This window comes from Streptomyces vulcanius (genome assembly GCF_042653945.1).
In the GTDB taxonomy this organism is placed as follows: domain Bacteria; phylum Actinomycetota; class Actinomycetes; order Streptomycetales; family Streptomycetaceae; genus Streptomyces; species Streptomyces mangrovi.
Genome location: NZ_JBHSFK010000001.1, coordinates 112,277 through 166,881, shown reverse-complemented (window position 1 = coordinate 166,881; position 54,605 = coordinate 112,277). Strand labels below are relative to the sequence as shown.

56 protein-coding genes and 3 pseudogenes (2 of these 59 running past the window's edge) are annotated in these 54,605 nt (G+C 71.5%); 32 read left to right on the top strand and 27 right to left on the bottom strand.

What is annotated here, in order from left to right:
- Positions 1 to 65, bottom strand: the 5' portion of a protein-coding gene (locus ACFPIH_RS00810; RefSeq protein WP_381166133.1) for a PaaX family transcriptional regulator. 745 nt of this gene lie to the left of the window's left edge; only the first 65 of its 810 coding nucleotides appear in the window; it begins with the start codon at positions 63 to 65; its stop codon lies off the left edge, out of view.
- A gap of 204 nt (positions 66 to 269) precedes the next feature.
- On the opposite strand from ACFPIH_RS00810, the gene ACFPIH_RS00805 reads away from it, so the two are divergent.
- The 5 genes from ACFPIH_RS00805 to ACFPIH_RS00785 are packed head-to-tail and all read left to right on the top strand — an operon-like array spanning position 270 to position 6,679.
- A complete protein-coding gene (locus tag ACFPIH_RS00805; protein WP_381166131.1) occupies positions 270 to 1,766 on the top strand; it encodes an FAD-dependent monooxygenase in 1,497 nt (498 codons plus the stop codon).
- Positions 1,763 to 3,805, top strand: coding sequence for an acetate--CoA ligase family protein (locus tag ACFPIH_RS00800; RefSeq protein WP_381166129.1), 2,043 nt, complete (start codon positions 1,763 to 1,765; stop codon positions 3,803 to 3,805). Before ACFPIH_RS00805 ends, ACFPIH_RS00800 begins: the two co-directional genes overlap by 4 nt.
- A gap of 11 nt (positions 3,806 to 3,816) precedes the next feature.
- A complete protein-coding gene (locus ACFPIH_RS00795) occupies positions 3,817 to 5,490 on the top strand; it encodes a (2,3-dihydroxybenzoyl)adenylate synthase (protein WP_381166127.1) in 1,674 nt (557 codons plus the stop codon).
- The gene (locus ACFPIH_RS00790) at positions 5,480 to 5,896 is read left to right on the top strand and encodes a DinB family protein (RefSeq protein WP_381166125.1); all 417 of its coding nucleotides are present in this window, start codon (positions 5,480 to 5,482) and stop codon (positions 5,894 to 5,896) included. Before ACFPIH_RS00795 ends, ACFPIH_RS00790 begins: the two co-directional genes overlap by 11 nt.
- Before the next feature lie 54 nt (positions 5,897 to 5,950).
- Positions 5,951 to 6,679, top strand: a complete 729-nt coding sequence (locus ACFPIH_RS00785) for an alpha/beta fold hydrolase (RefSeq protein WP_381166123.1) — start codon at positions 5,951 to 5,953, stop codon at positions 6,677 to 6,679.
- 65 nt (positions 6,680 to 6,744) lie between these two features.
- Here ACFPIH_RS00785 and ACFPIH_RS56485 read toward each other — a convergent pair.
- Positions 6,745 to 6,930, bottom strand: a pseudogene (locus tag ACFPIH_RS56485) (CorA family divalent cation transporter); the annotation flags it as partial.
- Positions 6,931 to 7,227: 297 nt separating this feature from the next.
- Here ACFPIH_RS56485 and ACFPIH_RS00775 point away from each other — a divergent pair.
- Both ACFPIH_RS00775 and ACFPIH_RS00770 read left to right on the top strand, forming a co-directional pair.
- Positions 7,228 to 7,680 carry a hypothetical protein gene (locus tag ACFPIH_RS00775; RefSeq protein WP_381166121.1) on the top strand — a complete coding sequence of 151 codons (453 nt, stop codon included), beginning with the start codon at positions 7,228 to 7,230 and terminating at the stop codon, positions 7,678 to 7,680.
- 146 nt (positions 7,681 to 7,826) lie between these two features.
- On the top strand, positions 7,827 to 8,396 hold the full coding sequence (locus ACFPIH_RS00770; RefSeq protein WP_381166119.1) for a hypothetical protein: 570 nt from the start codon (positions 7,827 to 7,829) through the stop codon (positions 8,394 to 8,396).
- Positions 8,397 to 9,093: 697 nt separating this feature from the next.
- On the opposite strand, the gene ACFPIH_RS00765 is transcribed toward ACFPIH_RS00770, so the two are convergent.
- On the bottom strand, positions 9,094 to 9,876 hold the full coding sequence (locus tag ACFPIH_RS00765) for a phosphotransferase (protein ID WP_381166117.1): 783 nt from the start codon (positions 9,874 to 9,876) through the stop codon (positions 9,094 to 9,096).
- A 282-nt stretch (positions 9,877 to 10,158) separates the two neighbouring features.
- On the opposite strand from ACFPIH_RS00765, the gene ACFPIH_RS00760 reads away from it, so the two are divergent.
- The 3 genes and pseudogenes from ACFPIH_RS00760 to ACFPIH_RS00755 form a co-directional block, all read left to right on the top strand.
- Positions 10,159 to 10,341: a DUF6959 family protein gene (locus ACFPIH_RS00760; RefSeq protein ID WP_381166665.1), complete on the top strand. Its 183-nt coding sequence runs from the start codon at positions 10,159 to 10,161 to the stop codon at positions 10,339 to 10,341.
- A gap of 178 nt (positions 10,342 to 10,519) precedes the next feature.
- Positions 10,520 to 10,690: pseudogene (locus ACFPIH_RS56450) on the top strand (transposase); the annotation flags it as partial.
- A 60-nt stretch (positions 10,691 to 10,750) separates the two neighbouring features.
- Positions 10,751 to 11,194 (top strand): annotated as a pseudogene (locus ACFPIH_RS00755) (transposase); the annotation flags it as partial.
- A 54-nt stretch (positions 11,195 to 11,248) separates the two neighbouring features.
- On the opposite strand, the gene ACFPIH_RS00750 reads toward ACFPIH_RS00755, so the two are convergent.
- Positions 11,249 to 12,391, bottom strand: a complete 1,143-nt coding sequence (locus ACFPIH_RS00750; protein ID WP_381166113.1) for a magnesium and cobalt transport protein CorA — start codon at positions 12,389 to 12,391, stop codon at positions 11,249 to 11,251.
- Positions 12,392 to 12,616: 225 nt separating this feature from the next.
- Here ACFPIH_RS00750 and ACFPIH_RS00745 point away from each other — a divergent pair, with 225 nt between their 5' ends.
- Positions 12,617 to 13,741 (top strand): winged helix DNA-binding domain-containing protein, encoded by a 1,125-nt coding sequence (locus tag ACFPIH_RS00745; RefSeq protein WP_381166111.1) that lies wholly within the window; start codon positions 12,617 to 12,619, stop codon positions 13,739 to 13,741.
- Positions 13,742 to 13,867: 126 nt separating this feature from the next.
- Here ACFPIH_RS00745 and ACFPIH_RS00740 read toward each other — a convergent pair whose 3' ends face one another.
- A complete protein-coding gene (locus ACFPIH_RS00740; RefSeq protein WP_381166109.1) occupies positions 13,868 to 14,659 on the bottom strand; it encodes a S1 family peptidase in 792 nt (263 codons plus the stop codon).
- Positions 14,660 to 14,918: 259 nt separating this feature from the next.
- Positions 14,919 to 17,756 (bottom strand): ATP-binding protein, encoded by a 2,838-nt coding sequence (locus ACFPIH_RS00735; protein WP_381166107.1) that lies wholly within the window; start codon positions 17,754 to 17,756, stop codon positions 14,919 to 14,921.
- Positions 17,757 to 18,172: 416 nt separating this feature from the next.
- Between ACFPIH_RS00735 and ACFPIH_RS00730 the strand changes: the two genes are divergently transcribed.
- Both ACFPIH_RS00730 and ACFPIH_RS00725 read left to right on the top strand, forming a co-directional pair.
- Positions 18,173 to 19,843 carry an AMP-binding protein gene (locus tag ACFPIH_RS00730; RefSeq protein ID WP_381166105.1) on the top strand — a complete coding sequence of 557 codons (1,671 nt, stop codon included), beginning with the start codon at positions 18,173 to 18,175 and terminating at the stop codon, positions 19,841 to 19,843.
- Entirely contained in the window at positions 19,840 to 21,423 is a 1,584-nt protein-coding gene (locus tag ACFPIH_RS00725; RefSeq protein WP_381166103.1) for an AMP-binding protein, read from the top strand. Before ACFPIH_RS00730 ends, ACFPIH_RS00725 begins: the two co-directional genes overlap by 4 nt.
- Before the next feature lie 10 nt (positions 21,424 to 21,433).
- Here ACFPIH_RS00725 and ACFPIH_RS00720 read toward each other — a convergent pair whose 3' ends face one another.
- Positions 21,434 to 22,135, bottom strand: a complete 702-nt coding sequence (locus ACFPIH_RS00720; RefSeq protein ID WP_381166102.1) for a hypothetical protein — start codon at positions 22,133 to 22,135, stop codon at positions 21,434 to 21,436.
- 252 nt (positions 22,136 to 22,387) lie between these two features.
- Here ACFPIH_RS00720 and ACFPIH_RS00715 point away from each other — a divergent pair, with 252 nt between their 5' ends.
- Positions 22,388 to 23,677, top strand: coding sequence for an RNA-guided endonuclease InsQ/TnpB family protein (locus ACFPIH_RS00715; protein ID WP_381166100.1), 1,290 nt, complete (start codon positions 22,388 to 22,390; stop codon positions 23,675 to 23,677).
- A gap of 26 nt (positions 23,678 to 23,703) precedes the next feature.
- On the opposite strand, the gene ACFPIH_RS00710 is transcribed toward ACFPIH_RS00715, so the two are convergent.
- A complete protein-coding gene (locus ACFPIH_RS00710; RefSeq protein ID WP_381166098.1) occupies positions 23,704 to 23,952 on the bottom strand; it encodes a hypothetical protein in 249 nt (82 codons plus the stop codon).
- Positions 23,953 to 24,123: 171 nt separating this feature from the next.
- On the opposite strand from ACFPIH_RS00710, the gene ACFPIH_RS00705 reads away from it, so the two are divergent.
- From ACFPIH_RS00705 to ACFPIH_RS00680, 6 genes are all read left to right on the top strand, one after another.
- A complete protein-coding gene (locus ACFPIH_RS00705; protein WP_381166096.1) occupies positions 24,124 to 24,372 on the top strand; it encodes a hypothetical protein in 249 nt (82 codons plus the stop codon).
- Positions 24,369 to 24,734 (top strand): helix-turn-helix domain-containing protein, encoded by a 366-nt coding sequence (locus ACFPIH_RS00700; RefSeq protein ID WP_381166094.1) that lies wholly within the window; start codon positions 24,369 to 24,371, stop codon positions 24,732 to 24,734. The genes ACFPIH_RS00705 and ACFPIH_RS00700 overlap by 4 nt, the downstream gene beginning before the upstream one ends.
- A gap of 76 nt (positions 24,735 to 24,810) precedes the next feature.
- Positions 24,811 to 25,347, top strand: a complete 537-nt coding sequence (gene uraD, locus ACFPIH_RS00695; RefSeq protein ID WP_381166092.1) for a 2-oxo-4-hydroxy-4-carboxy-5-ureidoimidazoline decarboxylase — start codon at positions 24,811 to 24,813, stop codon at positions 25,345 to 25,347.
- A gap of 7 nt (positions 25,348 to 25,354) precedes the next feature.
- Complete coding sequence (gene uraH / locus ACFPIH_RS00690) at positions 25,355 to 25,705, top strand: hydroxyisourate hydrolase (protein ID WP_381166090.1); 351 nt, start codon at positions 25,355 to 25,357, stop codon at positions 25,703 to 25,705.
- A gap of 5 nt (positions 25,706 to 25,710) precedes the next feature.
- Entirely contained in the window at positions 25,711 to 26,616 is a 906-nt protein-coding gene (gene pucL, locus ACFPIH_RS00685; RefSeq protein ID WP_381166088.1) for a factor-independent urate hydroxylase, read from the top strand.
- Between the two features lie 10 nt (positions 26,617 to 26,626).
- Complete coding sequence (locus ACFPIH_RS00680) at positions 26,627 to 28,006, top strand: 8-oxoguanine deaminase (RefSeq protein ID WP_381166086.1); 1,380 nt, start codon at positions 26,627 to 26,629, stop codon at positions 28,004 to 28,006.
- A 10-nt stretch (positions 28,007 to 28,016) separates the two neighbouring features.
- On the opposite strand, the gene ACFPIH_RS00675 is transcribed toward ACFPIH_RS00680, so the two are convergent.
- Positions 28,017 to 28,610, bottom strand: coding sequence for an exonuclease (locus tag ACFPIH_RS00675; protein ID WP_381166084.1), 594 nt, complete (start codon positions 28,608 to 28,610; stop codon positions 28,017 to 28,019).
- A 56-nt stretch (positions 28,611 to 28,666) separates the two neighbouring features.
- Positions 28,667 to 29,473 carry an AraC family transcriptional regulator gene (locus ACFPIH_RS00670; protein WP_381166082.1) on the bottom strand — a complete coding sequence of 269 codons (807 nt, stop codon included), beginning with the start codon at positions 29,471 to 29,473 and terminating at the stop codon, positions 28,667 to 28,669.
- 87 nt (positions 29,474 to 29,560) lie between these two features.
- Here ACFPIH_RS00670 and ACFPIH_RS00665 point away from each other — a divergent pair, with 87 nt between their 5' ends.
- Entirely contained in the window at positions 29,561 to 30,421 is an 861-nt protein-coding gene (locus tag ACFPIH_RS00665) for an NAD(P)H-binding protein (RefSeq protein ID WP_381166080.1), read from the top strand.
- A gap of 24 nt (positions 30,422 to 30,445) precedes the next feature.
- On the opposite strand, the gene ACFPIH_RS00660 is transcribed toward ACFPIH_RS00665, so the two are convergent.
- From ACFPIH_RS00660 to ACFPIH_RS00640, 5 genes are read right to left on the bottom strand one after another with little or no spacing between them, the layout of a single operon-like run.
- Positions 30,446 to 30,868 carry an acyl-CoA thioesterase gene (locus ACFPIH_RS00660; protein ID WP_381166079.1) on the bottom strand — a complete coding sequence of 141 codons (423 nt, stop codon included), beginning with the start codon at positions 30,866 to 30,868 and terminating at the stop codon, positions 30,446 to 30,448.
- Positions 30,869 to 30,909: 41 nt separating this feature from the next.
- Complete coding sequence (locus ACFPIH_RS00655; protein ID WP_381166077.1) at positions 30,910 to 31,539, bottom strand: hypothetical protein; 630 nt, start codon at positions 31,537 to 31,539, stop codon at positions 30,910 to 30,912.
- A 38-nt stretch (positions 31,540 to 31,577) separates the two neighbouring features.
- Positions 31,578 to 32,162, bottom strand: a complete 585-nt coding sequence (locus ACFPIH_RS00650) for a histidine phosphatase family protein (RefSeq protein ID WP_381166075.1) — start codon at positions 32,160 to 32,162, stop codon at positions 31,578 to 31,580.
- A gap of 15 nt (positions 32,163 to 32,177) precedes the next feature.
- The gene (locus ACFPIH_RS00645; RefSeq protein WP_381166073.1) at positions 32,178 to 32,348 is read right to left on the bottom strand and encodes a DUF397 domain-containing protein; all 171 of its coding nucleotides are present in this window, start codon (positions 32,346 to 32,348) and stop codon (positions 32,178 to 32,180) included.
- Positions 32,345 to 33,103, bottom strand: coding sequence for a helix-turn-helix domain-containing protein (locus ACFPIH_RS00640; RefSeq protein WP_465270361.1), 759 nt, complete (start codon positions 33,101 to 33,103; stop codon positions 32,345 to 32,347). The genes ACFPIH_RS00645 and ACFPIH_RS00640 overlap by 4 nt, the downstream gene beginning before the upstream one ends.
- 193 nt (positions 33,104 to 33,296) lie before the next feature.
- Between ACFPIH_RS00640 and ACFPIH_RS00635 the strand changes: the two genes are divergently transcribed.
- Positions 33,297 to 33,752, top strand: a complete 456-nt coding sequence (locus tag ACFPIH_RS00635) for an ATP-binding protein (protein WP_381166069.1) — start codon at positions 33,297 to 33,299, stop codon at positions 33,750 to 33,752.
- On the opposite strand, the gene ACFPIH_RS00630 is transcribed toward ACFPIH_RS00635, so the two are convergent.
- Positions 33,740 to 34,948, bottom strand: a complete 1,209-nt coding sequence (locus ACFPIH_RS00630; RefSeq protein ID WP_381166067.1) for a pyridoxal phosphate-dependent aminotransferase — start codon at positions 34,946 to 34,948, stop codon at positions 33,740 to 33,742. The two genes, ACFPIH_RS00635 and ACFPIH_RS00630, sit on opposite strands and share 13 nt — an antisense overlap.
- An 87-nt stretch (positions 34,949 to 35,035) precedes the next feature.
- On the opposite strand from ACFPIH_RS00630, the gene ACFPIH_RS00625 reads away from it, so the two are divergent.
- Positions 35,036 to 35,662 carry a winged helix-turn-helix transcriptional regulator gene (locus tag ACFPIH_RS00625; RefSeq protein WP_381166065.1) on the top strand — a complete coding sequence of 209 codons (627 nt, stop codon included), beginning with the start codon at positions 35,036 to 35,038 and terminating at the stop codon, positions 35,660 to 35,662.
- Positions 35,663 to 35,706: 44 nt separating this feature from the next.
- Here ACFPIH_RS00625 and ACFPIH_RS00620 read toward each other — a convergent pair whose 3' ends face one another.
- The 3 genes from ACFPIH_RS00620 to ACFPIH_RS00610 are packed head-to-tail and all read right to left on the bottom strand — an operon-like array spanning position 35,707 to position 39,345.
- Positions 35,707 to 36,519 (bottom strand): hypothetical protein, encoded by an 813-nt coding sequence (locus ACFPIH_RS00620; RefSeq protein ID WP_381166063.1) that lies wholly within the window; start codon positions 36,517 to 36,519, stop codon positions 35,707 to 35,709.
- Entirely contained in the window at positions 36,519 to 37,781 is a 1,263-nt protein-coding gene (locus tag ACFPIH_RS00615) for a VWA domain-containing protein (protein WP_381166061.1), read from the bottom strand. Before ACFPIH_RS00615 ends, ACFPIH_RS00620 begins: the two co-directional genes overlap by 1 nt.
- Before the next feature lie 58 nt (positions 37,782 to 37,839).
- The gene (locus tag ACFPIH_RS00610; protein ID WP_381166059.1) at positions 37,840 to 39,345 is read right to left on the bottom strand and encodes an IucA/IucC family protein; all 1,506 of its coding nucleotides are present in this window, start codon (positions 39,343 to 39,345) and stop codon (positions 37,840 to 37,842) included.
- A gap of 116 nt (positions 39,346 to 39,461) precedes the next feature.
- Here ACFPIH_RS00610 and ACFPIH_RS00605 point away from each other — a divergent pair, with 116 nt between their 5' ends.
- A complete protein-coding gene (locus ACFPIH_RS00605) occupies positions 39,462 to 41,009 on the top strand; it encodes an IucA/IucC family protein (RefSeq protein WP_381166057.1) in 1,548 nt (515 codons plus the stop codon).
- Between the two features lie 126 nt (positions 41,010 to 41,135).
- Here the strand turns inward: ACFPIH_RS00605 and ACFPIH_RS00600 are convergent, their stop codons facing one another.
- On the bottom strand, positions 41,136 to 41,462 hold the full coding sequence (locus ACFPIH_RS00600) for a helix-turn-helix transcriptional regulator (protein ID WP_381166055.1): 327 nt from the start codon (positions 41,460 to 41,462) through the stop codon (positions 41,136 to 41,138).
- On the opposite strand from ACFPIH_RS00600, the gene ACFPIH_RS00595 reads away from it, so the two are divergent.
- From ACFPIH_RS00595 to ACFPIH_RS00585, 3 genes are read left to right on the top strand one after another with little or no spacing between them, the layout of a single operon-like run.
- Positions 41,382 to 42,188, top strand: coding sequence for an ANTAR domain-containing protein (locus ACFPIH_RS00595; protein ID WP_381166053.1), 807 nt, complete (start codon positions 41,382 to 41,384; stop codon positions 42,186 to 42,188). The genes ACFPIH_RS00600 and ACFPIH_RS00595 overlap by 81 nt on opposite strands.
- Positions 42,189 to 42,225: 37 nt before the next feature.
- Positions 42,226 to 43,131: a HipA family kinase gene (locus ACFPIH_RS00590; RefSeq protein WP_381166051.1), complete on the top strand. Its 906-nt coding sequence runs from the start codon at positions 42,226 to 42,228 to the stop codon at positions 43,129 to 43,131.
- Positions 43,128 to 43,421 carry an Rdx family protein gene (locus ACFPIH_RS00585; RefSeq protein WP_381166049.1) on the top strand — a complete coding sequence of 98 codons (294 nt, stop codon included), beginning with the start codon at positions 43,128 to 43,130 and terminating at the stop codon, positions 43,419 to 43,421. Before ACFPIH_RS00590 ends, ACFPIH_RS00585 begins: the two co-directional genes overlap by 4 nt.
- Here the strand turns inward: ACFPIH_RS00585 and aceB are convergent.
- Together aceB and ACFPIH_RS00575 are read right to left on the bottom strand one after the other, a co-directional pair.
- Positions 43,411 to 45,033 (bottom strand): malate synthase A, encoded by a 1,623-nt coding sequence (aceB, locus tag ACFPIH_RS00580; protein ID WP_381166047.1) that lies wholly within the window; start codon positions 45,031 to 45,033, stop codon positions 43,411 to 43,413. The genes ACFPIH_RS00585 and aceB overlap by 11 nt on opposite strands.
- A 65-nt stretch (positions 45,034 to 45,098) precedes the next feature.
- A complete protein-coding gene (locus tag ACFPIH_RS00575; RefSeq protein WP_381166045.1) occupies positions 45,099 to 45,725 on the bottom strand; it encodes a nucleotidyltransferase family protein in 627 nt (208 codons plus the stop codon).
- 193 nt (positions 45,726 to 45,918) lie between these two features.
- Between ACFPIH_RS00575 and ACFPIH_RS00570 the strand changes: the two genes are divergently transcribed.
- On the top strand, positions 45,919 to 46,251 hold the full coding sequence (locus ACFPIH_RS00570; RefSeq protein ID WP_381166044.1) for a DUF5955 family protein: 333 nt from the start codon (positions 45,919 to 45,921) through the stop codon (positions 46,249 to 46,251).
- Here the strand turns inward: ACFPIH_RS00570 and ACFPIH_RS00565 are convergent.
- On the bottom strand, positions 46,248 to 47,039 hold the full coding sequence (locus ACFPIH_RS00565) for an IclR family transcriptional regulator (RefSeq protein WP_381166043.1): 792 nt from the start codon (positions 47,037 to 47,039) through the stop codon (positions 46,248 to 46,250). The two genes, ACFPIH_RS00570 and ACFPIH_RS00565, sit on opposite strands and share 4 nt — an antisense overlap.
- Before the next feature lie 183 nt (positions 47,040 to 47,222).
- On the opposite strand from ACFPIH_RS00565, the gene allB reads away from it, so the two are divergent.
- Both allB and alc read left to right on the top strand, forming a co-directional pair.
- A complete protein-coding gene (allB, locus tag ACFPIH_RS00560; protein WP_381166042.1) occupies positions 47,223 to 48,581 on the top strand; it encodes an allantoinase AllB in 1,359 nt (452 codons plus the stop codon).
- The gene (gene alc, locus ACFPIH_RS00555) at positions 48,578 to 49,720 is read left to right on the top strand and encodes an allantoicase (RefSeq protein WP_381166040.1); all 1,143 of its coding nucleotides are present in this window, start codon (positions 48,578 to 48,580) and stop codon (positions 49,718 to 49,720) included. The genes allB and alc overlap by 4 nt, the downstream gene beginning before the upstream one ends.
- 13 nt (positions 49,721 to 49,733) lie before the next feature.
- Here alc and ACFPIH_RS00550 read toward each other — a convergent pair whose 3' ends face one another.
- Positions 49,734 to 50,588 carry a hypothetical protein gene (locus ACFPIH_RS00550; protein ID WP_381166038.1) on the bottom strand — a complete coding sequence of 285 codons (855 nt, stop codon included), beginning with the start codon at positions 50,586 to 50,588 and terminating at the stop codon, positions 49,734 to 49,736.
- Between the two features lie 52 nt (positions 50,589 to 50,640).
- Complete coding sequence (locus ACFPIH_RS00545) at positions 50,641 to 51,408, bottom strand: SDR family oxidoreductase (protein ID WP_381166036.1); 768 nt, start codon at positions 51,406 to 51,408, stop codon at positions 50,641 to 50,643.
- 92 nt (positions 51,409 to 51,500) lie between these two features.
- Between ACFPIH_RS00545 and ACFPIH_RS00540 the strand changes: the two genes are divergently transcribed.
- Positions 51,501 to 52,325, top strand: a complete 825-nt coding sequence (locus ACFPIH_RS00540; RefSeq protein ID WP_381166034.1) for an AIM24 family protein — start codon at positions 51,501 to 51,503, stop codon at positions 52,323 to 52,325.
- A gap of 94 nt (positions 52,326 to 52,419) precedes the next feature.
- Positions 52,420 to 53,052, top strand: a complete 633-nt coding sequence (locus tag ACFPIH_RS00535; protein WP_381166032.1) for a dihydrofolate reductase family protein — start codon at positions 52,420 to 52,422, stop codon at positions 53,050 to 53,052.
- 191 nt (positions 53,053 to 53,243) lie between these two features.
- Here the strand turns inward: ACFPIH_RS00535 and ACFPIH_RS00530 are convergent, their stop codons facing one another.
- Positions 53,244 to 54,284, bottom strand: coding sequence for an ABC transporter permease (locus tag ACFPIH_RS00530; protein ID WP_381166030.1), 1,041 nt, complete (start codon positions 54,282 to 54,284; stop codon positions 53,244 to 53,246).
- Positions 54,285 to 54,286: 2 nt separating this feature from the next.
- Positions 54,287 to 54,605, bottom strand: the end of a protein-coding gene (locus tag ACFPIH_RS00525; RefSeq protein ID WP_381166028.1) for a sugar ABC transporter ATP-binding protein. Its footprint extends 1,229 nt past the window's final position; 319 of the gene's 1,548 nt are visible here — the last part of the coding sequence; its start codon lies beyond the right edge, outside the window — the gene reads right to left on this strand; its stop codon occupies positions 54,287 to 54,289.

Here is a 54,605-nt window from a genome sequence, read left to right as displayed (position 1 = left end):
GCGGCGCCGCCGCGGTAGCGGACGTAGTCGCCGAACAGGTCGAAGACGATCGATCGAGGCTTCACGGAACCGACTATGTCACACGGACGGCCGTCGTGATGATGAGTCATGAGGCCGATGGAACCCCTGTTTCCACCGGGCAATCCGCCTCGATGATGTGCGACAAATTATTGACGTCCGTCGATCTGTTGACACAGTATGCGTCCGGGCCTGAGTCTGGGCTTGTACTCGACGTGGAGGCAGGAGCCATGGTTACTCGGATCGCTTGCGTGGGGGGCGGCCCCGGCGGGCTGTTCTTCGCGGCGCTCATCAGGCAGGCCGATCCGTCGGTCGAGGTGACGGTCTTCGAGCGGAACCGCCCGGAGGACACCTTCGGCTTCGGCGTGGTGTTCTCGGACGCGACGCTGGCCGCCATCCACGCGGCTGATCCGGTGCTGCGCACCGCGCTCGCGGAGCACGGCCGGCACTGGGACGACATCGAGGTGCGGCTGAAGGGGCAGCGGATCCGGTGCGGCGGCAACGGCATGGCGGCCATCACCCGCAAGACCCTGCTCGAACTGCTGCACCGGCGGGCCGAGGAGGTCGGCGTCGAGCTCCGGTTCAGCCACGAGGTTCCCGCGGACCCCGCGCAACTGGCCGGCTACGACCTGATCGTGGCCGCCGACGGGGCGAACTCCCGGTTCCGTGACCGGTTCGCCGACGTGCTCGTGCCGACGGTGGAGGTCGCCACCGCCAAGTTCATCTGGTTCGGCACGGACTACCTCTTCGACGGTCTGACCTTCGTGCACGAGCACGGCCCGCACGGCACCTTCGCCGTGCACGGATATCCGATCAGCGACAGCGTCAGCACCTTCATCGTCGAGACCGACGAGGAGTCCTGGCGGCGGGCAGGGCTCGACGAGTTCGACACCGCGCAACCGCCAGGGTCGAGCGACGAGAAGACCAAGCGGTACCTGGAGAAGCTCTTCGCCGGGCAGATCGACGGGCACGAACTGCTGGTCAACAACTCCCGCTGGGGCAACTTCCGCACCCGGCGCACCCGGCGCTGGCACAGCGGCAACGTCGTCCTGCTCGGCGACGCCGCGCACACCGCGCACTTCTCCGTCGGCTCCGGCACCAAGATGGCCATGGAGGACGCCGTCTCCCTCGCCGACAGCCTCCTCGCCCACCGGGACGACCTCGCGAGCGCGCTGGAGGCGTACGAGGCGGCGCGGCAGCCCTCGGTGGCGAAGATCCAGGGCGCCGCCCGTCCGAGCCTGTCGTGGTGGGAGCACTTCGGGCGCTACCACGACGCGTTCGAACCGACGCGGTTCGCCTTCCACTTCATCTCCCGCAGCATCGGCAAGGAACGGATCGCGCGCCGCGACCCGGAGTTCGTCGAGCAGGTCGTACAGGACTGGCGGGCGGCGCACGAGGGGCTCGATCCCCTGGACACGCCGTTCAGGGAGTTCGGCGGACGGCGGCTGACCGCGGCCGACCTCACGGCGTTGCGCTCCGAGGGGTGCCGGTGGCTCACCGCACCAGGCAGCGAGACTCAACTACCCGAGATCTACAGCGAGTTGGCCGACGCCCTGAGCGGCGACACGCCCCCCGACCTGGTCGCCGTGCACGGCGGAACCCCGCTCACCCGGTCGCTGCTCGCCGAACAGGCCCGGCTGGAGCACGGCGTACCCGCACTGATCGTGGAGGACGCGATGGACGACGACCGCGCAGAAACGTTGCTGCTGTCCGGGCGTGCCGACCTGGTGGCGGGGGAGCCGGTATGAGCACGAACCTGACGCCGATGTTCGCGCCCCGGGGCGTGGTCGTGATCGGCGCCTCACGGCAGAGCGGCAAGCTGGGCGCCGCCATGGCCCGTTCGCTGGCCCTCTTCCCCGGCGCCCGAGCCCTGGTCAACGCGCGCCGCCCGGAACCCGACGAGGGTGTGTACGCCTCGGTCGCCGAAGCCGCCGCGCACACCGGCGGACGGCTCGACCTGGCCGTGCTCTGCGTACCCGCGGCCGGCTGCGCCCGGGCACTGGCCGAGGCGGCAGCCGCGGGCTGCCGTGCGGCGCTGGTCTGCGCCGGCGGTTTCGGCGAGGCGGGCCCGGAGGGCGAGCAGTACGCGGAGGCACTGCGCCGCGTTGCCCAGGAGACGGGGATCCGCCTGCTCGGCCCCAACACCTCCGGCTTCTTCGCCCCTCACCTGAGCCTGACGGCCAGCTTCGTGCCGGCGGCCGGGCAGCTGCCGGCCGGGGACATCGCGGTCGTCGCGGCCAGCGGAGGCGTCAACCACGCGCTCTCCTTCGATCTGGTCGCCGCCGGGAACGGGATCAGCCTCGGCGTCGGCATCGGGGCAGGCCTCGACGTCACCGCCGCGGACGTCCTGGAGCACCTCGTGGGGGACGGCCGTACGACAGCCGTCGCCCTGCACCTGGAGACGGTTCCTGACGGGCCGCGGCTGGTCGAGGCCGTACGCCGGGTCGCTGCCGTCAAGCCGGTCGTGGCACTGGTCGTCGGCCGCAGCGACGTCGGTGACTTCGCCCGGTCGCACACCGGCGCGCTCGCCACCTCCTGGCGTACGACGCGCGCCGCGCTGCGGCAGGCCGGGGCGGTGGTCGTCGACGACGAACGGGAGATGGTGGACGCGCTCACCGCTCTCTCCCGCATCCGGCTGCGCCCCGACCCCGACCCGGGGCTCGCCGTCGTGACCGCCCAGGCCGGACCGGGGCTGCTGCTCGCGGACCGGGCGGGCAGTGACGGGATCCGGATGCCGGAGCTGGCCGATGCCACTCGGCGCGCCTTGAGTGAGCTGCTTCCCCCGCTCACCTATCAGCGCAACCCGGTCGACACCGGTCGGCCCGCCGAGACCTTCGCCCGTGTCCTCGACGCCACGGCCGCGGATCCGGCGGTGGACCTGCTCGCCGTCTACGCCCTGACCGAGCCCGACAGCGTCGACCTCGCCTCGGCCGCGCAGGACGCCGGCCTCGGCGCCGGGTCCCCGGCCGTGGTCGTCGTCGGGGGCCTGCCCGAGGACGTCGCCGAGCAGCGGGCGAGGCTGCACAAGGCGGGGATTCCGGCGCTGACCGGACCGGCGTCGGCCGCCAACGCCGTACGGGCACTGGTGACGCATGCCCGGCAGCGGGCCAGGGGTGCCGACGCGCCTTCGCGGGAGACGACCGCATCCGTGCCGTCCGGTCCGGTGGACGAGGACGCCGCCAAGACGTTCCTCGCTTCCCTCGGGATCCGCACCCCCGACCGCGTCGCCTGCGACACCCGTGCCGACGCCCACGACGCGCTGCGCCTGCTGGGCGGGCCCGTCGCGGTCAAGGTGCTCGACGCCGCGATCCTCCACAAGACGGAGATCGGCGGAGTCCACCTGGGCGTGCGCACCCCCGGCGAACTCGACGCGGCGCTGGACGCCATCGGCCCCGACCGCCGCTACCTGGTCGAGGCGATGGCCCCGGCCGGCGTCGACCTCGTGCTCGGCGTACGGCGGGACCCCGTGTTCGGGCCGGTCGTCCTCGCCGGGCTGGGCGGCACGGCCGCCGAGGCCCTCGCGGACGTGGCGATCCGGCTCGCCCCGCTCTCCGCGGCCGAGGCCGCCGGGATGCCCGACGACCTGGCCGCGCGCGCCCTGCTCGACGGCTGGCGCGGCGGGCCGGTGCTCGACCGGTCCGAGTTCGGGCGGGTTGTCTCGGCGCTCGCCGCCGCCCTGGCCGCGAGTCCGCACACCGCCGAGATCGAGATCAATCCGCTGCGGCTCACCGCCGACGGGCTGATCGCCCTGGACGCCGTGATCGTGCGCACGGCCGACCGCACCTGAGGAGAACGATCATGCCAAGGCCGAGCAGCAACGGCGCTGTCCCCTGGCCCCCGGAGTACGCCGAGCGCTACACCGCGAAGGGGTACTGGGAAGGTCACGCCATCGGCGACCGGCTCCATGCCGTCGCCGACGCCACTCCCGACGCGGTCGCACTCGTCGACGGCGACCGACGGCTGACGTACCGTCAACTGGCTGAGCGGGCGGACGCCGTGGCCCTGCGCCTGGCCGCGCTCGGGCTCCGCCCGGACGACCGGCTCGTGGTGCAACTCCCCAACACCGCCGAGTTCGTGATCCTGACCTACGCCTGTCTGCGCCTCGGCGTCATCCCGGTGATGGCACTGCCCGGGCACCGCAGACACGAGATCGGCCACCTGGTCGAGCACAGTGAGGCCGTGGCCATCGCGGTGCCGGACTTCCTCAAGGACCACGACCACCAGGCGATGGCCTTCGCGGTCGCCGGTGACTCGCCAACCCTCCAGCACGTCCTCGTACTCGGGGACAAGGCCGGCGACGACGCCGCGGACCTGCGGGAGTTGTGCGCCGCGCCCGGCACTCCCGAGGACCGGGCCGCCGTGGACGCCTACCGGCCCGACAGCCGCTCGATCGCCGTCTTCCTGCTCTCCGGCGGCACCACCGGGCTGCCCAAGCTCATCACCCGCACGCACGACGACTACCTCTACAACGCCCGCCGCAGCGCCGAGGTCTGCGCGTTCGGCCCCGACACGGTCTACCTCGCCGCGCTGCCCCTCGGCCACAACTTCCCGCTCGCCTGCCCCGGCCTGCTGGGCGCGCTACTGGGCGGCGGCCGGGTGGTGCTGGGTTCTCCCAACCCGGAGAAGGCGTTCCCGATCGTCGAGCGAGAGGGTGTCACCGCTTCGGCCCTGGTCCCGGCCATCGCCCAGCGCTGGCTCGACCACCACCGCGAACACCCCGGAACCGACCTGAGCTCGCTGCGGGTCCTCCAGGTCGGCGGCTCCCGGCTCGCCGACCATGTCGCCCGCCGGGTGCGCCCCGAACTCGGCTGCACGCTCCAGCAGGTGTTCGGCATGGCCGAGGGCCTGCTCAACTACACGCGCCCGGACGACCCGGAAGACGTCATCTGTACGACGCAGGGGCGCCCCATGTGCGAGGACGACGAGCTCCTCGTCGTCGACGAACTGGGCGACCCGGTCCCCGACGGAGCCCCCGGCGTGCTGCTCACCCGCGGCCCGTACACCCCGCGCGGCTACTACCGCGCCGAGGAGCAGAACGCCCGCGCCTTCACCGAGGACGGCTGGTACCGCACCGGCGACATCGTGCGGCTGCTGCCCGACGGCAACCTCGTCGTCGAGGGCCGCGACAAGGACATGATCATCCGGGGCGGGGAGAACATCTCCGCGGAGGAGATCGAGAACTTCGCCTACCAGGCCCCCGGCGTCGCCCGCGCCGCCGCGGTGGCGATGCCCGACGACCGGCTCGGCGAGCGCGTCTGCCTCTACGTCGTACCGGAACCGGGCCACACGGTGACCCTCGACGACATCCACCACGTCATGGAGGGCGCGGGCATCGCCCGCTTCAAGTTCCCGGACCGGCTGGTGGCGGTCCCCGAACTCGCCGCCACCAAGGTCGGAAAGATCGACAAGAAGGCCCTGCGCGCCGACATCACGCGCCGCCTCGACGCCGAAGCATCCCCCGATGGCCACTGACACCGACGGCATGGCGCCCGCCATGGCCCCGGAGGAGAAGAACCCCGAACTCCGCTGGCCGTACGACGGCTTCGCGTCCGCCGGACTCATCCCCCGATGCCGACGCCGTGGTCAACCTCCTGGCCTGGGCCCAGGAGTCCGCCGCCCGGTCCGCCAGGGCGGCCGAGGCACTGACGGACGACGCCGGCGGTCGGCCACGGTCACCAGCGGACAGGGCCGCGAGATCCCGGCGTCCGAAGTGCCGTGGCTACGGGCCCGCGAGGTGTGGATCCACCTGGTCGACCTGCGGGTGGGCGTCGGCATGGACGTGCTGCCGCCGGACCTCGTACGGGACGTCGCCGGGTGGATGTCGGCCCGCGTCGGGCCGGAAAGCGGCGAACTGTCGGAGCTCCCGCGCCGGCTGTGACCGAGTGATTGTCAGTAGTTGTCAGTGATTGTCAAACGATCAAAGGAGATCGGCATGAGCGAGACCTTCGTCCTGGTGACGGGCGCCTGTCACGGAGGATGGGCCTGGCGCCCCGTCGCGAACGAGCTGCGGGCCGCCGGGCACGAGGTGCACACCCCCACGCTGGCCGGACTGGGCGAGGGCGACGACCCGCGCGACGTGACCCTGACCGACTGTGTGAACGGCCTTGTGGAGTACGTCGAGCACGCCGGTCTGACGGACGTCACGCTGGTCGGCCACAGCTGGGGCGGCTACGTGCTGGTGGGCGCGGCGCCCCGGCTGGCCTCCCGGCTGCGCAGACTGGTTTTCTGGAGCGCGTTCGTGCCCAACGACGGCGAGTCGCTGATCGACGCGTGCCCGCCGCACTACGGCGAGATGTTCCGCGCCGTGGCGGCTGCCTCCGGCAACAACGGGGTGACCTTCCCGTTCGAGGTGTTCCAGCAGGCGTTCATGCAGGACGCCGACGACGAGACACAGCGGATCGTCCACTCCCTTCTTGTGCCGCAGCCGCTCGGCACTTTCACGGAGAAGCCGGACACGAGCGCGTTCTACGCGCTGGACATCCCGACCGCGTACGTCCTGTCCGAGGAGGACCTCTCCCTCCCCGGTGAGTGGCACTGGGCCGAGCGCTTCCCCCAGCGCCTGAAGAACCCGCTGATGATCGAGACCCCCGGCAGCCACGAGGCCCTCTTCACCCGCCCCGCCGAACTGGCCGACGCGTTCGTCCGGGCCTGCGCGGCATAACGGTGTCATGGCGTCACACGCGGAGAAGGGCACCCGACCCGCACCGGGCGCGGTCGGGTGCCCTTCTCCGGCATGTGGCTGAAGTTCATGCCGTAGATCGTGCCGACCAGCGTGGGCGCGAACAGGATCGCCGCCCACGACGAGATCTTCTTGAAGTTGCTATCAGGTCGCCTTGACCTGTGACTATGCGGTCTTGGGTGTCGGTGGCGAGCCGGCTCAAGCGTCCGGCGTGGTGGCGTCGCATCCGGCAAGCGCGATCGGCGCAGGCCACCCGTGGGGGGTCAACTGCAACATGCAGACGGTGGCCAGCTGGGCCGGCGAGAGACCCGGGCGCACGTCGCGCGCGTACCAGTCGGCGAAGTCCTCGTCGCGTCACCGGCGTTCAGCCGGTCTCTCACCCACATTGCCGTCGTACCGCCCGAGGTCGGCGGCGGGACCGCAAGGTTTTCGCAAGGCTCGTACCGCACCATCTGGGGTGTACCGCAGCCCGCCGCCGAGCGGAGCGCAGGGGGTGCGGCGCCCGCAGTGAGGGACGAAGGAGAGAACAGATGGAGAGCAGGGCAAGGACATGGGCGATGAAGGCCGGAGCCGCTCTCGCCGCAGGAGTGGGACTCGCCGTGCTGTCTCCGGCGCCGCACGCTCAGGCCGGGACATCGTGCAGTGTGCTCGGCTGTTCGGAGACCTACAACTACTCGGGTGTGCTGGCCCTGGCGGTGCGCGACTGGACGTGTGACTCGGGCACCACGGGCACGGCGAGCACAGGCTGCGTCTCGCTCGCCAACACCCGCTGGCTGAGCAACGGCACCCGCACGCCGAGCGGCCAGGACTGGGACGCCTTCAAGGTGGATGCCGGCTGGTGCTACCTGGTGGAACTGCAGACACCCGGCAAGAAATGGCACATGACCTACGACAGGCGCGGCTACTCGACCCCGGTCTATGTCAAGGTCGAGAACTGGGGCGTGGCCTACCTGCGCGGCCAGTCCACCACCACCTGTCCCTGACCCACCGCGGGCAGGCGGGAGCGTCGGACACAACGCCGGGGCCACGCACCCGTAGTGACGGGGAGCAGGCTCCGGGCAGCCTCCAGCTCAGCGGCGGCAACGCAGAGCCGGACGCCCGCGTGTGGGACGTGCATACAGAACGGGACTTGGACATCGCCGAGGCGGGGGTGCGCTCGGGATCCGAGTGGAAGTACACCGAGCGGCCGGGTGAACTGATCGCGCAGCTCGACGCGGGCCCCGTCCACCTCACGGGCCAGGACATCAGCGGCCCCACCACGTTCCGCGTCACCGCCACACGCCCCGACCTCGTGCGAAGCTATGCGGCGATCGAGACCGGGCTGCCCGGGTCCGGTGTCGAAAAGCTCGCGGACGTCGCCCACGGCGGCGCCTGGCACATCGGCGTGCTCGCCGCCCCGGGCTTGCCCGAAATGCTGCTCGCCGGACGAGAACGGGCATTCCTCGCGCAGTACGCGATCCCGTCGCTCTGCGTGACCCCTGACGCGTTCACCGACGACGACATCGACGAACCCGCCCGCTCCTACGCGCGACCCGGCGCGTTCAACGGAGCGGCCGGACTGTATCGATCGATGCTCCGCGAAGGCGAGGTGTCAGCACTCTCTCCCTCGACGGGATCGGCCACTATGCGGCGGGAAGCCCCCGACAGGCTCGCAGACGGCCTCCCGCCCTTCTACGAGAAACTCGACAACCTGGGGTAACGCGGGCCGGTCCACGATCACATCCACCCTGGCACCGCAAGATCCGAGGTGGGGTCACTTCGCCGTGCCACCGGACCGGCGCACTCGGACCGCCCCGCGCAGCCGACACCCACGGGCCGTCGACGCGGTCCCGGGTGCCCCCGGCTTCGACATCACGCCGCACTCCCAGGAGGACAGGGTGTGAAGCGGAAGCGGAGACTTCGGGGGCAGGCGTCCGGATCATCGACGCGGGCGGGAGTCCTTCCGGGCTTCATGGACGGTCGTGTGCGCCTGGGCTGATCCCCTCTCCGAAGCGTCCATGACACGTCTTCCTCAAAGGTCGGGCGTCGGCGGGTCTGCCGGTGTCAAGCGTCTTCGGCCCCGGCCTCTTCGAGAAGCCATCAGGGGTGACGACGTGATGCCGGCAGCCGTGTTCGCTTCCCACGTCTGAGCGGATCATTGCTGGCAGAAGGACAGGGAGGCAGCAGGGCAGGGGCGTCCCGAGCGTGACGCCGATGGGCCGGCATTTGCCGAGTCGTGGCGTGCTCGCCCACGGCGCTGTCTATCCACCTGGTCATGGACTAGACGCTCGCGGTGATGAGGGTCCTGCTCGGCCCTCCCATCGGCTGGACCGGGACCGCGGCGGGGATCGCGTTCTCGGCCGTCACCCAGGTGCCTGGGAACGCCGATGGCCGGTCAAGGCATGGAATGTGCCGCGTCAGGCGTGGCCGAGGAGTTCCTCGCGCCGGGCCAGCGCCCACGCGCGCTCCTCCTCGATGTCCGGAATGAAGTTCTGCCGCAGGAACGCCGCCCAGGGGTCCGCGCCGAGCGGGCCCAGGCGCGCTATCCGCTCGGTCTCGGCGCGCTGCAACCGTGCCAGCGCGTCCAGTACGTCGGCCGAGTCCGCACCGTAGGCGTCGCAGAGCAGCCGCAGCCGTCGTGCCAACGGCGCGCCGGCTGCGCCGTAGCCGACCCTGCGCTGACGGTCGGGAAGCCGCAAAGGCACGCTGTACCAGGCCAGTTGTGCGAGGTCGTCCAACGCATCGCCGGGGATGGCCAGGTCCCAGTCAATGACGCCCACTAGACGGTCGTCCGCCCAGACCGAGTTCCAGCTCGTGAGGTCGCCGTGGCGCATGATCAGCCCGGGGCGCCAGCGGGCGTCTGGGTCGCACCAGACGGCCTGAGCGGAGGGGTGGAAGTCGCGTACGGCCTCGTGGTAATCGCGCAGCCACCGCCCGAGCGCGGTGATCCCCTCGTCCGCGAGAAGCGCCCGTGGCCACGGAGACAGCCCGACTTCGCCGCGCAGCAGCGACACCACCTCGTGGCCGTCCACGGGACCGTCACCCAGGGCGCGCGGCGCGCCAGCGAATCCCACCTGCTCCAGGTGGCGCAGTAGTTCCCGCACCGCGGGGGTCCACACGCGCCACGGCCTAAGGATGGTCTCGCCCTCACGGCGCACCGTCGACAGACCACCACGCATCGATTCACCGTTCTGGATCATGGTGGAATCCTAGTGCGCGGCGGAATCCTGGGCCCCGGGGCGCGGTGCCCTTCCGGCAGGCTCGCGTGGGAGCCGGGCCGAGCTCGGTATCGGTATCGGTATCGGTATGGAGTATGCGGCTCCGGACCACGCTGATCGGGCGGTCGCCGTCCGCGACGACGCTCTCGTCATCAGTCGCCATGACCGCGGAACCCATTCAGTCTCCATGGAGCCCTTCTGCGGGTACGGCTGTGCCATGCAGGACTACCCAAGGTCGCCTGTGTACCCCGTCGTTGATGTCCGCTGGTCCAGGGCGACTCCCTGCACATCCTTCGCAGCGACGTGGCCGAGTTGGCGGAGGCCTGCGAACGTGGCGACCTGGCTGAGGCGGGGGAGTCCGCCGGCCTTCTGCTGGAGCATCTCGATGCATTGCTGACCCGCTACTCCACGGCGTTGGAAGAGCACCAGATTCAGCGGCCGTACTGAGTGGAGGGCCTCTCACCGGCCGTTCTCTATCCGCTCGTGTGGTTGGTGAGGGTTCGAACGGCGTCCTGGTTCGGGTGAGTTGTTCGGTGTGAAGGCATGCAAGAAGGGCCTCTTGGTAGCTCACAGATACGGGAACGCGGTGGACCGGCCGGTTCGCCGGCCCCGGTACGGCTCGGACATGAGCGATGCCGAATGGGCTCTGATGAGGGAGCTGCTGCCGGTTCCGGGCCGGCCAGCGGGCCGCGGCGGGTGTCCGGAGGGCTACTGCCACCGGCAGATGATTGACGCGGTGCGCGACCTCGTCGACAACGGCATCAAGTGGCGGGCGATGCCTGCGGACTTCCCGCCCTGGCCGCAGGTCTACCCCTTCTTCGCCCGTTGGCGGGACCCGGGGCTGGTGACCGAGCTCGTGGTGGACTCCCAGTCGGTCAGGGCGGACGCCACGGTCGCCCTCGACTCACGCGGGCTCGACGCGGGCAAGAAGATCAACGGTCGCAAGCGGCACCTGCTCACCGACACGCTCGGACTCCTGCTGATCGTGCTGGACGACTTCCGCGGCCTCTACTACGACACCGCGCTGTCCTCCAGCTCCGCCGCCCTGCCCACGCTGCTCGCTCTTGCCCGCCCCGGACACGTCCTCTTCGGCAGCGACTGGCCGTTCGCCCCCGCCATCGCGAGCCAGTACTTCGCCAACGGCCTCGACAGCGGTGTCGATCCCGGTGTCCTCCAGGCCGTCAACCGCACCCACGCCGAAACCCTCTTCCCCCGCCCGGCCCCGATGCGCCTGCGTCAAGCCGCCCAACGGGCCGCCGCCAGCCTTGTCTTCAAACTCGTCCAACCCGGCACCGATTGAGACACGTCCCCAGGACCACCACTCCACGTCCGGAGTCCGCGCAAGGGCCTGACCCTAGAGCCAGTCCCGTCGCTTGAAAATTACGTACAAACTCCCGCAAACCATCCCCATCAAGCCGATCGCGAAGGGGTATCCGAAGCTCCATCCCAGCTCGGGCATGTGCTCGAAATTCATGCCGTAAATAGTCCCAACGAGTGTGGGAGCAAACAGAATGGCCGCCCAGCTCGAGATCTTCTTGACCTCCTCGTTCTGTTCGAAGCCCGCCTCCGCCAGTGCCCGCATCTCCGCGTTCTGCTGCTGGGTGACCAGGGTCGCGTTGACGGTGAGGATGTCGGTGAGGGCCTGGCGGAAGCCGTCGACGCGTTCGCTGGTGTGGGTGACATGGTCGGCGACGTCGCGGAGGTAGGTCTGGAGTTCCTCGTCCGTGCCGTACTTGGAGAAGCCGGCCATCAGGCCGTGCAGCATGCCGACCAGAGGGCGGGTCGCGCGCTGGAACTCGACCATCTCGCGGGAGAGTTCGTAGATACGGCGGGACACCGCGGGGTCGCCGCCGAAGACCTCCGTCTCGATCTCGTCGATGTCGTTCTGGACGCCCTCCACGACCGGCGCGTAGCCGTCGACCACGGCGTCGAGGATGGCGTAGAGGACCGCCTCCGGGCCGAGTCCGAGCAGTTCCGGGGTCTCCTCCATACGGCGCCGTACCGCCGAAAGGTCGGGGGGCGCGCCATGGCGGACCGTGATGACGAAATCGGGGCCGACGAAGACGTGCAGTTCACCGAAGTCGATCTCCTCGGGCGCGTCGAGGTAGCGCGCGGCGCGCAGGACGACGAAGAGGGTCTCGCCGTAGCGCTCCAGCTTGGGGCGCTGATGGGCCTCCTTCGCGTCCTCGACGGCGAGCGGGTGGAGGTCGAACTCGGTGGCCAGGGAGTGTAGTTCGGCCTCGGTGGGGCGGGCGAGACCGATCCACGCCATGCCGGCCGGCTGCTCGCGCAGTGCGCGGAAGGTCTCGGCGAGGGTCGCGGGGGCGTAGACCCGCACGCCGTCGCGGTACAGCACCGACTGGACCACGCTCGCGACCTCGCCCGCCTCGGACGACCGCGGATCCGAAGGCTCCGCCTGCGGGGACGGCCCCGGCGGCTGCGGTGGGGGCGGGGTGCGGCGCCATACCGAATTCCGGGCTCTGCGGCGCTGGGGCATCGCGACTGCCTCTCGGTCGAGTCGATCGTGTCTGCGTCCGGTCGGGCCTACCTCTCAGTGATCACAGCGCAGGATATCCCGGGCATACACCATCCACCGGTCCAGTGCCGCCCCGTCCTCCTGACGCACCCATCCCCCCACCCATCCCCCCACCCACCCCGCCCGGCCAGGGCCCCGTGCGCGTTGCGGACAGATACTGTCCTAATGGGCCGCTAGCTTGCCCGCATGACCAAGAAGACGATGACGTCCGGGGCTGCCGGAGCCGCCCCGGTGCTCGGGGCCCGGGACCTCAATCGGGCGACGCTCGGGCGGCAGCTGCTGCTGCGGCTCGCCGGGATGTCGGTGGAGGGGGCCGTCACACATCTCCTGGGTCTGCAGGCGCAGAACGTGAAGCCGCCCTACCACGCCCTCGCCGCCCGCCTCGACGGATTCGCCCCGGAGGATCTGTCGGCGCTGATGGCCGGCCGCGACGCCGTCCGGATCGTCACCATGCGCTCCACCATCCACACCCACACCGCCGACGACTGCGTCACCCTGCGGCCGTTCGTGCAGCCCGCCCGTGACCGTGAGCTGACGAACTTCCGCAAGGGACTCGCCGGCGTCGACCTCGACCGGCTCGCCGCCCTCGCCCGTGACCTCGTCGAGGACGAGCCGCGCACCATGAAACAGCTGCGCGAGGCACTCTGCGCACGGTGGCCGCAGGCCGATCCGCAGGCCCTCGCCGTCGCCGCCCGCTGCAAGCTGCCCCTCGTCCAGGTCACCCCGCGCGGACTGTGGGGGAGGAGCGGACAGGTCGTCCTCACCACCGCCGAGCACTGGCTGGGCCGGCCCGCCGAACCCGCGCCCGCACCGGAGACCGTCGTGCTGCGCTACCTCGCCGCCTTCGGCCCGGCCTCCGTCAAGGACATGCAGACCTGGGCCGGACTCACCCGGCTGCGTGAGGCCTTCGAGCGGCTGCGCCCGGAGCTGCTCACCTTCCGGGACGAACACGGCGTCGAACTGTTCGATCTCCCCGACGCGCCGCGCCCGGACCCCGAGACCCCGGCCCCGCCCCGCTTCCTCCCCGAGTTCGACAACCTGCTGCTCTCCCACGCCGACCGCACCCGGGTCGTACCGCCCGAGTACCGGGGCCGCAGCTGGCAGGGCAACCAGGCCTACCGCACGCTCCTCGTCGACGGCTTCCTGGCGGGCCTGTGGAAGCTGGAGGAGGACGCACTCGTGGTGGAGCCGTTCGGCCGTCTCACCAGGGAGCAGCGGGCCGAGGTCACCGAGGAGGGCGAGCGGATGCTGCGCGCGCTGTACCCGGGGACGCCGTACGACATCCGGTTCGGGACCGTCGTACGGGACTAGCCGGACACATGCGAAGGACATGGAAAGGACATGGAAAGGAGGCGCTGCGGGCCGCTCGTGGAGGCCCGCAGCGCCCCCTGGTTTTTCACCCGAGGCACCCGAGGGGTGCTCGGGGATTCTTCTGGGTTACGAGTTGACCTGTGCGGTCACCAGGCTGGAGAAGGTGGTCAGCCGGGTGTAGACACCCGGGTACCCCGCTTCCGCGCAGCCCTCGCCCCAAGAAGTGATACCTGCCAGGACGCCCCCGATGAGCAGGGGACCGCCGCTGTCGCCCTGGCAGGTGTCTACGCCGCCGGATGTGTATCCGGCGCAAACCATGTCGGTCGCGACGAAGTCGGAACCGTAGGAGGTGCGGCAGCTGGAGTCGGACACGATCGGCACGGTCGCGGTCCGCAGCTGGTTGGAGGAGCTGCCGTTCTCCGAGGTGGTGCCCCAGCCGAGGACGCGGGCGGTGGTGCCGGCCGCGTACACACCGGTGTCGGAGGAGGAGACGTACGACGCCGTCGTGTACGGCATCGAGGTCGACAGGGTCAGGACGGCCACGTCGTCACCATTGGTGGCGTCCGTGTAGTCCGGGTTGATCCAGATCTTGCTGACCCGGCTGACCGTGCCGTTGGTGCCGTTGAGGTAGGTGCGTCCGCCGACGACCCGCACGCTGCTCGTGGTCTCGCCGACCATACAGTGGGCGGCGGTGACCACCTTGGTCGCGGAGACGAGGGTGCCGCCGCAGAACTGGTTCTGGGACGCGTCCGTGATCTGCATCATGAACGGGTACGTGGTCGTGGTCGTCGTCGTACCGCCGACGATCGGCTGGGGCGCTGCGACAGCGGTGGGGGCGCTGAGCAGTGCGGTCGCCGCGGCGGCGGCGGTGGCCGCCACCAGGGCGGCGGCCTTCTTGGCGCGGTTGAGCCCGAACATTCGTCTCCTCGGTGGGGGGAGTTGCCGGTGGGGGTCGCGCGGGTGTGGGGGGTGGTGCACGGGGGTCGCGGGACCGACCCCCGTGTGCCCGGGCGAGCGGCACATCCCGAACGCTAGGGGCCCACGGCACCCTCCCCCAATGAGGGAACCCCCTAAGGGAGTTGGCGCAGGGAAAACCCTCGGTCCTCCCAGGGAACCCACAGGCGCCTGCGAGACGTCTCCCAAGGAACCCGCGAAGGGCAGTTAACCCGCGCCCGCCTCACTTCGCGTGACGCCCCGCCGCCAGCCGGACGATGTCCACCCGTGAGCGGATCCCCAGCTTGCGGTAGACGCGGGTCAGCGTCGCCTCCACCGTCTTGACGCTGATGAACAGCCGCGCCGCGATCTCCCGGTTGGTGGCCCCCTCCATGACCAGCGCGGCGACCTGACGCTCCATCGACGCCAGCCCCTCCAGCGCGTCCTGGGCGGGGGCCGCCACGGACCCCGCAGCGGCCGCCGCCGGCCCGGCGGTGCCCGCCGCGGCCGCCGCGGAGGCCGCCGCCTCCACCTGGCGCAGCCAGGGCAGCGCCCGGCACCGCCGGAACAGCCGCGCCGCCTCGTCGTACGACGTCGGACCCGGCCGCCCGGTGCGCAGCCGGGCCAGCGCGAAGGCCGCCCGGGCCTCCTCCAGGCCGTATCCCAGCTTGGCGAGCCGGTCCTGAACGGACGTCAGCCGGGCCAGCGCCGCCTCCAGGTCGCCGTCCGCCGCCCGCACCAGCGCCTCCGAACGGTCCAGTACGGCCAGGACGCTCTCCCGGCCCAGCCGCAGCGCGTGCTCGCGGGTGACGTCGATGACGTCCTGCGCCTCACCAGGTTCACCCACCCGGACCAGCGCCTCGGCGAGATCGCCCTGCCAGCGGCCACGGGCCGGGTCGGTGATGCCCAGGCCCTGCTCCAGCTCCCGCACCCGGCGCAGCGCCGCGACCGCGCCCGCCGGGTCCCCGGACACCAGCTGGGCGTGGCCCGTCGCGGCCAGCGCCCGCGAGAGGTACATCTGGTCGCCGTCCTCCTCGGCCCGCCGCGCGGCCTCCCCGGCCAGCGCCAGCGCCCGGTCCACGTCACCGCCGGACGCCTCGGCCAGCGAGGCGAGCATCGCGGACGCGCCGAGGCCGATCCCGGAGTCCCGGGCCAGCCGCAGACTCTCGCGCGCCAGGTCCAGGGCGCGGCCGCAGTGCCCGGAGCGCAGCTCGGTCTCGGCGAGGAAACGCTGGAAGTGCACCTCGCTCTCGACCATGCCGCGCCGCCGCACCTCGCGCAGCAGCGCGGTGATGGTCGAACGGGCCTCGGGCAGCTGGTCGCTCATCAGCAGCCAGCGGAACCGGGCCGCGCCGACGCCGTTGTGATGGCACGCCACATACGGGTCCTGGGGTTCCCTCATGGCCCGCTTGATGGTCGCGGGCGCGTCCGGATGGCCCATCAGGGTCTCCGTGTGCGCCTGGAAGGAGCGCGCCATCAGCTCGGTGCGCCGGTCGCCGCCGCGCGCGGCCAGCTCCGCCGCGTGCGCGGCCTCCCGCCGGGTCTCGGCGAAGTCGCCCTCGACGATCAGCTTGCGCCAGCCCAGCCGGTAGTGGACCAGGGCGAGCAGCCGGGGGTCGTCCCCGGCGTCCGCCAGAGCCTGCGGGAAGACGGCGTCGACGTCGCCGAGCGCCTGCCCGGCGGCCTCGATGACCACCTCCCAGGCCCGGATCCGTTCGGCGGGCACGGTGGCCCGGGTCAGCACCTCGCGCGCGATGTCCCGCGCCAGGTCCACCTCGCCGGCCGTGATCGCGTCCTCGGCGGCCTGGAGCCGGCGCTCGTCCGGGGCGGGGGAGCCGTCCTGCGGGGTGTGCCGGGCGGCGAGCAGTCCGAGCGAGGCGGCGACCGACGGGGCGCCGCGGTCGCGGGCCAGCGCGGCGGCCTCGGCGAGCCGGGCGGCCACCTCCGGATCGGTGCCGATGGTGGCCAGGGCGAGGTTGCGGGCCCGCTCGATCGGGTCGGAGGCGGCGGTCGACAGCGCCGCGTGCGCGGCCCGGCGCTCCTGCACGGGCGCCTCCGCGTACAGCGCCGCCGAGATCAGCGGATGCGCGAAGCGTACGGCGGGGCCGTCGGGCTCGGTCGCCAGCAGGCCCAGCTCGGCGGCCTGCGCGGTCTCGGCCTCGGCGTTCTCCCGGCCGGCCGCGTGCAGCAGCGCCAGGGTGGGACGGGCGCCCGCGCTGGCCACCAGGAGGGTGCGGCGGGCCTCGGCGGAGAGCATGTCGATGCGGCTGAGCACCAGGGCGCGCAGCGAGGTCGGCACCGGCAGCGGCTCGCCCGGGCGCGGCGGGGTCGGGTTCTCACCGAGGGCGCGGCCCAGCTCCAGGGCGAACAACGGGTTCCCGCCGCTGGTGCGGTGGATCTCACGGACCGTGGAGCGGGGCAGGTCGGTGTAGCCGCGGTGGTCGAGCAGCGCGGAGACCTGGGCGCGGGAGAGGGGGTTCAGCCGGACGGCGAGGGTGTCGGGCGGGGACGCGCGTAGATGACGGTCGTACTCCTGCCCCTCCGTCCGCACCGCGCACAGCAGCTGGACGGGGGTGTCGCCGAGGCGGCGGGCGGCGAAGCCGAGGAGTTCGGCGCTGGCCGAGTCGAGCCACTGCATGTCGTCGGCGACCAGCAGCACCGGGCCCTCGGCGGCGAGCGCGCGCAGCGCGGACAGGACCGCCAGGCGCAGGGCGAGACCGTCCCGTTGCAGGGTCGACTCACCGCGGCCGGTGAGCGCCGACTCCAGGGCGGTGCGCTGGGCGAGCGGGAGCTTGTCCGAGATCTCGTCCAGGACCAGACCGAAGAGGTCCGCCAGGGCGAGGAAGGGGAGGTGGGATTCGGACTCGGTCGCCGAGCAGCGCAACACGGTGCGCGCCGGGTCGCCGTAATCCGCGGCCAATGCCCGCAGCACGGTCGACTTTCCTATTCCGGCGGGGCCGTGGAGCAGCACGCTGCCGCCGCGCGCCAGCTGGTCGCGCGCGGCTGTGACCAGCTCCTCCCTGCCGATGACCAGGTCGGGGCGGCCTCTGCCAGGCTCCTTGAAGTCCCGTCGCACGGTCACCGCTCCCCTCTGAGTGTCGTGTCCGGGCCAAATTCTAGGCAATGTCTCTTTGAAATCCGGAGGGACGGCGTGGTGAGGGATATAACAACGTGACGCATGGGGAAATTCAGAGCGGCTGCTGATGAATGAACGCTTGTCGTGGTGGCCCTCCTTTGGCTGGATACGAGCGGTACGGGCGCTTGGTTCACGGTGTGCGAGCACTCTTCCACGACCGGCCGGTCTACGGCAGCAGTGCAGCGCCCCAAAGGGGCGAACAGTCACGGCTGACCCGCAGCCGGCAGACCGCACATTTCGACCGGGTCATCTGCCACGTTCGCGACCCTCCACCCCCGTTCGGGGGTAGTGAGACATGTGTCGCGGATTACACGATGTCAGGGAGCCGCCCGGCAACGGTCCGGTACCTAGGAGGACAACGAATGACGACGGCCACGGAGCTGTTCCGCAGGGCACGGGACTTCCTGCTGGAACACCGCGAGGACTACACCACCGCCTACGAGGGTTTCGCCTGGCCCAGGCCCAGTCACTTCAACTGGGCCCTCGACTGGTTCGACGTCATCGCCGACGGCAACGACCGCACCGCCCTGCACATCGTCGAGGAGGACGGCTCCGAGGTCCGCCTGAGCTTCGCCGAGCTGTCCGAGCGCTCCGACCGCGTCGCGAACTGGCTGCGCGCCCGGGGCGTCGCCGCCGAGGACCGCGTCCTCGTCATGCTCGGCAACCAGGCCGAGTTGTGGGAGACCGCCCTGGCCGCGATGAAACTGCGCGCCGTCGTCATCCCCGCCACCCCGCTGCTGGGCCCCGCCGACCTGCGCGACCGCGTCGAGCGCGGCCGGGTCCGGCACGTCCTGGTGCGCACCGAGGACGCCGCCAAGTTCGACGCGGTCCCCGGCGACTACACCCGCATCGCGGTCGGCGGCGCCCCCGAGGGCTGGCAGCCGTACGAGAACGCGTACGACGCCCCCGCCGGCTTCACCCCGGACGGCCCGACCCACGCCGACGACCCGCTGATGCTGTACTTCACCTCCGGTACGACCGCCCGCCCCAAGCTGGTCGAGCACACCCACACCTCGTACCCGATCGGCCATCTGCCGACCCTGTACTGGATCGGCCTCAAGCCCGGTGACGTGCACCTGAACATCTCCTCGCCGGGCTGGGCCAAGCACGCCTGGTCCAACCTCTTCGCCCCCTGGAACGCGGAGGCGACCGTCTTCATCCACAACTACACCCGCTTCGACGCGCCCCGGCTGATGGCGGAGATGGACCGGGCGGGCGTGACGACCTTCTGCGCGCCGCCCACCGTGTGGCGGATGCTCATCCAGGCCGACCTCGGCATGCTGCGCACCCCGCCCCGCGAGGTCGTCGCCGCCGGCGAGCCGCTCAACCCCGAGGTCATCGAGCAGGTCCGGCGTGCCTGGGGCGTGACGGTCCGGGACGGCTTCGGCCAGACGGAGACGGCCGTCCAGGTGTCCAACAGCCCCGGTCAGGAACTCAAGACCGGCTCCATGGGCCGTCCGAGCCCCGGCTACCGCGTCGAACTCCTCGACCCGGTCTCGGGTGCGCCCGGCGCCGCCGAGGGCGAGATCGCGCTCGACCTCTCGGCCCGCCCGGTCGGCCTGATGACCGGCTACCACGGCGACGCCGACCGTACGGCGGAGGCGATGGCCGGCGGCTACTACCGCACCGGAGACATCGGCGCCCGCGACGAGGACGGCTACATCACGTACGTCGGCCGCTCCGACGACGTCTTCAAGGCCTCCGACTACAAGATCAGCCCCTTCGAGCTGGAGAGCGCCCTGCTGGAGCACGAGGCGGTGGCCGAGGCCGCCGTCGTCCCCGCCCCGGACGCGCTGCGGCTCGCCGTCCCCAAGGCGTATGTCGTCCTCGCGGCGGGCTGGGAGCCCGGACCCGACACCGCGAAGGTGCTGTTCGAGCACTCCCGCGAAGTCCTCGCTCCCTACAAGCGCGTCCGCCGCCTGGAGTTCGCGCCGCTGCCCAAGACCGTCAGCGGCAAGATCCGCCGGATCGAGCTGCGCGAGGCGACGGCGGCGGGTTCGGCGGACGAGTACCGCGAGGAGGACTTCCGGTGACCTCGTACACGCACGGCACGAGCGGCACGGCCCTGCTCGGGGACACCATCGGCGCCAACCTCGACCGGGCCGTCGCGGCCTGGCCGGACCGCGAGGCGCTCGTCGACGTGCCGTCAGGACGGCGCTGGACCTACGCCCGATTCGGCGCGGACGTCGACCGGTTGGCGTCCGCGCTGCTGGCGAGCGGGGTCGTCAAGGGCGACCGGGTGGGCATCTGGGCGGTCAACTGCCCGGAGTGGGTGCTGGTCCAGTACGCCACCGCGCGCATCGGCGCGATCCTGGTCAACATCAACCCGGCGTACCGCACCCACGAGGTCGAGTACGTCCTCAACCAGGCCGGGGTCTCGGTCCTGTTCGCCTCGCTCAGCCACAGGTCGAGCGACTACCGGGCGATGGTCGACCAGGTGCGCGGCAGCTGTCCCGGGTTGCGGGAGGCCGTGTACATCGGCGACCCGAGCTGGGACGCGCTGCTGGGGCGGGCGACTCCCCACACCCTTCACCCGGAGCTGTCCTGCGACGACCCCGTCAACATCCAGTACACCTCGGGCACGACGGGCTTCCCCAAGGGGGCCACGCTCTCCCACCACAACATCCTCAACAACGGTTACTTCGTCGGCGAGTCGATCGCCTACAGCGAGCAGGACCGGATCTGCATCCCCGTCCCGTACTACCACTGCTTCGGCATGGTCATGGGCAACCTGGCGGCGACCTCGCACGGCGCCTGCATGGTCGTTCCCGCCCCGTCCTTCGACCCGAAGGCCACCCTGGAGGCGGTGCAGCGGGAGCGCTGCACGTCTCTGTACGGCGTCCCGACCATGTTCATCGCGGAGTTGAACCTCCCGGACTTCGCCGACTACGACCTCTCCACCCTGCGCACCGGCATCATGGCGGGCTCACCCTGTCCCGTGGAGGTGATGAAACGGGTCGTCGCCGAGATGAACATGGCGGAGGTGTCGATCTGTTACGGCATGACCGAGACCTCGCCCGTCTCCACCCAGACCCGCCGCGACGACGACCTCGGGCACCGCACGGGCACGGTCGGCCGGGTCCTCCCGCACATCGAGGTCAAGGTGGTCGACCCGGCCACCGGCGTCACCCAACCGCGCGGCACCGGGGGTGAGTTGTGCACCCGCGGCTACAGCGTGATGCTCGGCTACTGGGACGAGCCCGAGAAGACCGCCGAGGCGATCGACGCGGGGCGCTGGATGCACACCGGGGATCTCGCGGTGATGCGTGAGGACGGCTATGTCGAGATCGTCGGCCGCATCAAGGACATGATCATCCGGGGCGGCGAGAACATCTACCCGCGCGAGATCGAGGAGTTCCTCTACGGCCACCCGAAGATCCAGGACGTCCAGGTCGTCGGCGTCCCGCACGAGAGGTACGGCGAGGAGGTCCTCGCCTGTGTCATCCCGCGCGACGCGGCGGACCCGCCGACCCTGGAGGACGTGCGCGCCCACTGCGAGGGACGGCTCGCGCACTACAAGATCCCCAGCCGGCTCCAGCTGCTGGACGCCTTCCCGATGACGGTTTCCGGGAAGGTGCGCAAGATCGAGCTGCGGGAGAGGTACGGCGCCTGAGAGGTACGGCTCAGGCGCCGCCGGCGTCCAGGGCGACGGCCGCCGGGTTCACCGGCTGCGGAGTACCCGTGAGGTCCAGCAGGAACAGCGGGACCCGCAGCCGGTCGGCGCCGGCCCGGGCGTCGTCCGCGTACCCGGCGAGGGAGAAGTACACACAGTCCGCGGACTCCGCCATGGCCGTCAGCCACAGACACTCCACGTCCCGCAGCGAGGCCGGGCGCACACTCGGGTCGACCTGCGCGAGCAGTCCCCGCGCGGCCAGCCCGATCCCCGACGTGGGCCGCTGGTCGGCCCGGCGGACGTTCCCGTGGCCGAGCCAGCGGAGATAGAGCGCGGTGGCCGTGACGGCGTCGAGCGCGGTGCGGATGGCCACAGACTGGAAGGCGCGGCGTCCGGCCGCCTCCGGTTCCGTGACCGCTTCCCGCTCCGGCTCCGGCCCCGGCTCCATGGTCACCGGAATCCGCAGCACGGTCCCGCAGGGACAGCCGAACTCGGGGTGTGGCCACTGGCCGTCGCGCCCGCAGGACGCGCACCGCAGGACGATCCACTCCTCGTCCCAGGCCCGGTGCGTGACGAAGGCCGGTGCCGCGCGCCGGTCGAGGACCGGCGCGACGGGGGCCCCGCACGCACAGGGAAAGGACGGCGCCACATACAGGCGCTCGCGTCGGCAGGCCGGACAGCGCACCGGCACGCTCTCGGACATGGCTCCCATCGTCCTCCTCCGGCCCCCTCCTGTCCGTCTCTTGACGACGTTTGTCCAACGGGGGCCTGCCGCCCCCGGTCGACGGGCCCTGCATCCCCGAGGCTCGCAGCGCCGCGGTGTCGCTGCGTTCATGCGGTGGTGTGGGGCAGGGCGAGCGGTCCGGGCGACGATGCGTCCGCGTGTTCGATGTGTCACCCGCTGTGGTGATGGGTCTTGGAACGGGCGTCGGTGTCCCGCACGGATGTATAGGTTCCAGTGTTTGTGAAGATCGTGAGGCAGGTCAAGCTCGTGCCGGATGCCGTGCAGGCTCTGGCGCTTCAGCGCACCCTGCCTGCGGTCAACGAGGCGGCCAACTGGGTGTCTTCCGTCGGCTTCGAGCACTTCGGGCTCAAGGCGTCCGTCCGTGAACTGCGCAAGCTGTGCTACGGCAAACTCAAGGATCTTGGCTTCGGGGCGCAGGCCGCGCAGCACATCATCAAGCGCGTGGCCGACGCGTACACCACGTTGCGGGCGAACATCCGGGCCGGGAACCTGGGACCGGAGGGGGCGAAGCGCCGCCACAGGGCCGAGTCCAAGCCGGTCGCCTTCCGTCCGCATGCGGCCCATACGTACGACGACCGGTGCCTTTCGTGGAACTACGACGCGCAGACCGTCAGCATCTGGACCTTGACCGGGCGGATCAGGAACGTCCGGTTCGCCTGTTCCCCGCAGGCTCTGAAGGCTCTGGCCGCATGCCGGCGGGGCGAGTCCGACCTGGTGTGCCGGGACGGCAAATGGTTCCTGATCGCCACCATCGACATCCCCGAGCCCGAGGTGTTCGAGCCGAAAGACTTCATCGGTGTGGACCGGGGGATCGTCAATCTCGCCACCACCTCGGACGGGGACAACCACCAGGGCCGCAGGCTCGGCCGGTATCGGCGCTGGCAGGCCCGTAAACGGGCCGAGATCCAGGCCAGGAAGACCCGCTCTTCCGTGCAACTCCTCAAGAAACGGGCAAGGAAGGAAGCCCGCCATGCCACGCATGTGAACCACAAGGTGGCCAAGGTAGTCGTTGCTGTCGCACAACGCACCGAGCGCGGCATCGCCCTGGAAGAACTCCGGGGCATCCGCGAGCGGGTTACGGTTCCCCGCGACCAGCGAGCACGACTGTCCTCCTGGCCGTTCCACCAACTTGGCGAGTTCATCGCCTACAAGGCACGTCAAGCAGGTGTGCCGTTCATCGAGGTGGACCCGGCCTACACCTCGCAGCGCTGTCCGCGCTGTGGACACACCGCGAGGAACAATCGTCCCTCGCGGGACTGCTTCTCCTGTCGTCGGTGCGGCCTCGCTGGGCCGGCCGACCACGTCGCCGGGGTCAACGTGCGCCAACGCGCGCGCTCGGCGTGGGTATTCGTCAACATGCCCGATCCGTTCCCGGCATGGCCGGAACCGGTGGATGTGACCCGTGACCGTCCTGTCGTAGAGGGCAGTCGGGAGCATGAGCGGAGCCCCGACGGGACTGAGCCAACAAGCTCCGTCCTTCAGGGCCGAGTAGTTGACAGGTTGATTTGAGGTTGTACCCGGTCTACGTCCGCCGCCTATGGCTCCTGGCGCCCGTGGGGCTCCATCAGGCCGGGCCAGTCCTCCGGTCCGCCGCCCTGCCATTCGACGAGGTCGCTCACCTCCACCTCGATCCGGTCCAGGTCGGCCAGGCGCAGGATCTCGATCACGTCGTCGAGATGGGAGGCGACGCCGAGGACGGTGTCGTCCGAGGTCACCCGGCGGGAACCGTCCAGCGCCGGAGCATGGACCACGATGTGGGGGTAGTGGTGTGTCGGATTGCCCATGCCCTCAGCCTCCTGCGGGCGGCGCGGGCGCGCACCCCGGCGCAGAAGTTCAGGCCGGTCAGCCGTACGCCGGCGTCCTCGACGGCCCGGAAGTCAAGGCCCTGCTGATCGCTCGCCCATTCCGTTAAGGTCGGGTTCGGGTGTCCGGGCAGCAGAGAGGTGTGGGGCGCGATGCGACTGAAAGTGGAGTTCACCACCGAGCCCTTCGACCTCGACGAGGCGCCGCCGCACGCGCTGGTCGCGCGCGAGGTGATCGAGGCCGCCGATCTGGACGCCGTGGATGTCGGACCGTTCGGCAACACCGCCGAAGGCGGTGCCGACGCGGTCATCGCCGCCGTGGACGCCCTGCTGCGCAAGTCCCTCGGCGCCGGCGCCACCCGGATCTCGCTCCAGGTGAACGTCGTAGGGGAGGGCGAGTGAGCGGCCCCGGCGAGTCCTTCATCGCCGCCGTGAAACCGCTGGTCGACGCGATGGGCGGCGAGCTGGTCCCGCCCGACGAGGCCGGTCCCGACGACGTGGTCCTCGCCTGGGAGGGCACCGACACCGTCGCCGTACGTCTGCCGCAGCTCGCCGACTCCCTCGATCACATCCTGGCCGCCATGGAGCGCAGGAAGGGCAGACCCCTCGCCGACCTGGACCGCAAGGCCAAGCAGGAGGTCGTACGGACCCTGGAGGCGCGCGGCGCCTTCTCCGTGCGGCACGGCGTGGAGACCGTCGCGAGCGCGCTCGGGGTCAGCCGGTTCACCGTGTACAACTACCTGAACCGCGAGAAGGACGCCTGAGCGTCGGGCGGGCTTGTTACGCGGAATTTTCAACAAACTGTTGACTCGGTGCTGCGGCGAGGCGTTAGCTGGCTCTGTGACCTCGACATCCACGCCGCCGGGTCTGGCCCGGTTCAACGAGTTGGAGGAGCGCGCGGCGAGCGCCGCCCTCCATGAGGCGTGCGCCTCCGTCGAGTGGCGGCGGCGGCTGCTCGCCGCCCGTCCCTACGCCACCGCCGACGACCTGTACGCCGCGAGCGACGCCGCGACGGCCGCGCTGACCGGGGCCGACCTGGCGGAGGCGATGGCCGGGCACCCGCCCATCGGCCGCCCGAAGCCGGGCGATCCGACCTCGGCCCGTGAACAGCGCGGCATGGCCGGCGCCGCCGAGGAGCTCAAGGCGGAGATGCTCGAACTGAACCTGGCCTACCAGGAGAGGTTCGGACACGTCTTCCTGATCTGCGCCACCGGCCGCACCGGCGAGGAGATGCGCGACGCGGCGCGGGCGCGGATCGGCAACTCACCGGAGGAGGAACGGGAGATCGTCCGCACCGAGTTGGGCAGGATCAACCGCATCCGGCTGGCCCGCCTCGTCGAGCCCGTCGAGCCCGTCGTACTCGCCGAAGGGGACTGAGAGCAGCATGAGCACCGGCACCACCGCCTCCGTGTCCACCCACATCCTGGACACGTCCGTCGGCCGCCCCGCCCAGGGCGTCGCCGTCCACCTGTCCGCCCGTTCCGGGCGGGACGCGGACTGGCGGGCGCTCGGTGGCTCCGCGACCGACGCGGACGGCCGGTGCCGGGACCTGCCGGCGCCGCCGGAGGGGACCACCCACGTACGGCTCGACTTCGCCGTCGAGGCGTACTTCGAGCCCTCTGCCGGTGCGTTCTTCCCGGAGGTGGCGATCACGTTCGCCGTCGTACCGGGCGAGCACTACCACGTACCGCTGCTGCTCAACCCGTTCGGCTACTCCGTTTACCGAGGGAGCTAGCAGACATGCCCACGATCCTGGGACAGAACCAGTACGGCAAGGCCGAGAACCGGGTCGTCAAGATCACTCGGGACGGCGCCACCCACCACATCAAGGACCTCAACGTGTCCGTGTCGCTCAGCGGCGACATGGACGAGGTCCACCTCTCCGGTTCCAACGCCAACGTCCTGCCGACCGACACCACCAAGAACACGGTGTACGCGTTCGCCAAGGAGTACGGCATCGAGTCCGCCGAGCAGTTCGGCATCCACCTCGCCCGGCACTTCGTGACCTCGCAGGAGCCGATCCACCGCGCCCGGATCCGGATCGAGGAGTACGCGTGGGAGCGAATAGCCAACTCGGGTGAGGGGGAGCACTCCTTCGTCCGCAAGGGGCAGGAAACCCGCCTGGCCCAGATCACCTTCGACGGTTCGTCATGGGAGGTGGTCTCCGGTCTGAAGGACCTCACCGTGCTCAACTCGACGGACTCCGAGTTCTGGGGCTTCGTCAAGGACAGGTACACGACGCTGCCCGAGGCGCACGACCGGATCCTCGCCACCGACATCTCCGCCCGCTGGCGGTTCAACTGGTCGGGCGACGAAGGGGAGATGCCCGACTGGGACGCCTCCTACGAGCAGACCAGGCGGCACCTCCTCGAGGCGTTCGCCGAGACGTACTCGCTCTCGCTCCAGCAGACCCTCCACGCGATGGGCGCCCGGATCATCGAACACCGCGGCGAGATCGACGAGATCCGCTTCTCCCTCCCGAACAAGCACCACTTCCTGGTGGACCTGGCGCCGTTCGCCCTGAAGAACGACACCGCCGACGGGGCTGTGTACTTCGCCGCCGACCGCCCCTACGGCCTGATCGAGGCCACCGTCCTGCGTGACGGACGAGAGGCGCGCATCCCGGCCGACCTCACCAACCTCTGAAGGACGAGCCATGGCAGCAGCCCAGCGCATCGTGATGGAGAACTGCTCGATCGCCACCGTCGACGCCGACGACACCGAGTACGCGACCGGGTACGTCGTCCTCGCGGGCAACCGTATCGAGTCGCTCGGCGCGGGCCGGGCCCCCGAGGGCCTGGCGGACGTCGTACGGCGCATCGACGCCACCGGACACCTGGTCACCCCCGGCCTGGTCAACACCCACCACCACTTCTACCAGTGGATCACCCGGGGTCTGGCCACCGACCACAACCTGTTCGACTGGCTCGTCGCGCTCTACCCGACCTGGGCGCGCATCGACGAGCCGATGGTCCGCGCGGCGGCCCGGGGCTCGCTCGCCATGATGGCCAGGGGCGGTGTCACCACCGCCATGGACCACCACTACGTCTTCCCCGAGGGCTCCGGCGATCTCTCCGGCGCGATCATCGGCGCCGCCCGCGACCTGGGGGTCCGCTTCACCCTGGCCCGGGGCTCCATGGACCGCAGCGAGAAGGACGGCGGCCTGCCCCCGGACTTCGCCGTCGAGACCCTCGACGCCGCCCTCGCCGCCACCGAGGCGACCGTGAACGCCCACCACGACACCTCCTTCGACGCGATGACCCAGGTCGCCGTCGCCCCCTGCTCGCCCTTCTCGGTCTCCACCGAACTCCTCCGCGAGGGCGCGGAGTTGGGCCGCCGTCTCGGAGTCCGGCTGCACACCCACGGCTCGGAGACCGTCGAGGAGGAGAAGTTCTGCCACGAGCTGTTCGGCATGGGCCCGACCGACTACTTCGAGTCCACCGGCTGGCTCGGCGAGGACGTGTGGATGGCGCACTGCGTCCACATGAACGACTCCGACATCGACGCGTTCGCCCGCACGCGGACCGGCGTCGCCCACTGCCCGTCCTCCAACGCCCGCCTCGCGGCCGGCATCGCCCGTGTCCCGGACATGCTCGCGGCCGGCGTCCCGGTCGGCCTCGGCGTCGACGGCACCGCCTCCAACGAGTCCGGCGAACTCCACACCGAACTGCGCAACGCGCTGCTCGTCAACCGCCTCGGCGCCCATCGCGAGGCCGCCCTGACCGCCCGTCAGGCACTGCGGCTCGGCACCTACGGAGGCGCCCAAGTCCTGGGCCGCGCCCGCGAGATCGGCTCCCTGGAACCGGGCAAGCTCGCCGACCTGGTGCTGTGGAGGATGGACACCCTGGCCCACGCCTCCATCGCCGACCCGGTCAGCGCGCTGGTCCTCGGCGCGGCGGCCCCGGTCACCGCCTCCTTCGTGAACGGCCGTCAGATCGTGGCGGACGGCCGCCTGCTGACCGCCGACGAGGACGAGATCGCCCACTCCACCCGCCAGGAGGCCCGCCGCCTGGCGGAGATCGCGGCACGGGCCTGAGCGCTGTGCGCTACCCGGCGCCCGGCCACGCCATGAGGTTCACGAACAACTCGGCCTGCTCGACGGCGTCGTCCAGGGCGTGGTGGGTGTGCCGGCGGCCCGGCAGCAGTTCGGCCGGCATCGTCCGCTTCCCGACCGACCGCAACGGGACCCCCGCCTTGGCGGCGTACAGCGTCTTCATGTCCAGACACCCCGAGTGCCCGAACGGGCTCGCGCCGGTGAAACGGATCAGGTACCAGTACAGGAACATCCAGTCGTACGACGCCGGATACCCGCACATCACCGGCTGCGCGCCGTCGCTCACCTCACCCACCCACCGGCCGAACCGGGCCAGCGCCAGCGAGGGTTCGAGCCCCTCCCGGGTGAGCCGGTCCCGGTCCAGTCCGCTCACGGCGAGCGCCTCCGGCACGAACTCCTCGCTGATCGGCCGCAGTTCGCGGTAGAAGGTCCGCGCGGTGGGATCGGCCGGGGTGAATCCTTCGGCGTCCTGCACCCCGGCGACCGAGGCGCCCAGGCTCAGCATCGAGTACGGCCCCGGGATCGGGCCGTCGGCCTCGATGTCCACGGAGACGTAGAGACTGGCCTTGACGCGGCGGCTGGACATGGGACGGAGCATCGCAGGTCGCGGGAGCGCATCGCATCCGAATTCGACGAGCCCCCTCAAGCCTGCCGAAGCGTCCGGCACGGTGTGGCTCGTGGCAGCCGACCGGTGAAGAAGGCCCGGGGCGGGACGCCCATCAGGGTGCGGAAGTCGGCCGCCATGTGCGACTGGTCGTAGTAACCGGTGGAGGCGGCGAGCTCTGCCCAAGAGACCTCCGCCGCCCGGGTCAGGACCTGACGTACGCGGTCGATACGGGCGTAGTGCTTGGGCGAGAGGCCGACGTCCTCGGTGAAGAGGTTGCGCAACTGCCGTTCACTTACGGAGAGTTCGCGGGCCACGTCCTTCACCTGCGCGGGCGCGCGGTCCGACCGGGTGGAGAGGGCGGCCATGGCGGCGCACAGCAGTCGCATGCGCGAAGGATCGGAGGACGGGGCCGTCCGTGGGGAGGAAGGCATCCCGCCAGGGGGTACCACCAGGCCGTCCGGACCCACCTGCGCCAGCGCATCGGCGAACCGACGTGCCGCAGCGGTCGGCAGCCCGCTGAGCGGGACCACCTGTCCGACCAGGCCGACCGCCGGTGCGCCGAGCAACGGGCGCAGCGTGCCCGGCGCCAGGCGGAGCCGGACGCAGGAGGCCACGTGCCGGTCGCCTTCCACGTGGTACGTGGCACGGGTGCGCGGGCCGATGACCAGGGTCTCGCGGCGACCGCTCTCCTCGAAGCGGACCACCACTTTCGTCGCGGTGTCCGGCACGTCGGTGAACGCGTTCGGCAACTCGTCCCGCACGCCCATCGGTTCGACGCCGTCGATCCAGGGGCGCAGCGCGTCGGGGACGGCCGGGGAGTTGTCGGCGGGGGAGTTGGTCACCCTCCTACGGTAGGCGCGCCACCCGCCGCCGTGGCGTTCGATGCCGTGCCGGAATTTCCTAGAGACCCGCGAGGGGCGCACGCCACGGTGGTGGACATGATCCTTGTGACCGGTGCCACGGGCACCATCGGCGGTGAAGTCGTACGACAGCTCTCGGCACGCGGCGAGCAGGTGCGCGCCCTGGCCCGGGACCCGGCGAAGGCCCGGGTGCCCTCGGGCGTGCAGGTGGTACGCGGGGACTACCTCGACCCCGACTCCCTGGAGCCGGGCATGTCCGGGGTGACGGCCGCGTTCCTGGTGGGTGTCCCCGGCCCGGGCACGCGGCACGACCGGGACATGGTGGCCGCCGCCGTCGCGGCGGGCGTGCCCCGTCTGGTGAAGCTTTCCGCGATCGCGACCGGCGATCCCGACGTGGGTCCCTCGGGGACCTGGCATGTCGCCGGGGAGGAGGCCGTGCGCGAGAGCGGGGCGCGGTGGACGGTACTGCGTCCCTCGTCCTTCGCGTCGAACACCCTGAGCTGGGCCGAGGCGATCAGGGCGGGGAAACCGGTTCCGAACCTGACCGGCCACGGGGCGCAGGGCGTCGTCGATCCGCGGGACGTGTCCGAGGCCGCGGTACGGGCGCTGCTGGACCGGGGGCCGGCCGGGCGGACGTACACGCTGACCGGACCGGAGGCGATCAGCGTGCCAGGCCAGGCTGCGGTGCTCGCCGCGGTCCTCGGACGTCCGGTGACGACACACGACCTCGCTCCGGACGAGACCCGTGAGCACCTGCTCGCCTGGGGCATGGACGAGGCACAGGCGGCGGGGGTTCTGGCCGCCACCGCCTACGTCCGCCGGGGCGGCAATACCCTGGTCACCGACGACCTGGCGGCACTGCTCGGACGGCCGGCGCGGACGTACCGTGAGTGGGCGCGGGACCACCGGAAGGCGTTCGGGGCCGGGTGAGGCGGCAGCGGGAACCGGTCCGACCTACAGGCCGAACACCCCCGGGTCCGTGGCCAGTTCCTTGAAGTAGGAGCGTGGGTCGGCCACCATCCGGCGCGCCTTGAGGTCCAACAGGCCGCCGACCGACTCGAGTTCGGCCGCCACCGTGCCGTCGGCCCTGACGATGGACTGCTGGATGCGGAAGGTCTTGCCGGTGCCCCACTCGAAGGTGCAGGTCACATCGACCTCGTCACCGGCGAGGAGTTCGCGCTTGTAGCGGATCGTGGTCTCCAGCCCGACCGGCCCGACACCCCGGTCGACCAGAGCGGCCTGGCTGACACCCGCGGCCTGCAGTAACGACCAGCGGGCGTGTTCCGCGTAGTTGATGTACACGGCCTGGTTGACGTGCCCCTGTACGTCCGTCTCGTACCCGCGGACGGTGACCCGCACGGAAAACGGTTCGCTCACGGTTTCCCTTTCTCGTGGAGACACCGATCTTGACACGCGTCCTACACCCGGCGCGGAGAAGCCAGCAGATAGCGCTCTCTGGTCCGGGGGTCGGTGTGCTCGCCGGCCTGCCAGCCCGCCTTCTCCAGTGTGGCCGCGCAGGCCCGCAGTGTCGCGTCGTCCGGCCCGCGCACGGCGACGGCCTCCGGCTGCGGTGTCGCCCGCACCCGGTAGCCCCCGGTGCCGGTGCCCTCGGGAGGGTGTCCGGCCGCCTCCAGGGCGAGCGCGGCGGCCCGCACGAGATGCTGCCGCTCCCAGCCGCACGGCCGGTCCATGGCACCGTCGGGGTTCGTCATCCGGCGCAGCTCCAGCAGCCCCTGCCACGCGCTGTGCACCTCGCGTGCGCGGGCGGGACCGGCCGGAGGCCCGTCCTCCTCGCCGCCGACCCGCGCGGCGAACCCACCGGCGGTCGGCTTGGGTGCCTCGGGAGCGGGCTCAGGCGCGGCCTCCGCCTCTCTCGCCCGATGCCCCGCCGGGGTCAGGAAGTGGTCGTGCGGCGGGCGCGCGTGCCGGAAGGCCAGACCTCGCTTCACCAGCGCCGCGAGCTGTGTCTCCGTGCCCCTGAGCCGGCCCGTCACCGGATCGGCGGCCTCGATCATCCGCCGCTGCGCGGCGGTCGGCGGTCGTGTCACGGCGGCCCCCTCCGAGCGCTGTCCCTCTCCCCAGAAGGCTACGACCCGGCTCTGACATTCCAGGCGGCGATCACCGGCCGCCCGTGCTCCGTGCCCAGCCGGCTCAGCGTGCCCGTACCGAGCTGGAACATCGCCCCCGCCGAGGGGGCCAGCCCCAGGTAGCGCGCGGTCAGCACCCGCAGGAAGTGTCCGTGCGCCACCAGCACCACATCGCCCTCGGCGGGCACCTTGGCCAGCATCCGGTCCGCCCGCTCCCCGACCTGCTCGGGCGTCTCCCCGGGGCGATCGGGAGGGCCGGGCGCGACCCCGTCGTCGAACAGGAACCAGCCGGGCCGGGTCCGCTGGATCTCGGCGGTCGTCACGCCCTCGTCCCCGCCGTAGTCCCACTCCCGCAGATCCGCGTCGACCCGCAGGTCGTGCAGCCCGATCAGCTCCGCCGTCTCCCGCGCCCGCTCCAACGGGCTGACGAACGCGGCGCCGACCCGCAGCGACCGGATCAGCGGCGCGAGCCGCAGCGCCTCGGCCCGCCCGTCGTCGGTCAGCGGTACGTCCGTCCAGCCCGTATGCCGCCCGGACCGCGACCACTCGGTCTCACCGTGCCGGACAAGGATAAGATCACCCACGTTTGTCAGCGTACGTCAGCGCTGCGCGGCGTACGACAGGAAGTCGGCCCAGCCCTTCGGGGAGACGGCGAACTGGGGGCCGCCGTCGTTCTTGGAGTCGCGTATGTGGATCGTTTCGGGCGTGAGGGCGACTTCCACGCAGGCCGGGCCGTCGTCGGTGCTGTAGCTGCTCTTGATCCACTTCATGTCTCTCCAAGGGCTTTCTCGATGAAGGCCAGCGACTCCTGCGGCGGCAGCGCCTGAGCCCGGATGACCCCGTAGCGCAGCTCAAGGATCTGGATTTCCTTGCGATCCGAGATCAGCCGACTGGTGCGCTGCACTTCGTTGTGCACCACCGTGTTGCCCTCCTTGAGCCGCAGCAGGGTGAATGGCCCGCCGAGGCTGGCGTTGTCCTCGCGATCCAGTGGCAGTACCTGGATCTCGACGTTCCGCATCTGGCCGGCTTCCAACAGTCGTTCGAGCTGTCGGCGCAGGACCATTTTGCCCCCGATCCGCCGCCGCAGTGTCGCCTCATCGTGAACGAAGCTGAAGGCGGGGAGCGTTTGGGAGCTGTTGAGGATCGCCTGGCGTGCAAGGCGGGCCGTGACGAGCCGCTCCAGTTCCTCCTCGGAGAACGCCGGGCGGCGCGAGTGGAACACGGCCCGCAGATACTCCTCCGTCTGCAACAGCCCGTTGATGACGGAGTTGTCGTAGGCGCAGACCTCGACCGCCTCGTCCTCGATCTTCTTCAGGTCCCGGACCTTCTTCGGGTACCGCGCCTCCTCGACGTCCTTCTCCAGGCCGGAGATCAGGCCGCCCGCCCCGAGGACCTTGTCCGCCGCCTCCAGGAACTGTGGCTTCGGCGCGCGGCGGCCCCGCTCCACCGACGACACCTGCTCCTCGCTGTACTGGATCGCCTTGCCCAGCTCGGCCTGCGTCAGCCCCTTCCGCTCGCGGCACATCTTGACGACCTTGCCGACGGTCCGCAGTACCGCCGCCGACTCCTCGTCGTCCGTCTGTTCCGTCGCGTCCACCGTCGGACACCTCCTCGTAGCGCGTCGCCGCCCGGACAGGCCCGGACGGTGAGCGGACAGTGACGCTGCGTACTGCCGCCGTTGCTGTTCAGAGTAGAGTCGACCGACCACGCTGAGTGACATGAATGTGGAGATTGCCCACCCCACCCCCACGCGTCACTTCGTCATCCGCCTGTCGGCGACCCCGAGAGGCGCACGCCTTGCCCGGCATCTCGCCGCCGAGCAACTCGACGGCTGGGGCTGGCCCTACGCCAGTGACGCGAACGGCACGGCCGCCCTGCTCGTCGCCGAGCTCGCTTCGAACGCCGTACGGCACGGCAGGGAGCGGGGGCGGGACTTCCGGCTTCGGCTGACGCTCTACGCGGAGGACGGCATGCTCCGTATCGAGGTGGCGGACGCCCGCCCCGAGCGCCGCCCGCCCACTCCGGGAACGCTCCGACTCCCCGCCCCCGATGCGGAGTCGGGGCGGGGGCTGCTCCTCGTCGAGGCCCTGTCGAGTCACTGGGGCGCGACGTGGGGGGATCAGTGCACCAAGACGGTGTGGTGTGAGGTCGAGGGGCCGGGCTACTGCCGGTAGCCGCTCAGGAAGCGGCCGATGCGGCCGATCGCCGTCTCCAGGTCCTCCGCGTGGGGGAGGGTGAGGATGCGGAAGTGGTCGGGGGTGGGCCAGTTGAAGCCGGTGCCCTGCACGACCTGGATCTTCTCCTGCAACAGCAGGTCCAGGACGAACTTCTCGTCGTCGTGGATCGGGTGGACCTTGGGGTCGATGCGCGGGAAGGCGTACAGCGCGCCCTTCGGCCTCACGCATGACACGCCCGGGATGTCGTTGAGCTTCTCCCAGGCCACGTTGCGCTGTTCGTACAGCCTGCCGCCCGGGACGGTGAGGTCGCGGATGGACTGTCGGCCGCCCAGGGCGGCCTGGATGGCGTACTGGGCGGGCGCGTTGGCGCACAGGCGCATGGAGGCCAGCATGGTGAGGCCCTCCAGGTAGTCGCGCGCGTGCTGTTTGGGACCGGTCACGACGAGCCAGCCGGAGCGGAAGCCGGCCACGCGGTACGTCTTCGACAGGCCGCAGAAGGTGAGGACCACCAGATCGGGGGCGAGGGCCGCGGTCGAGTGGTGGACGGCGTCGTCGTAGAGGATCTGGTCGTAGATCTCGTCGGCGAAGACCATCAGGCCGTGCCTGCGGGCCAGGTCGAGGATGCCCTCGATGATCTCCTTGGGGTAGACCGCGCCGGTGGGGTTGTTCGGGTTGATGATCACGACGGCCTTCGTGCGGTCGGTGATCTTCGACGCCATGTCGGCCAGGTCCGGGTACCAGTCGGCCTGCTCGTCGCAGAGGTAGTGGACCGCCTTGCCGCCCGCGAGGGTGGTCACCGCCGTCCAGAGGGGGAAGTCGGGGGCGGGGATGAGGATCTCGTCGCCGTCCTCCACGAGCGCCTGTACGGCCATCGAGATCAGCTCGGAGATGCCGTTGCCGAGGAAGACGTCGTCGACGCCGACCTCCAGGCCCAGGGTCTGGTAGCGCTGGGCCACGGCCCGGCGGGCGGAGAGGATGCCGCGCGAGTCGGTGTAGCCGTGCGCCTGCGGCAGCATCCGGATCATGTCCTGGAGGATCTCCTCCGGCGCCTCGAAGCCGAACAGTGCCGGGTTGCCGGTGTTCAGGCGCAGGACGCTGTGGCCCGCCTCCTCCAGCGCGTTCGCGTGCTCGACCACCGGGCCGCGGATCTCGTAGCAGACCTCGCTGAGCTTGTTCGACTGCCGGAACTCCATGCGCGCTCGCTCCTCCGGTATCTGGTGTTGCTTGGTTTTACCAAGTCCACGCTTGGAAAGTCCAACGACATGTCTAGACTGCGTCGCATGTCACCTCGCCGAAGCTACGACCAGTACTGTTCCGCCGCCCGTGCGCTCGACGTCGTCGGCGACCGCTGGACTCTGCTGATCGTCCGGGAGTTGCTCGCCGGCCCGCGCCGCTACACGGACCTGCACGCCGACCTCCCGGGGGTCAGCACGGACGTACTCGCCGGGCGGCTCAAGGACATGGAACGGGACGGGCTCGCGACCCGGCGCCGGCTGCCGCCGCCCGGCGCGGCCTACGTGTACGAACTCACCGGTCGGGGGCGCGAGTTGCTGCCCGTGCTTCAGGCGCTCGGGAAGTGGGGCGAGGGTGAGCTGGGGGAGCGACGGCCGACCGACGCCGTGCGCGCGCACTGGTTCGCCTTGCCGTTGCTGCGTGGGCTCGAGGGCGAGGGGCTCGTCGAAGTCCGGCTGGAGGAGGGGGACTTCCATCTGCACGTCGGTGCGGAGGACGGTCCCGTCTACGGCGCCGGAGCCGCACCCCGTGAGCCCGACGCCCGGCTCTCGCTGGACGCCGGCACCTGTACTGCCGTCGCCCGTGGGGAGTTGGGCGTGCTGGACGCCGTGCGCGCCGGGCGGATCGAGGTCGGCGGTGACGGCACCCTGGCGAAGGCCCTGCGCGAGGCATGAGAGAAGGCCCACCGCAGTACTGCGATGGGCCTCCTGAAATGGCGTCAGGCGCCCGGCGGTACGTTCCTCGGGCGTCCCGAGCCGCGCGTCAGCGTGTAGCCGCCGATGCCCGCCAGGGCGGCCAGCGCCGCGCCGATCGCCGTCCACACCCAGCGGTCGGACCACCAGCCGGAGGCCCAGCCGTCGTCCGGCTCCAGGCTCGACAGGACGGCCGAGGCCGAATCGTCGTCCCCCTCGTCCTTCGCCTTCGACTCGACCGCGATGCCCGGTACCAGCGGCTCCGCCAGTGAGCCGTCCACGGCCGACGAGCCGCCGATGTCCTTGGAGTTCACCTGGAGTTCGGCGCTCACCGGGAGGCCGAGGTCGGCCGCCTGGAGGCGGACGGCCGTCAGCCGGACGTAGTACGTGCCCGGCAGCGGGTCGTCGGCCCACGGCTCCGACCAGGCCCTGACGGTGCGCAGCACACAGGCCAGCTCGACCGACGCGGCGCCCTGGGCGGCGGTGCGGGTCTGCGCGCCGTACTGGCAGGCCTGGCGGCGCCGCAGGCCGTCGTAGACGTCGATCTGCCAGGTCTGCGCGACATGCTCGTCCGGGAACTTCACCGTGGCCTTCACGGTGGGGCGCCCGCCCGAGTCGGCCGGGAACGACCAGTACAGGTAGTCACCCGTGGAGGCGCTCGCGGTGGCCTTCTGGCCCTGCTCGACCTCCGTCGCCGTACGGAAGGACGTACCGGCCGAGGTGGGCGCGGAACCGCTGTCGTCCGACGGGCTCGCCGAGGGGGAGGAGTCGGCGGCCGCCGGTCCCGCCGCCAGGCCCAGGGCCAGCAGGGCGGTACTCAACACACGTGTGATGCGCATCAGTTGGTCCTCCAGACCGCGAGACGCCAGCGCGACAGCCAGCCCCAGAGCAGACCCGCGATGAAGCCCGCCAGTACCAGCACGCCGAGCAGCCACCAGCCGCGGCCGAGGCCGAAGGACGCCACGTCGCTCGCCTGCGACGGGCCCTCCACCACGTCCACGGTCAGCTCCACCGGCATGCCCGGTGTGGTCTTCACCCCGGACCCGGCGGAGTAGGAGTTCGTCAGCTGGAGACAGACCGTCTCGGCCGGCGCGTCGTCCTCGTCGCTCTCCGCCTTCGGGTAGCGCAGGCCCGTGGAGATGACGTCCGTGCGGCCGATGCCCGCCGTCTCGCCGCGCACGATCTCCCGGCCGTGCACGGTGACCGCCCGCAGCAGCACCCCGTAGTCCGGGTTCATCGCCCGGTCGGAGGCGACGCTCACCGAGGCCCGCAGCTCCTGGCCCGGGTCGACGTCGACCCGGTACCAGCGCTCCTGGCCGAACTCCTCGCGGTCGGTGTAGAGGCCCGACTTGAGCGTGGGCGCCGCGGAGCAGGAGTCCGCGCCCTCGGTGGCGACCGGCGTGACCACCGGGTCGGCCGCGCGGTCCACCAACTGGTTGACCTTGTCGGTGAGTTCGTCGGTGTGCTCGACCGAGGTGTAGGTGCCGCCGGTGGCCTCGGCGATACAGCTGAGCTGCTGGCGCATCTTGGTGTTCGGCACCAGGCCGAGGGTGTCGATGGTCAGGCCGATGCCCTTGGCCGCGATCTCGCGGGCCACCTCGCACGGGTCGAGCGGCGCGCAGGTGTCCTCGCCGTCGCTGATCAGCACGATCCGCTTCGAGCCGGTGCCGCCGTCGAGGTCGTCGGCCGCCTTCAGCAGAGCGGGGCCGATCGGTGTCCAGCCGGTGGGGGAGAGCGTCGCCACCGCAGTCTTGGCCTCGGTGCGGTCCAGCGGGCCGACCGGGTAGAGCTGCGCGGTGTCCTTGCAGCCCGTCTTCTGGTCGTCGCCCGGGTAGTTGGCGCCGAGGGTGCGGATGCCGAGCTGGACCTCCTCGGGGGTCGCGTCCAGCACCTCGTTGAACGCCTGCTTGGCCGCGGCCATGCGCGTCCCGCCGTCTATGTCCTTCGTCCGCATGGAACCGCTGACGTCGAGGACCAGGTCGACCTTGGGCGCGAGGGCGGTGGTCTCGTCGGCGACCGCTCCGGCCGGGAACGCGATCCCGGCCGCGAGCGCGGCGAACAGGGCGCAGACGCCCGCCGCCAGCCGTTGTGTTCTGATCATCGGCGGATCCTATTGAGCGGAGGCGTCACCTCACAAAACGTCACCTGACGAAACGGGGTCAGGCGCCCCCGCGCACAAGGGGATTGGGGAGCAGCGCCCACTGGTCCCCGGGCGTTCCCGGTGACAGCCGCATCAGCGTCAGCGCCTTGGCCGGTACCGGCTCCTCGCACAGCGCCACCAGGTCCGGCGTGCGCGGCAGTTGGCGAACCGCTGTCCCCAACGCCGCCTCCAGAGCCGTACCGTCGCCCGTGGTGCCCGCCAGCGTGCCCGCCACGAGGGAGCCGAACAGCTTGCGGCGCAGGGCCGTCACATCGTCGGTGAGGATGCGTGCGGGCAGGTCCGGCGGCAGCGCGATGCCGTGCCGGGCCAGCCGGGACGGGCCGACGCGGATGTCCGCCAGGTCGCGGTAGACCAGCCGCAGCGGGGTGCCGGCCGAGGACAGGACGACGAGGAGGTTCTGGCCGTGGGCCTCCAGGGCCACCCCCAGCTCCAGCAGCCGCAGCCCGGCGGTGAGCGCGAGACGGGCGAACTCCGCCGACCAGGCGGGGGAGTCGGGCAGACCGGTCAGGGGCAGGGCGGCCACCGGCACCACCCGCTCGCCCGGGCCCGCGTACACCGCCGGTGACTCCCGCAGCACGGCCGCCAGGTCGGGGGAGTCGGGGGTGGCCGCGCCGAACGTCCGGGTGAAGTGCAGCAGCCCGTCCGTGTGTTCGGCCAGCGTCTCCGCGAACGCCGACAGGGCCGCCGAGGCGGCGACGGACGCGACGGAGATGTCCCGCACCGAGGACGTCAGCCGGGCGCTCAGCGAGGTCTTGACATGCGGCCCGCCGGGAACGGCGAGCGTGCGCAGCGACATCAGCGGACGGGCCGTCAGGCCCTGCTCGCAGGACCGCTTCAGTACGTGTTCCGCCTGCCACGGATGCACCGGGATCAGCAGCCGCTCCCCGTCCCGCAGGTCCTTCGGCCACTCGCCCGACACCAGGCACTCGGCGGCCGGCACCGGCAGCAGCGCGAGCCGCACCTCGGGCCGGTGCTCCGGGCCGTACGCCAGCTGCTCGGCCACCGAGAAGCCGGGCCGGGAACGGCAGTTGGGGTGGTACGGGTGGCCGTCGACGACCCGCTGCTCCCACTCCCAGTCATGTACCGGCTCCTTCGTGGAGGGCTGCTGCGCGGCGCGGGACAGTGCCAACGAGGCGGCGCTGTGGCCGAGTTCGGCCGCGAAGGCCGTCCCGTTCGGCACGCCGAGGTCGGTGAGCAGCCGCGCGGGATCGTCGTAGGACACCCCCGCCAGCTCCACGGCGGTCACGTACGCCGTCGTCGCGTACGGGTCGGGACCCGGGCCGTTCAGTGCGCGGCCGTCGCGCAGACGCAGGGTCAGGTCCTCCGCGCCGTGCTCGCGCCGCTCGATCCAGGGCAGCGGCTCATGGGCGAGGGCCCGCCACAGCCGGGTCAGCACGGCCGCCCGGGCGCCGGGCAGTCCGGCCGTGAACCGGGGGCCGAGGTCGGGGCGGACGGCGGCGAGATCCGCGGCCACCTCGGCCTCGGCGGTGGGGGGACGGTGCACGGGCGGGCTCCTCGGGTACGGACAGGACGTCAGGGCGTCAGGACGGGCGCGGGATCACAGCGATGGACAGCGATACTTGTCTGATCGTCTCCGCCCGAATGAACCGTAGGGAACGAGTGAACCGCGTGGATCCCATCCCCCCGCACGCCGGTGCCGCAGCCGACGGTATCGCCGCCGTGCCGCTGCTGAACTGCCTGCTGCGGGAGGTGGCCGAACCGCTGCCCGCGCACGGGGAGCCCGGCGGACGGGTCCTGGACCGGCAGCCCGCGCACGGCGCGCCCGGCGGGCGGTTCCTGTACCGGCTGCCCGGCACCGGGCGGCTGCTGCGGGTGCGCGGTGCCCGGCGGCCCGCCGAGCCCGAGGTGGAGGCGGACGGCGTCTGGCACCGCCTCGACCACACCGAGCTGGTCAAACTGGTCGCGGAGGAGCTGCGCCGGCACACCGGCCTGTCCAACCACGAGCTGCCCGCCGAGATGACCGACAGCCGGGACGCGGTCGCCGCGCTGCTCGCCGTACGCGCGCGTGCCGTTCCGCCCGCCGACCCCTACCGGCTCTCCGAGCAGTCGCTCCTCACCGGTCACTCCCACCACCCGGCCCCGAAGGCGCGCGGCGGCGGCCCGGCCGCCGGGTGGCTGCCGTACGCCCCCGAGGCGTACGCCCGCTTCCCGCTCGCCCTGCTCGGCGTGCGCGCGGACCTGGTCGTCGAGGAGGGCGACACCTCCGCGCTGGACGCGCTCGGCACGGCCCCGCCCGGCTACCGGCTGCTGCCCGCCCACCCCTGGCAGCTCGACCTGGTGGGCGGCGCGCTGACGGAGGCGTTCGCCGACGGCCGTCTGGTCCGGCTCGGCACGACCGCCTTCGACACCTGGCCGACCGCCGCGATCCGCACCCTGTACGCCCCCGAGCACGACCTCTTCCTGAAGTTCAGCCTCGATGTGCGCATCACCAACGACATCCGCCGGCTGTGGCGCCACGACCTGCTGAAACTGCGCCGGACCGACGCGGCGGCCACCCGTGCCTTCGCCGCGATCGACGGCCCGGCGGCCTGGCTCGGCGACCGCGGCTACCGCACCGCGTCCTTCGCCTTCGAGGAACTCGCCGTACTGGTCCGTGACGGCCTCGACGGCCATCTTGCCCCCGGCACCACCCCACTCCTCGCCGCGGCCCTCGTGGAGGGCTTCCCGGGCAGCCCGCCGGCCGCCGCGACCGACCCGGCGGGCTGGTGGCGGGCGTACCTCGCGGCCGTCGTACCGCCGGCGCTCACGGCCTTCGGCGACCACGGGGTCGTACTCGAAGCGCATCTGCAGAACACGCTGATCGCCGTCGACGAGGACGGCATGCCGGTGCAGGCGCTGTACCGGGACGCCGAGGGCGTGAAACTGCTGTCGGACGTGTCACGGGCGGCCGGCTGGGAGCGGCTGGTGTACACGCTGGTCGTCAACCACCTCGCCGAACTCGCCGCGCTGCTCGCCGAGCGGCACGCGGGGTTCGACCCCTGGCCGGACGTGCGCCGCGAACTGGCACGCCACGACCTGCCCGAGGCGCACGCCCTGCTCGGCGCGCCCACCCTGCCCGGCAAGACGAACCTCCTGCTGCGCTGGACCGGCGCGGACGGCGCCGACGCCCGCTATCTGCCCCTCCCGAACCCGCTGGCCGGTACCTGAGCCCCGCCTTCGCGGGCCGGGGCGGTGAGGAGGCCCGGGCGGGGATACCCGGTCGTTCTCGGGCGGCGCCGGCTCCGAAGGACGGAAGGCGTCCGTGACCGTGCCACTCCTTTCCGGGCCGCGGGGTCAGGTGGCTGGCTGGTCGCTGCGGGTGTCGTCGTGCCGTAGGAGGAAGACCAGCAGTTCGCCGACGGTGAGTCCGGATTCCGCCGGGTGCCGGAGGATCGTGCCGGGCTGGATGTGGTAGACGTTCGCCCGGCCTTCGCGGGTGTGGGTCAGATACCCGTCGGCCTCGAGGTCGGTGATGATCTTCTGCACGGCCCGTTCGGTGAGCCGGCAGCGCGCGGCGATGTCGCGGATGCGGGTGGAGCGGTGACCTGCGATGGCGGCGAGTACGCGGGCGTGGTTGGTGAGAAACGTCCAGCCCGTGTGCGGCTCCGGCACTTGGTCCATGAGCCCCAGGGTAGGGGACTCCGTTCGCGCATTCAAAAGCATGAAATAGATTTCCGGTATCTCTTGACGCGAAATAGCGGGCGGGGCAGCCTGAAGTGGAGTCAGCGCCCTCGCGTGGAGGCAGCCATGCATCACCTGATCGTCACGATCTCCGGCGAATGGGACATCACCGGCGCGCAACGGCTGCGCAGGGTGCTGGAGGACGCCGTCGACCGGTGCGACCAGCAGGTGGAACTGGACCTGAGCGGAGTCACGTTCTGCGACTGCTCGGTGCTCAACGCCCTGCTGGACGCGCGGCTGCGGGCGTTGGGACAGGGCAAGACGCTCACCGTGCGGGCGGCCGGCCCCTTCGTGCGCAGACTCCTGGCCACGACGGAAACGTCACAGCTGTTCGCGGGCACCCCGGAAGACCTGCGCAACGAGATCACCCAGCTGCGCCGCGCCATGCGGACGCGTCCCGCGATCGACCAGGCCAGAGGCGTCCTGATGGCCACGTTCTCGCTGAGCGCCGGGGACGCGTGGGCCGTACTGGTCGCGGTCTCCCAGCACACGAACACCAAGCTGCACCACATCGCCGAGGAACTCCTGACGGCCGTCCACGGTGAAGCGCTGGCCGAGACGACGCAGAGACACCTCGCCGCGGCGGTGAGCGCGCGCCGCGAGGGCGGGGCCACCTCGGCGGACCGCTCGTCGGCGGGCGGCCGGTACCCCCGGTTAGACTGCTGACTTCATGCCGGAGGCCGGAAGCAAGGGGTGCGGCGCCATGCTGAGAGAGGTCACGGCAACGCGCTATGTCGAGCCCCTGCGGTCCGGCGGCTCCGTGCCCGGCGTCGTCGAGGCCGACGACCTGGGCACGTACGTCGTCAAGTTCACCGGCTCCGCGCAGGGCCGCCGGGCGCTGGTCGCCGAGGTGATCGTCGGGGAGCTGGCGCGCGCCCTCGGGCTGCGCTTCCCCGAGCTGGTGCTCGTGCACTTCGACCCGGCCGTCGCCGACGACGAGCCGCACCAGGAGGTGCGGGACCTGCACGCCGCGAGCGCCGGCCTCAACCTCGGCATGGACTTCCTGCCGGGCGCCCGGGACTTCACGCCCGAGGTCGCGAAGACCTTCCCCGTGGACCCGCTGGAGGCCGGGCGGATCGTCTGGCTCGACGCCCTGACCGTCAACGTCGACCGTACGGTCCACAGCTCCAACCTGATGATCTGGCCGACGTCCGGGACCGTGCCGCCGCGCCTGTGGCTCATCGACCACGGCGCCGCCCTCGTCTTCCACCACCGCTGGGACGGCGCCGACCCCGGCAAGGCCTACGACTTCCGCCACCACGCCCTCGGCCGCTACGGCCCCGACGTACCCGCCGCCGACGCGGAACTGGCGCCGAAGGTGACCGGGGAACTCCTGCGGAGGGTCGTCGCGGAGGTGCCGGACGCCTGGCTGACGGACTTCGCGACACCGGAGGAGGCCCGGGACGCGTATGTGACGCACCTCCACGCGCGCGTGAAGGCCTCGGCGGCCTGGCTGCCCACCGACTTCCCCGGCGGGGAGGAGCTCGCCGCCGAGGAGGTCCGGCGCGCGGCGAGGAATCGGCGCGGACGCCCCGCGTGGCTCAAGCAGGTACCGGACCTGCACGGAAAGCCCGCGGCCGAACAGGATTGGTCGGTGCACCTGGGATGAGTGGCCGTGTCGAGATCGAGTACTGCACCCAGTGCCGCTGGCTGCCCAGGGCCGCCTGGCTGGCGCAGGAACTGCTGACGACCTTCGAGGCCGAGCTGACCGAACTGGCCCTGCGGCCCGGCACGGGCGGGATCTTCGTGGTCCGCGTCGACGACGAGGTGGTGTGGGACCGCAAGGAGCAGGGGTTCCCCGAGCCCACGGCGGTCAAGCGCGCCGTACGCGACCGGGTGGCCCCGGGGAAGCCCCTGGGCCACTCGGACCGGGCCGGTCAGGACGACATCAGCCCTTGAGCTGCTCGTACGCGGGCAGCGTGAGGAAGTCCGCGTAGTCCTCGTCGAGGGCGACCGTCAGCAGCAGGTCGTGCGCCTGCTGCCAGTGGCCGGCCGCGAAGGCCTCCTCGCCGATCTCCTCGCGGATGGCGGCGAGTTCCTCGGCGGCGACCTTCCGGGCCAGCTCGGCGGTCGCCTTCCGGCCGTTCTCGAACTCGACGCCCGCGTTGATCCACTGCCAGATCTGCGAACGCGAGATCTCGGCCGTCGCCGCGTCCTCCATGAGGTTGAAGATGGCGACCGCGCCGAGCCCGCGCAGCCACGCCTCGATGTAACGGATGCCGACCTGCACGGCGTTGACGAGTCCGGCGTACGTCGGGCTCGCCTCCAGCGAGTCGACCGCGATCAGGTCGGCGGCCTCGACATGGACGTCCTCGCGCAGCCGGTCCTTCTGGTTCGGCCGGTCGCCGAGGACCTTGTCGAAGGACTCCATGGCGATCGGGACCAGGTCGGGGTGGGCGACCCAGGAGCCGTCGAAACCGTCGCCCGCCTCACGGTCCTTGTCGGCGCGGACCTTCTCGAAGGCCACCTTGTTGACTTCCGCGTCCCGGCGGGACGGGATGAACGCCGCCATGCCGCCGATCGCGTGCGCGCCGCGCTTGTGGCAGGTACGGACGAGGAGTTCGGTGTAGGCGCGCATGAACGGGGCGGTCATCGTCACGGCGTTGCGGTCCGGGAGGACGAACTTGGCGCCGCCGTCACGGAAGTTCTTCACGATGGAGAACAGATAGTCCCAGCGGCCCGCGTTCAACCCCGAGGCGTGGTCGCGGAGTTCGTAGAGGATCTCCTCCATCTCGTACGCGGCCGTGATCGTCTCGATCAGGACGGTGGCGCGGACCGTGCCCTGCGGGATGCCGACGTAGTCCTGCGCGAACACGAACACGTCGTTCCACAGGCGGGCTTCGAGGTGCGACTCGGTCTTCGCGAGGTAGAAGTACGGGCCCTTGCCGAGGTCGAGCAGCCGCTGGGCGTTGTGGAAGAAGTACAGACCGAAGTCGACGAGGGCGCCGGGCACCGGCTCGCCGTCCAGCCGGAGGTGACGCTCGTTCAGATGCCAGCCGCGCGGGCGCGTCACGACGGTGGCGAGCTCGTCGGCGTCCTTCAGGGCGTACGACTTGCCGGAGCCCGGGTCCGTGAAGTCGATGTTCCGGGTGTAGGCGTCGATCAGGTTGAGCTGGCCGAGGACGACGTTCTCCCAGGTCGGGGCGGAGGCGTCCTCGAAGTCCGCGAGCCAGACCTTCGCACCCGAGTTGAGGGCGTTGATGGTCATCTTGCGGTCTGTGGGCCCGGTGATCTCGACCCGGCGGTCGTCCAGGGCGGCGGGGGAGGGGGCCACCCGCCAGGAGTCGTCGGCACGGATCGCGGCGGTCTCCGGGAGGAAGTCCAGGGTGGAGGTGCGGGCGATCCCGGCACGGCGCTCGGCGCGCCGGGCGAGCAGCTCGTCACGGCGCGGGGTGAACCGCCGGTGCAGCTCGGCCACGAAGGCGAGGGCCGCCTCCGTGAGGACCTCCTCCTGCCGGGGCAGGGGCACGGCGTCGACGATGGCCAGCGGGGACGGCGCTGGTGCGGACATGAGCTGTCACTTCCTTCAGCGAGCGTGGCACCGGGTGCCCTTCTGATCAATGGATACTAGTTTCCTCATTGTGGAAGTTCAATGGTGAGGCGGGTGAGGTCCTCGGGGGTGTCGATGTCGTACGGCCGGGCCACGTCCCCGCACTCCACGAGCGTGACGGCCGCCCCGTGCTCCTTCAGGTAGGCGCGCGCGCCCCGGTCCCCGCCGGCGCTCGCCGCGACGCCCGCCCAGTGGGCCGACCCGAAGAGGACGGGGTGGCCGCGCCGGCCGTCGTAGGCCGCGGCCGCGAGCGAGTGCTCGCCGTCGTACGCCGCGAGTACCCGGCGTACGGCCGCCGGCCCGATCCCCGGCTGGTCGACCAGCGAGACCAGCGCCGCCCGCGGCCCGGTGGGCGACGCGAGGCCGGTGAGCGACGCGAGGCCGGCGCGCAGGGAACTGCCCATGCCCTGCTCCCACTCCGGGTTCTCCACCACCACGCACCCGTCGAGGCGTGCCCGCTCCTTCACGGCCTCGGCGGCGGCTCCCAGGACCACGTGCACGCGCGTGCACCCGGCCGCGCGCAGCACGCCCACCGCGTGCTCCACCAGAGGCCGCCCGTGGTACGTCAGCAGCGCCTTGGGGCGACCGCCGAGCCGCCGTCCGCCACCGGCGGCGAGCAGCAGTCCGGCGACATCGCGTGCGTCCTGTGTCATGGATCCTGCATACCGTACGAGCCGATCGCGCCGCACATCACACAGCGCAGCAACTCGATGACGCAGCGGGCTGGCGCGCCCGGGTCCGGGTGGCGTTAACTGGGCGCCCGCACCGACCGGGCGCCCGACCGGCGCCCGGCCCGGGGGTGTGCGCCACAACGGGACGCGCGGGCGGGGCGCGAGGGGGAGGACTGTGTTGCGGAGCGTGGAGCAGAGGCCCTTGACCGGCAGCGACGAGGATCCGCGGGTGTCGGAGCTGCGCTCCGCGGTGTCCCGGCTGCGCCGTGAACTCGCCGCGCACCCCGCGGAGTTCCCGGACCGGGACATCGCGGAGGAGGAACTCGCCGCCCTGGACGCCATGGCCCTGGACGCCATGGCTTTGGGCGGCGCCCCCGAAATACCCCACCTGCGCCGCTCCCTGCTGCTCATCGCGGGCGCGATCGGCTCGGTCAGCGCGCTGGCGCGGGGGCTCTCACAGGTGCGCGAAGCGGTGGACCTGTTCGGCGGGCCGCCCAGGGAACGCTAGGGGTTCTGCGTGGCCAGGGCGGTGGAGAGGTCACTCGCGACCTGCCGGAGGACGGGCACGATCTTCTCCGTCGCCTCGTCCGTGACACGGCCCGCCGGGCCGGAGATGGAGACGGCGGCGGCGGTGGGGGAGTCCGGGACGGACACCGCGAGGCAGCGGACGCCGATCTCCTGCTCGTTGTCGTCGACCGCGTAACCGGCCCGCCGTACCTCCGCCAGGGCCGCCAGGAAGCCCTCCGGGGTGGTGATCGTCCGGTCGGTCGCGGCGGGCATACCGGTGCGGGCCAGCAGGGCGCGCACCTCGGCGTCCGGGAAGCCCGCGAGCAGCGCCTTGCCCACGCCCGTGGAGTGCGGCAGGACCCGGCGGCCGACCTCGGTGAACATCCGCATCGAGTGCTTCGACGGCACCTGCGCCACGTACACGATCTCGTCGCCGTCGAGCAGCGCCATGTTCGCCGTCTCGCCGGTCTCCTCGACCAGCCGGGCCAGGTACGGCCGGGCCCAGGTGCCCAGCAGCCGGGACGCCGACTCGCCGAGCCGGATCAGCCGGGGGCCCAGCGCGTAGCGGCGGTTGGGCTGCTGGCGGACGTAACCGCAGACGACGAGGGTGCGCATCAGCCGGTGGATGGTGGGCAGCGGCAGCCCGCTGCTCGCGGACAGTTCGCTGAGCCCCACCTCGCCGCCCGCGTCGGCCATCCGCTCCAGCAGGTCGAACGCGCGCTCGAGGGACTGGACCCCGCCGCCGGCGGACCTGGCGGAGTCGGTGGGGCTTGCGCTCGACGTCGGCACGGCGCGTTCCTTTCGAGACTGGCGGGACGCTGAAGCCTACCCGGCGGTCTCGGGCCTCCTCGTGCACCCTGAAGACGGATGCTCTTGACGATGCGGGACGCGGAAAGGAAGACTCCACCATAAGAAAGTTCAATTCCGTTACACGGAAGTAACGCGGAAGTGTCACGGCAGAGAGGGATCCGGGTGTCCGACGCCGAACTGGTGCTGCGCTCGACGCGCGTCATCCTCCCGGAGGGGACGCGTGCCGCCTCCGTGGCCGTGTCCGCCGGGACGATCACGGCCGTACTGCCGTACGACGTCCCCGTCCCCGAGGGCGCCCGTCTGGAGGACCTCGGCGACGACGTCCTGCTGCCCGGACTGGTCGACACCCACGTGCACGTCAACGACCCCGGCCGCACCCACTGGGAGGGCTTCTGGACCGCCACGCGCGCGGCGGCCGCCGGCGGCATCACCACCCTCGTCGACATGCCCCTCAACTCCCTCCCGCCGACGACGACCGTCGACCACCTCCGGACCAAGCGGGAGGTCGCCGCCGACAAGGCGCACATCGACGTCGGCTTCTGGGGCGGCGCCCTGCCCGACAACGTCAAGGACCTGCGCCCCCTGCACGACGCCGGCGTCTTCGGCTTCAAGGCCTTCCTGTCGCCGTCCGGCGTGGACGAGTTCCCCCACCTCGACCAGGACGCACTCGCCCGCTCCCTGGCCGAGATCGCCGGCTTCGACGGCCTGCTGATCGTGCACGCCGAGGATCCCCACGACCTCGACGCCGCCCCCCGGCAGAGCGGCCCCCGGTACGCGGACTTCCTCGCCTCCCGCCCCCGCCACGCCGAGGACACCGCCATCGCCTCGCTGATCGCGCAGGCGAAGCGCCTCCACGCGCGTGTGCACGTACTGCACCTGTCGTCCAGCGACGCGCTGCCGCTGATCGCGGAGGCCAGGGCGGAGGGTGTCCGCATCACCGTCGAGACCTGCCCGCACTACCTCACCCTCACCGCCGAGGAGGTCCCCGACGGCGCCAGCGAGTTCAAGTGCTGCCCGCCCATCCGCGAGGCCGCCAACCAGGACCTGCTCTGGCGGGCGCTGGCCGACGGCACCATCGACTGCGTCGTCACCGACCACTCCCCGTCCACGGCCGACCTCAAGACCGCCGACTTCGCGACGGCCTGGGGCGGCATCTCGGGCCTCCAGCTCAGCCTGGCCGCCGTCTGGACCGAGGCCCGCCGGCGCGGCCACGGACTGGAGGACGTGGTCCGCTGGATGTCCACGCGTACGGCGGAACTCGTGGGACTCGCGCGCAAGGGCGCCATCGAGCCCGGCCGCGACGCCGACTTCGCCGTCCTCGCCCCCGACGAGGCCTTCACCGTCGACCCGGCCGCCCTCCAGCACCGCAACCGTGTCACCGCGTACGCCGGCCGGACCCTGTACGGCGTCGTGAAGTCCACCTGGCTGCGCGGCGAACGCATCGTCGCGGACGGCGAGTTCACCGACCCGAAGGGGCGCCTCCTCACCCGCACCGGCCGACCCGAAAGGCACCCCCAGTGACGGAGATACCGAGCTTCACCGGCGACGCGAGCCCCTACGGCGGCGGCGACCCGTACGCGGACCACCGCACCGCCGAGTTCCCCTTCGCCCACCTCGCCGACCTCGCCGACCGGAACCTCGGCGGAGCCGTCATCGCCGCCAACGACGAGTTCTTCGCCCACCGCGAGAACCTGCTGCTGCCCGGGCGCGCCGAGTTCGACCCCGAGCACTTCGGGCACAAGGGCAAGGTCATGGACGGCTGGGAGACCCGGCGCCGCCGCGGCGCCTCCGCCGAGCACCCCTGGCCCACGGCCGACGACCACGACTGGGCGCTGGTGCGGCTCGGGGCGCCGGGCGTGATCCGCGGGATCGTCGTCGACACGGCCCACTTCCGCGGCAACTACCCGCAGGCGGTCTCGGTCGAGGGCACCTCCCTCCCGGGCTCCCCGTCACCGCGGGACCTGCTCTCCGACGACGTGAAGTGGACGACGCTCGTCCCGCGCACGCCGGTCGGCGGCCACGCGGCGAACGGCTTCGCCGTCTCCCTCGAACAGCGCTTCACCCACCTGCGCGTCAACCAGCACCCCGACGGGGGCATCGCCCGGCTGCGCGTGTACGGCGAGGTCGTCCCGGATCCCGAGTGGCTCGCGGTGCTCGGCACCTTCGACGTCGTCGCCCTGGAGAACGGCGGCCGGGCCGAGGACGCCTCCAACCTCTTCTACTCCCCGGCGACGAACACCATCCAGCCGGGCCGCTCCCGCAAGATGGACGACGGCTGGGAGACCCGGCGGCGGCGCGACCGGGGCCACGACTGGATCCGCTACCGGCTCGCCGCGCAGGCGCGGATCCGCGCGATCGAGATCGACACGGCGTACCTGAAGGGCAACAGCGCGGGCTGGGCGTCGGTGTCCGTCAGGGACGGCGAGTCCGGAGCGAACGGCGCGGACGCCGGGGAGGACGCCTGGACGGAGATCCTCCCGCGCACCCGCCTCCAGCCCGACACCAACCACCGCTTCGTCCTCCCGGCCCCCGCCGTCGGCACCCACGCGCGCGTGGACATCTACCCGGACGGCGGCATCTCCCGTCTGCGCCTGTTCGGCACCCTGACGGAGGAGGGCGCGGCCCGTCTCCTGGCGCGCCACCAGGAGCTGGGCGGCTGATCCGGCGGGGCCCTCACCCCTCCTTCGCCGGGTCGGTCCCGTACAGGGCGGAGGCGGCCACGGCGTGCCCCACGTCGCACGCCTCCTGCTCGTCGGCCGGGGCGGTCCACAGGGGTATCAGGTCCGACGCCGAAGACGACGAAGATCCAGAGCCCATGCGCAGGTAGTGGCAGGCGCCGTTGATCCGCAGGGCGACGACGTACAGGTCGTCGCCGTCGGCCCGGCCGGAGACCCCGGTCACGGCGTCGCCGGCCGTGACGAGCCCCTTGGCCTTCAGGAAGTCCCTGACGCCCTGCGGGGTGTGCGTGTACCCCTCGGTCGCCGTGTTCCGGTACGCGTTGTTGCCGGCGGGCTGCTCCACCAGCAGCACGCCCAGCTGCGCCACGAGGCTGCCGGGCCTGCCGTCGGTCCGCGTGGTCGGGCAGTCCACGCCGGACCGCTTCACGCTGTGCGCACCGAAGGCGAACGTGTAGCGGTAGCAGCGCACCGGGTAGGCGTCCGCGGCCGGGTCCTTCGCGCCGCTGGTTCTCGCCTCGGGCGGCACCAGGCCCAGCATCACCTCGGCGGTGTGCACGCCGCCGTCGGACCCGAAGCTCAGCAGCGCCCCGCCGTGCGCCTCGGTCTGGGCGACCACCGTGCCCTCGGTGAACTGTCCGCCGTAGGTCCCGCCCCCCGCCGAGTAGAAGCCGGACGTCAGATCCTTCCGCAGGGCGTCGGCGAGCTCACCGGCCTGCGCGTCGACGGCGGACGTGTCCGGGGCGGTGACCCACTGGTAGCCCAGGGTGCCCGCCACCCCCAAGGCCCCGGCGACGAGTGCGGTCGACGCGAACGACAGGGCTCGCCGAGCCCCCGTGCCGAACGTTGTCATGGTTCTCCCCCGTATGACAGTTCGAGTTCGGCCGCGATGATAATCGGGGTTCCTATGCCGCGTGTCCGCCGTCCACCGTGTACTCCGCGCCGGTGACGTAGGCGGCGCCCGCCAGATGCGCCACCGTCGCCGCCACCTCCTGGGCCGTGCCGAAGCGGCCGAGTGCCGTCAGCGTGGTCTGCCCGGCCGCGTAGGGGCCGTCGGCGGGGTTCATGTCCGTGTCGATCGGGCCGGGGTGCACGATGTTCGCGGTGATCCCGCGCCCGCCCAGCTCCCGGGCGAGCGCCTTGGTGAGCCCCACCAGCGCGGCCTTGCTCATCGCGTACAGCGTCCCGCCGGGCCCCGGCACCCGCTGGGCCATACAGCTGCCGATGGTGATGATCCGGCCCCCTTCCCGCATCCGCCCGGCCGCCGCCCGCGAGGCGAGGAACACCCCGCGTACGTTCACCGCCAGCACCCGGTCGACGTCGGCGGGGGCGAGGTCCGGCAACGGTCCGAGGACGCCCACGCCCGCGTTGTTCACCAGGACGTAGAGACCGCCCAGCGCCTCCACCGCGCGGTCCACGGCCCCGGCCGCCTCCGCCGCGTCCCCGGCGTCCGCGCGCAGCGCCACCGCCCGCCGTCCCAGCGCCTGAACGGCCCGTACGACGTCCTCGGCCGCCTCCTTGCCGTTCACGTACGTCACCGCCACGTCCGCGCCCTCCTGGGCGAGCCGCAGGGCCGTCGCGGCACCGATACCGCGGCTGCCGCCGGTCACCAGGGCCACCTTGCCGTCCAGAGTCCCGTAAGCCGTCTTGTCATGCGTCTCGTAAGTCGTCATGGCTCCATCACAGCGGCCCGCGCCGCCCCGTACCGGCGGCGAACGGACGTCGACCTCGGAACTCCTGCCCGCGTCTCTCACGTTCTCCCCTTGTGACCCTTAAGCAAGAGATCGTCGGAAACGCCATGCAGATGGCGGTCGTCACCCTGGAACCCGGCCGGACGGTGTACTGCGAGGCGGGGAAGTTCCTCTTCAAGACGACGAACGTGACCATGGAGACCCGGCTCGGCGGGCAGCAGCAGCAGCAGCAGGGCGGGGGCGGGGGCGGCGGCGGTGGCGGTGGTGGCATGGGCGGCATGCTGCGCCAGGCCATGGGCACCGCCATGCAGGTCGGCCAGCGCGCCCTCGCGGGCGAGTCGCTGGCGTTCCAGTACTTCACCGCCCAGGGCGGCGAGGGCACGGTCGCCTTCGCGGGCGTCCTCCCGGGCGAGATGCGCGCCCTGGAGCTGAACGGCACGCGCGCGTGGTTCGCCGAGAAGGACGCCTTCGTGGCCGCCGAGTCCAGCGTCGACTTCGGCATCGCCTTCCAGGGCGGCCGGACCGGCATGAAGGGCGGCGAGGGCTTCGTCCTGGAGAAGTTCACCGGCCACGGCACGGTGATCATCGCCGGCGCGGGCAACTTCATCGACCTGAACCCGGCCGACTTCGGAGGCCGCGTCGAGGTCGACACCGGCTGCGTCGTCGCCTTCGAGGAGGGCATCCAGTACGGCGTCCAGCGCGTCGGCGGCCTCAACCGCCAGGGCGTCATGAACGCCGTCCTCGGCGGCGAGGGCCTCTCCCTGGCCACCCTGGAGGGCAACGGCCGGGTCATCCTGCAGTCCCTCACCATCGAGAGCCTCGCCAACGCCCTGAAGAAGGCCCAGGGCGGCGACAAGCAGGGGCCGACCGGCGGACTGTTCTCCACGAACGCCGGCTGAGCGCGACCGATGAGTTGCGGGCGCGGGCGGGGTCTGCACCGTTGAAAGTCAGGACAGCAGACCCACCCGAGCACTCCCAAGGAGGGCACCCGTCATGGGCAAGCTCGTACTCACCAGTTTCGTCACCCTCGACGGCGTCTACCAGGCTCCCGGCGGCCCCGACGAGGACACCCGCGGCGGCTTCGCACACGGAGGCTGGAGCTTCCCGTACGGAGACGACGACTTCGGCCGGTTCATGGGCGGCGTCTTCGACCAGGTCGGCGCGTTCCTTCTCGGCCGCCGTACCTACGACATCTTCTCCGCCTTCTGGCCCAAGGTCACCGACCCGGCCGACCCGGTCGCGGGCAAGCTGAACGCGCTGCCGAAGTACGTCGTCTCCAGGACCCTCACCGACCCCGCCTGGGAGGGCACCAGCGTGCTCCGGGGCGGCGGGGGACTCGTCAAGGAGATCACCGCGTTGAAGGAGAACACCGACGGCGAGCTCCAGGTGCACGGCAGCGGTGCGCTGGCGCAGTCGCTGTTCGCCCAGGACCTCGTGGACACCGTTCACCTGCTGACGTTCCCGGTCGTGCTGGGGTCCGGGCTGCGGCTGTTCGCCGACGGCGCCGTGCCCACCGCGTTCCGGCACGCCGGCGGCCGGACCACCGGTGCGGGCGTCTCCGTACAGACGTACGAACTGGACGGACGGCCGCGCTACGGGACATACGAACTGCCGGAGAACGGCTGACCGCCGGACGGCCGCAGGTTAACTTTCCGAGACGGCAACGGACCTCACGGAAAAAACGCCGGACTTGTCATTGACATGCCATGCTCTACGCGCGTCATCATGGGAGCGCGGGATTCCCCCCACGAAGTTCCCGTAGTTCCTGAACGTCGGTGCCGCGGTTCCCGAGCGCTCGGGAACCGCGGCACCGACGTTCACTCCTGCTTCTCGCCGGAGGCGAAGCGGGAGATGATCAGGGCGACGATGATGATCGCGCCGTTGAGGAACTGGTTCCACAGCGGGGGCACGCCCGCCAGGGTCATCACGTTGACGACCAGCTGGAGCGTCAGTACACCGGTGAGCGCGCCGAAGACGGACCCCTTGCCGCCGTTGAGGCTGACTCCGCCGATGACCGTGGCCGCGAAGACCTGGAAGATCCAGCCGTTGCCCTGGGTGGCGGAGATCGACCCGTAGTGGCCGCTGTAGAGGATGCCGGCGAACGCGGCGAGCAGGCTGCCGAGGATCAGCACCGTCCACACGATCCGGTCGACCTTGATGCCGGCCGTGCGGGCGGCCTCCGCGTTGCCGCCGATCGCGTACAGCGCCCGGCCGTGCCGCAGATAGGCCAGCGCGCCGCCGCCGGCCGCGAACAGCACCAGGCAGATCCAGATCGCGGCCGGCATGCCCAGCCAGGACGCCCGGCCCAGGTAGGTGAAGGACGACGGCAGCTCCACGATGGACTGGCCGTCGGAGAGGGCCACCTGGAGGCCGCGCAGCATGGTCAGCATGCCGAGGGTGACGATGAACCCGTTGAGCCGCAGCTTCAGGATCAGGAACCCGTTCACCGCGCCGATCACCGCGCCCACCAGCAGACACAGCGGTATCGCCGTCCACTCCGGCAGCAGCCCGAGGCCGGTGAAGCGGCTGCCGTCGGTGGGCAGCACCAGCCACACCGCGACGACCGGCGCGACACCGATGGTGGACTCCAGGGAGAGGTCCATCCGGCCGCAGATCAGGATCAGGGCGGCGGCCAGCACCAGCAGGCTGAGCTCGGTGGACTGCTGGGCGACCCCGATGAGGTTGTCGGAGGTCAGGAAGGCAGGCGAGACGATGAACCCGATCAGGCCCAGGACCAGGATGACCGGGACCAGGGACAGCTCACGGAACCGGCCGAGGTCGAGCCCCCGCCGGGCGTCCCCGCCGGCCGCCCGTTTCTCGTTCGCCGCGGCGTCGGTGACATCTGTGGTGGCGGACATCTCTACCTTCCGTGCGTTTCGGTGTCGGATGCTGCGGCCGTGGCGGCCACTCCCTCCACGGCGGCGACCAGCTGCTCGTCCGTCCAGCCGGGGCCGAACTCGGCGACCGCGTGCCCGTGGAACATGACGACGACCCGGTCGCACGCCCTGAGGTCGTCCAGCTCGTCGGAGACGATCAGCGCGGCCCGGCCGCTCTCCGCGACCTGGCGGATCCGGGTCAGCAGGAACTCCTTGGACTTGACGTCCACCCCGTTGGTCGGGCGGATCGCCACCAGCACCCGGGGGTCGGTGGCGAGGGCCCGGGCGACCACGACCTTCTGC

What these genes read in the sequence shown, in the direction of transcription:
- ACFPIH_RS00800 (WP_381166129.1), top strand. Translation starts at nt 1,763, where the DNA reads ATGAGCACGAACCTGACGCCGATGTTCGCGCCCCGGGGCGTGGTCGTG.
- ACFPIH_RS00795 (WP_381166127.1), top strand. Translation starts at nt 3,817, where the DNA reads ATGCCAAGGCCGAGCAGCAACGGCGCTGTCCCCTGGCCCCCGGAGTAC.
- ACFPIH_RS00790 (WP_381166125.1), top strand. Translation starts at nt 5,480, where the DNA reads ATGGCCACTGACACCGACGGCATGGCGCCCGCCATGGCCCCGGAGGAG.
- ACFPIH_RS00785 (WP_381166123.1), top strand. Translation starts at nt 5,951, where the DNA reads ATGAGCGAGACCTTCGTCCTGGTGACGGGCGCCTGTCACGGAGGATGG.
- ACFPIH_RS00775 (WP_381166121.1), top strand. Translation starts at nt 7,228, where the DNA reads ATGGAGAGCAGGGCAAGGACATGGGCGATGAAGGCCGGAGCCGCTCTC.
- ACFPIH_RS00765 (WP_381166117.1), bottom strand. Translation starts at nt 9,876, where the DNA reads ATGATCCAGAACGGTGAATCGATGCGTGGTGGTCTGTCGACGGTGCGC.
- ACFPIH_RS00750 (WP_381166113.1), bottom strand. Translation starts at nt 12,391, where the DNA reads ATGCCCCAGCGCCGCAGAGCCCGGAATTCGGTATGGCGCCGCACCCCG.
- ACFPIH_RS00745 (WP_381166111.1), top strand. Translation starts at nt 12,617, where the DNA reads ATGACCAAGAAGACGATGACGTCCGGGGCTGCCGGAGCCGCCCCGGTG.
- ACFPIH_RS00740 (WP_381166109.1), bottom strand. Translation starts at nt 14,659, where the DNA reads ATGTTCGGGCTCAACCGCGCCAAGAAGGCCGCCGCCCTGGTGGCGGCC.
- ACFPIH_RS00730 (WP_381166105.1), top strand. Translation starts at nt 18,173, where the DNA reads ATGACGACGGCCACGGAGCTGTTCCGCAGGGCACGGGACTTCCTGCTG.
- ACFPIH_RS00720 (WP_381166102.1), bottom strand. Translation starts at nt 22,135, where the DNA reads ATGGGAGCCATGTCCGAGAGCGTGCCGGTGCGCTGTCCGGCCTGCCGA.
- ACFPIH_RS00710 (WP_381166098.1), bottom strand. Translation starts at nt 23,952, where the DNA reads ATGGGCAATCCGACACACCACTACCCCCACATCGTGGTCCATGCTCCG.
- ACFPIH_RS00705 (WP_381166096.1), top strand. Translation starts at nt 24,124, where the DNA reads ATGCGACTGAAAGTGGAGTTCACCACCGAGCCCTTCGACCTCGACGAG.
- uraH (WP_381166090.1), top strand. Translation starts at nt 25,355, where the DNA reads ATGAGCACCGGCACCACCGCCTCCGTGTCCACCCACATCCTGGACACG.
- pucL (WP_381166088.1), top strand. Translation starts at nt 25,711, where the DNA reads ATGCCCACGATCCTGGGACAGAACCAGTACGGCAAGGCCGAGAACCGG.
- ACFPIH_RS00680 (WP_381166086.1), top strand. Translation starts at nt 26,627, where the DNA reads ATGGCAGCAGCCCAGCGCATCGTGATGGAGAACTGCTCGATCGCCACC.
- ACFPIH_RS00675 (WP_381166084.1), bottom strand. Translation starts at nt 28,610, where the DNA reads ATGTCCAGCCGCCGCGTCAAGGCCAGTCTCTACGTCTCCGTGGACATC.
- ACFPIH_RS00645 (WP_381166073.1), bottom strand. Translation starts at nt 32,348, where the DNA reads ATGAAGTGGATCAAGAGCAGCTACAGCACCGACGACGGCCCGGCCTGC.
- ACFPIH_RS00640 (WP_465270361.1), bottom strand. Translation starts at nt 33,103, where the DNA reads ATGTGCCGCGAGCGGAAGGGGCTGACGCAGGCCGAGCTGGGCAAGGCG.
- ACFPIH_RS00635 (WP_381166069.1), top strand. Translation starts at nt 33,297, where the DNA reads ATGAATGTGGAGATTGCCCACCCCACCCCCACGCGTCACTTCGTCATC.
- ACFPIH_RS00630 (WP_381166067.1), bottom strand. Translation starts at nt 34,948, where the DNA reads ATGGAGTTCCGGCAGTCGAACAAGCTCAGCGAGGTCTGCTACGAGATC.
- ACFPIH_RS00625 (WP_381166065.1), top strand. Translation starts at nt 35,036, where the DNA reads ATGTCACCTCGCCGAAGCTACGACCAGTACTGTTCCGCCGCCCGTGCG.
- ACFPIH_RS00620 (WP_381166063.1), bottom strand. Translation starts at nt 36,519, where the DNA reads ATGCGCATCACACGTGTGTTGAGTACCGCCCTGCTGGCCCTGGGCCTG.
- ACFPIH_RS00615 (WP_381166061.1), bottom strand. Translation starts at nt 37,781, where the DNA reads ATGATCAGAACACAACGGCTGGCGGCGGGCGTCTGCGCCCTGTTCGCC.
- ACFPIH_RS00600 (WP_381166055.1), bottom strand. Translation starts at nt 41,462, where the DNA reads ATGGACCAAGTGCCGGAGCCGCACACGGGCTGGACGTTTCTCACCAAC.
- ACFPIH_RS00590 (WP_381166051.1), top strand. Translation starts at nt 42,226, where the DNA reads ATGCTGAGAGAGGTCACGGCAACGCGCTATGTCGAGCCCCTGCGGTCC.
- ACFPIH_RS00585 (WP_381166049.1), top strand. Translation starts at nt 43,128, where the DNA reads ATGAGTGGCCGTGTCGAGATCGAGTACTGCACCCAGTGCCGCTGGCTG.
- aceB (WP_381166047.1), bottom strand. Translation starts at nt 45,033, where the DNA reads ATGTCCGCACCAGCGCCGTCCCCGCTGGCCATCGTCGACGCCGTGCCC.
- ACFPIH_RS00575 (WP_381166045.1), bottom strand. Translation starts at nt 45,725, where the DNA reads ATGACACAGGACGCACGCGATGTCGCCGGACTGCTGCTCGCCGCCGGT.
- ACFPIH_RS00550 (WP_381166038.1), bottom strand. Translation starts at nt 50,588, where the DNA reads ATGACAACGTTCGGCACGGGGGCTCGGCGAGCCCTGTCGTTCGCGTCG.
- ACFPIH_RS00545 (WP_381166036.1), bottom strand. Translation starts at nt 51,408, where the DNA reads ATGACGACTTACGAGACGCATGACAAGACGGCTTACGGGACTCTGGAC.
- ACFPIH_RS00535 (WP_381166032.1), top strand. Translation starts at nt 52,420, where the DNA reads ATGGGCAAGCTCGTACTCACCAGTTTCGTCACCCTCGACGGCGTCTAC.
- ACFPIH_RS00530 (WP_381166030.1), bottom strand. Translation starts at nt 54,284, where the DNA reads ATGTCCGCCACCACAGATGTCACCGACGCCGCGGCGAACGAGAAACGG.